Annotated in this window: 50 protein-coding genes, 1 tRNA gene and 2 pseudogenes (1 of these 53 running past the window's edge); 25 read left to right on the top strand and 28 right to left on the bottom strand. The window is 71.9% G+C overall.

The genetic code is table 11. From position 1 onward, the window contains the following. Positions 1-1,419, bottom strand: the 5' portion of a protein-coding gene (locus AC07AZ_RS09290) for a bifunctional glycosyltransferase 87/phosphatase PAP2 family protein (protein WP_478845452.1). 639 nt of this gene lie to the left of the window's left edge; only the first 1,419 of its 2,058 coding nucleotides appear in the window; it begins with the start codon at positions 1,417-1,419; its stop codon lies beyond the left edge, outside the window. Between the two features lie 439 nt (positions 1,420-1,858). Here AC07AZ_RS09290 and proP point away from each other — a divergent pair, with 439 nt between their 5' ends. Both proP and AC07AZ_RS09280 read left to right on the top strand, forming a co-directional pair. Beyond that, the gene (gene proP / locus AC07AZ_RS09285) at positions 1,859-3,217 is read left to right on the top strand and encodes a glycine betaine/L-proline transporter ProP (protein WP_478845450.1); all 1,359 of its coding nucleotides are present in this window, start codon (positions 1,859-1,861) and stop codon (positions 3,215-3,217) included. 319 nt (positions 3,218-3,536) lie between these two features. Then, the gene (locus AC07AZ_RS09280) at positions 3,537-4,208 is read left to right on the top strand and encodes an O-methyltransferase (protein ID WP_478845448.1); all 672 of its coding nucleotides are present in this window, start codon (positions 3,537-3,539) and stop codon (positions 4,206-4,208) included. Between the two features lie 97 nt (positions 4,209-4,305). Here AC07AZ_RS09280 and AC07AZ_RS09275 read toward each other — a convergent pair whose 3' ends face one another. Beyond that, positions 4,306-4,698 (bottom strand): hypothetical protein, encoded by a 393-nt coding sequence (locus AC07AZ_RS09275; RefSeq protein ID WP_478845446.1) that lies wholly within the window; start codon positions 4,696-4,698, stop codon positions 4,306-4,308. A gap of 122 nt (positions 4,699-4,820) precedes the next feature. Between AC07AZ_RS09275 and AC07AZ_RS09270 the strand changes: the two genes are divergently transcribed. Next, the gene (locus AC07AZ_RS09270) at positions 4,821-5,231 is read left to right on the top strand and encodes a DnaJ family domain-containing protein (protein WP_478845444.1); all 411 of its coding nucleotides are present in this window, start codon (positions 4,821-4,823) and stop codon (positions 5,229-5,231) included. Positions 5,232-5,248: 17 nt separating this feature from the next. Here AC07AZ_RS09270 and AC07AZ_RS09265 read toward each other — a convergent pair whose 3' ends face one another. Both AC07AZ_RS09265 and AC07AZ_RS09260 read right to left on the bottom strand, forming a co-directional pair. After that, on the bottom strand, positions 5,249-6,169 hold the full coding sequence (locus AC07AZ_RS09265) for a hypothetical protein (protein WP_478845442.1): 921 nt from the start codon (positions 6,167-6,169) through the stop codon (positions 5,249-5,251). A 5-nt stretch (positions 6,170-6,174) separates the two neighbouring features. Further along, positions 6,175-6,855, bottom strand: a complete 681-nt coding sequence (locus tag AC07AZ_RS09260; RefSeq protein ID WP_478845440.1) for a hypothetical protein — start codon at positions 6,853-6,855, stop codon at positions 6,175-6,177. A gap of 212 nt (positions 6,856-7,067) precedes the next feature. Here AC07AZ_RS09260 and AC07AZ_RS09255 point away from each other — a divergent pair, with 212 nt between their 5' ends. Next, on the top strand, positions 7,068-7,559 hold the full coding sequence (locus AC07AZ_RS09255; RefSeq protein ID WP_478845438.1) for a GNAT family N-acetyltransferase: 492 nt from the start codon (positions 7,068-7,070) through the stop codon (positions 7,557-7,559). A gap of 143 nt (positions 7,560-7,702) precedes the next feature. Here the strand turns inward: AC07AZ_RS09255 and AC07AZ_RS09250 are convergent, their stop codons facing one another. Beyond that, on the bottom strand, positions 7,703-9,748 hold the full coding sequence (locus tag AC07AZ_RS09250; protein WP_478845436.1) for an MDR family MFS transporter: 2,046 nt from the start codon (positions 9,746-9,748) through the stop codon (positions 7,703-7,705). A gap of 662 nt (positions 9,749-10,410) precedes the next feature. Here AC07AZ_RS09250 and AC07AZ_RS09245 point away from each other — a divergent pair. After that, positions 10,411-11,400 (top strand): peptidoglycan-binding domain-containing protein, encoded by a 990-nt coding sequence (locus tag AC07AZ_RS09245; RefSeq protein ID WP_478845434.1) that lies wholly within the window; start codon positions 10,411-10,413, stop codon positions 11,398-11,400. Positions 11,401-11,701: 301 nt separating this feature from the next. On the opposite strand, the gene AC07AZ_RS09240 is transcribed toward AC07AZ_RS09245, so the two are convergent. Next, positions 11,702-12,370 carry an HAD family hydrolase gene (locus AC07AZ_RS09240; RefSeq protein WP_478845432.1) on the bottom strand — a complete coding sequence of 223 codons (669 nt, stop codon included), beginning with the start codon at positions 12,368-12,370 and terminating at the stop codon, positions 11,702-11,704. Between the two features lie 195 nt (positions 12,371-12,565). Next, positions 12,566-13,147: a TMEM165/GDT1 family protein gene (locus AC07AZ_RS09235; RefSeq protein ID WP_478845430.1), complete on the bottom strand. Its 582-nt coding sequence runs from the start codon at positions 13,145-13,147 to the stop codon at positions 12,566-12,568. A gap of 447 nt (positions 13,148-13,594) precedes the next feature. On the opposite strand from AC07AZ_RS09235, the gene AC07AZ_RS09230 reads away from it, so the two are divergent. From AC07AZ_RS09230 to AC07AZ_RS09220, 3 genes are all read left to right on the top strand, one after another. Continuing rightward, the gene (locus AC07AZ_RS09230; protein WP_478845428.1) at positions 13,595-14,239 is read left to right on the top strand and encodes an HNH endonuclease family protein; all 645 of its coding nucleotides are present in this window, start codon (positions 13,595-13,597) and stop codon (positions 14,237-14,239) included. A gap of 86 nt (positions 14,240-14,325) precedes the next feature. Beyond that, positions 14,326-15,981, top strand: a complete 1,656-nt coding sequence (locus AC07AZ_RS09225; RefSeq protein ID WP_478845426.1) for an alkaline phosphatase D family protein — start codon at positions 14,326-14,328, stop codon at positions 15,979-15,981. Positions 15,982-16,154: 173 nt separating this feature from the next. Further along, positions 16,155-16,724 (top strand): DedA family protein, encoded by a 570-nt coding sequence (locus tag AC07AZ_RS09220; RefSeq protein ID WP_478845845.1) that lies wholly within the window; start codon positions 16,155-16,157, stop codon positions 16,722-16,724. 49 nt (positions 16,725-16,773) lie between these two features. Here AC07AZ_RS09220 and AC07AZ_RS09215 read toward each other — a convergent pair whose 3' ends face one another. Continuing rightward, positions 16,774-17,004, bottom strand: coding sequence for a DUF2277 domain-containing protein (locus AC07AZ_RS09215; protein ID WP_478845424.1), 231 nt, complete (start codon positions 17,002-17,004; stop codon positions 16,774-16,776). Between the two features lie 164 nt (positions 17,005-17,168). Between AC07AZ_RS09215 and AC07AZ_RS09210 the strand changes: the two genes are divergently transcribed. Continuing rightward, complete coding sequence (locus tag AC07AZ_RS09210; RefSeq protein ID WP_478845422.1) at positions 17,169-17,495, top strand: hypothetical protein; 327 nt, start codon at positions 17,169-17,171, stop codon at positions 17,493-17,495. A gap of 45 nt (positions 17,496-17,540) precedes the next feature. Here AC07AZ_RS09210 and AC07AZ_RS09205 read toward each other — a convergent pair. Then, a tRNA-Val gene (locus AC07AZ_RS09205) sits at positions 17,541-17,612 on the bottom strand. Between the two features lie 218 nt (positions 17,613-17,830). Between AC07AZ_RS09205 and AC07AZ_RS09200 the strand changes: the two genes are divergently transcribed. Beyond that, on the top strand, positions 17,831-18,601 hold the full coding sequence (locus AC07AZ_RS09200; RefSeq protein ID WP_478845420.1) for a DUF4097 family beta strand repeat-containing protein: 771 nt from the start codon (positions 17,831-17,833) through the stop codon (positions 18,599-18,601). A gap of 80 nt (positions 18,602-18,681) precedes the next feature. After that, positions 18,682-20,067 carry a hypothetical protein gene (locus AC07AZ_RS09195; protein ID WP_478845418.1) on the top strand — a complete coding sequence of 462 codons (1,386 nt, stop codon included), beginning with the start codon at positions 18,682-18,684 and terminating at the stop codon, positions 20,065-20,067. Between the two features lie 28 nt (positions 20,068-20,095). Here the strand turns inward: AC07AZ_RS09195 and AC07AZ_RS09190 are convergent, their stop codons facing one another. The 3 genes from AC07AZ_RS09190 to AC07AZ_RS09180 form a co-directional block, all read right to left on the bottom strand. After that, complete coding sequence (locus AC07AZ_RS09190) at positions 20,096-21,265, bottom strand: amidase domain-containing protein (RefSeq protein WP_478845416.1); 1,170 nt, start codon at positions 21,263-21,265, stop codon at positions 20,096-20,098. A gap of 97 nt (positions 21,266-21,362) precedes the next feature. Next, the gene (locus tag AC07AZ_RS09185) at positions 21,363-22,646 is read right to left on the bottom strand and encodes a polysaccharide deacetylase family protein (protein WP_478845414.1); all 1,284 of its coding nucleotides are present in this window, start codon (positions 22,644-22,646) and stop codon (positions 21,363-21,365) included. Between the two features lie 41 nt (positions 22,647-22,687). Then, on the bottom strand, positions 22,688-24,829 hold the full coding sequence (locus AC07AZ_RS09180; protein ID WP_478845843.1) for a transglycosylase domain-containing protein: 2,142 nt from the start codon (positions 24,827-24,829) through the stop codon (positions 22,688-22,690). 1,298 nt (positions 24,830-26,127) lie between these two features. On the opposite strand from AC07AZ_RS09180, the gene AC07AZ_RS09175 reads away from it, so the two are divergent. Next, on the top strand, positions 26,128-26,349 hold the full coding sequence (locus tag AC07AZ_RS09175) for an FmdB family zinc ribbon protein (protein WP_478845410.1): 222 nt from the start codon (positions 26,128-26,130) through the stop codon (positions 26,347-26,349). A 128-nt stretch (positions 26,350-26,477) separates the two neighbouring features. Here the strand turns inward: AC07AZ_RS09175 and AC07AZ_RS09170 are convergent, their stop codons facing one another. From AC07AZ_RS09170 to AC07AZ_RS09160, 3 genes are read right to left on the bottom strand one after another with little or no spacing between them, the layout of a single operon-like run. Next, a complete protein-coding gene (locus tag AC07AZ_RS09170) occupies positions 26,478-27,323 on the bottom strand; it encodes an HAD family hydrolase (protein ID WP_478845408.1) in 846 nt (281 codons plus the stop codon). After that, on the bottom strand, positions 27,323-29,770 hold the full coding sequence (locus AC07AZ_RS09165) for a phosphoribosyltransferase (protein WP_478845406.1): 2,448 nt from the start codon (positions 29,768-29,770) through the stop codon (positions 27,323-27,325). Before AC07AZ_RS09165 ends, AC07AZ_RS09170 begins: the two co-directional genes overlap by 1 nt. 25 nt (positions 29,771-29,795) lie before the next feature. Then, positions 29,796-30,962: an HpcH/HpaI aldolase/citrate lyase family protein gene (locus AC07AZ_RS09160; protein ID WP_478845404.1), complete on the bottom strand. Its 1,167-nt coding sequence runs from the start codon at positions 30,960-30,962 to the stop codon at positions 29,796-29,798. A 174-nt stretch (positions 30,963-31,136) separates the two neighbouring features. On the opposite strand from AC07AZ_RS09160, the gene AC07AZ_RS09155 reads away from it, so the two are divergent. Continuing rightward, a complete protein-coding gene (locus tag AC07AZ_RS09155; RefSeq protein WP_478845402.1) occupies positions 31,137-31,949 on the top strand; it encodes a TerD family protein in 813 nt (270 codons plus the stop codon). Between the two features lie 317 nt (positions 31,950-32,266). On the opposite strand, the gene AC07AZ_RS09150 is transcribed toward AC07AZ_RS09155, so the two are convergent. The 6 genes from AC07AZ_RS09150 to AC07AZ_RS09125 form a co-directional block, all read right to left on the bottom strand. After that, the gene (locus AC07AZ_RS09150) at positions 32,267-33,004 is read right to left on the bottom strand and encodes a TerD family protein (RefSeq protein ID WP_356043706.1); all 738 of its coding nucleotides are present in this window, start codon (positions 33,002-33,004) and stop codon (positions 32,267-32,269) included. 120 nt (positions 33,005-33,124) lie between these two features. Further along, on the bottom strand, positions 33,125-34,267 hold the full coding sequence (locus AC07AZ_RS09145) for a DUF475 domain-containing protein (RefSeq protein WP_478845400.1): 1,143 nt from the start codon (positions 34,265-34,267) through the stop codon (positions 33,125-33,127). Between the two features lie 48 nt (positions 34,268-34,315). Next, positions 34,316-34,891, bottom strand: a complete 576-nt coding sequence (locus tag AC07AZ_RS09140) for a TerD family protein (RefSeq protein ID WP_356043700.1) — start codon at positions 34,889-34,891, stop codon at positions 34,316-34,318. Between the two features lie 95 nt (positions 34,892-34,986). Continuing rightward, positions 34,987-35,562, bottom strand: coding sequence for a calcium homeostasis/redox stress adaptation protein (locus tag AC07AZ_RS09135; protein ID WP_478845398.1), 576 nt, complete (start codon positions 35,560-35,562; stop codon positions 34,987-34,989). 113 nt (positions 35,563-35,675) lie between these two features. Continuing rightward, complete coding sequence (locus AC07AZ_RS09130; RefSeq protein WP_478845841.1) at positions 35,676-36,134, bottom strand: peroxiredoxin; 459 nt, start codon at positions 36,132-36,134, stop codon at positions 35,676-35,678. A 114-nt stretch (positions 36,135-36,248) separates the two neighbouring features. Next, a complete protein-coding gene (locus AC07AZ_RS09125) occupies positions 36,249-36,686 on the bottom strand; it encodes a DUF3052 domain-containing protein (RefSeq protein ID WP_356043694.1) in 438 nt (145 codons plus the stop codon). Between the two features lie 352 nt (positions 36,687-37,038). Here AC07AZ_RS09125 and aceE point away from each other — a divergent pair, with 352 nt between their 5' ends. After that, on the top strand, positions 37,039-39,771 hold the full coding sequence (aceE, locus tag AC07AZ_RS09120) for a pyruvate dehydrogenase (acetyl-transferring), homodimeric type (protein WP_478845395.1): 2,733 nt from the start codon (positions 37,039-37,041) through the stop codon (positions 39,769-39,771). Positions 39,772-39,858: 87 nt separating this feature from the next. After that, positions 39,859-40,575: pseudogene (locus AC07AZ_RS09115) on the top strand (potassium channel family protein); the annotation flags it as partial. Between the two features lie 81 nt (positions 40,576-40,656). Here AC07AZ_RS09115 and AC07AZ_RS09110 read toward each other — a convergent pair. Both AC07AZ_RS09110 and AC07AZ_RS09105 read right to left on the bottom strand, forming a co-directional pair. Then, positions 40,657-41,004: a small hydrophobic protein gene (locus AC07AZ_RS09110; RefSeq protein ID WP_478845839.1), complete on the bottom strand. Its 348-nt coding sequence runs from the start codon at positions 41,002-41,004 to the stop codon at positions 40,657-40,659. 333 nt (positions 41,005-41,337) lie between these two features. After that, positions 41,338-42,957, bottom strand: coding sequence for an MFS transporter (locus AC07AZ_RS09105; RefSeq protein WP_478845393.1), 1,620 nt, complete (start codon positions 42,955-42,957; stop codon positions 41,338-41,340). A gap of 113 nt (positions 42,958-43,070) precedes the next feature. Between AC07AZ_RS09105 and AC07AZ_RS09100 the strand changes: the two genes are divergently transcribed. The 3 genes from AC07AZ_RS09100 (at position 43,071) to AC07AZ_RS09090 (ending at position 45,943) form a co-directional block, all read left to right on the top strand. Next, complete coding sequence (locus tag AC07AZ_RS09100) at positions 43,071-43,730, top strand: TetR family transcriptional regulator (protein ID WP_478845391.1); 660 nt, start codon at positions 43,071-43,073, stop codon at positions 43,728-43,730. 83 nt (positions 43,731-43,813) lie between these two features. Next, positions 43,814-45,031: an alpha/beta hydrolase gene (locus tag AC07AZ_RS09095; protein WP_478845389.1), complete on the top strand. Its 1,218-nt coding sequence runs from the start codon at positions 43,814-43,816 to the stop codon at positions 45,029-45,031. Between the two features lie 57 nt (positions 45,032-45,088). Continuing rightward, positions 45,089-45,943 (top strand): DUF4429 domain-containing protein, encoded by an 855-nt coding sequence (locus tag AC07AZ_RS09090; RefSeq protein ID WP_478845837.1) that lies wholly within the window; start codon positions 45,089-45,091, stop codon positions 45,941-45,943. 17 nt (positions 45,944-45,960) lie between these two features. Here AC07AZ_RS09090 and AC07AZ_RS09085 read toward each other — a convergent pair whose 3' ends face one another. Both AC07AZ_RS09085 and AC07AZ_RS09080 read right to left on the bottom strand, forming a co-directional pair. Continuing rightward, positions 45,961-46,977: an aldo/keto reductase gene (locus AC07AZ_RS09085; RefSeq protein ID WP_478845387.1), complete on the bottom strand. Its 1,017-nt coding sequence runs from the start codon at positions 46,975-46,977 to the stop codon at positions 45,961-45,963. Beyond that, positions 46,974-47,438, bottom strand: a complete 465-nt coding sequence (locus tag AC07AZ_RS09080) for a MerR family transcriptional regulator (protein WP_478845385.1) — start codon at positions 47,436-47,438, stop codon at positions 46,974-46,976. The genes AC07AZ_RS09085 and AC07AZ_RS09080 overlap by 4 nt, the downstream gene beginning before the upstream one ends. 96 nt (positions 47,439-47,534) lie before the next feature. Between AC07AZ_RS09080 and AC07AZ_RS09075 the strand changes: the two genes are divergently transcribed. Beyond that, a complete protein-coding gene (locus tag AC07AZ_RS09075) occupies positions 47,535-48,002 on the top strand; it encodes a GNAT family N-acetyltransferase (RefSeq protein WP_478845383.1) in 468 nt (155 codons plus the stop codon). 18 nt (positions 48,003-48,020) lie between these two features. After that, positions 48,021-48,848 (top strand): serine hydrolase domain-containing protein, encoded by an 828-nt coding sequence (locus AC07AZ_RS09070; RefSeq protein ID WP_478845381.1) that lies wholly within the window; start codon positions 48,021-48,023, stop codon positions 48,846-48,848. Here the strand turns inward: AC07AZ_RS09070 and AC07AZ_RS09065 are convergent. Then, complete coding sequence (locus AC07AZ_RS09065) at positions 48,845-49,495, bottom strand: pirin family protein (RefSeq protein WP_478845835.1); 651 nt, start codon at positions 49,493-49,495, stop codon at positions 48,845-48,847. The two genes, AC07AZ_RS09070 and AC07AZ_RS09065, sit on opposite strands and share 4 nt — an antisense overlap. A 342-nt stretch (positions 49,496-49,837) precedes the next feature. Between AC07AZ_RS09065 and fasR the strand changes: the two genes are divergently transcribed. The 5 genes from fasR (at position 49,838) to fabF (ending at position 54,816) form a co-directional block, all read left to right on the top strand. Next, positions 49,838-51,043: a fatty acid biosynthesis transcriptional regulator FasR gene (gene fasR, locus AC07AZ_RS09060; RefSeq protein ID WP_478845379.1), complete on the top strand. Its 1,206-nt coding sequence runs from the start codon at positions 49,838-49,840 to the stop codon at positions 51,041-51,043. Between the two features lie 89 nt (positions 51,044-51,132). Beyond that, positions 51,133-52,071 carry an ACP S-malonyltransferase gene (locus AC07AZ_RS09055; RefSeq protein WP_478845378.1) on the top strand — a complete coding sequence of 313 codons (939 nt, stop codon included), beginning with the start codon at positions 51,133-51,135 and terminating at the stop codon, positions 52,069-52,071. 23 nt (positions 52,072-52,094) lie between these two features. Continuing rightward, on the top strand, positions 52,095-53,090 hold the full coding sequence (locus tag AC07AZ_RS09050) for a beta-ketoacyl-ACP synthase 3 (RefSeq protein ID WP_478845377.1): 996 nt from the start codon (positions 52,095-52,097) through the stop codon (positions 53,088-53,090). A 105-nt stretch (positions 53,091-53,195) separates the two neighbouring features. Continuing rightward, complete coding sequence (locus AC07AZ_RS09045) at positions 53,196-53,444, top strand: acyl carrier protein (RefSeq protein WP_164314352.1); 249 nt, start codon at positions 53,196-53,198, stop codon at positions 53,442-53,444. 100 nt (positions 53,445-53,544) lie between these two features. Beyond that, positions 53,545-54,816 (top strand): beta-ketoacyl-ACP synthase II, encoded by a 1,272-nt coding sequence (gene fabF, locus AC07AZ_RS09040; RefSeq protein ID WP_478845375.1) that lies wholly within the window; start codon positions 53,545-53,547, stop codon positions 54,814-54,816. 130 nt (positions 54,817-54,946) lie between these two features. Here fabF and AC07AZ_RS09035 read toward each other — a convergent pair. Next, a pseudogene (locus tag AC07AZ_RS09035) lies at positions 54,947-55,105 on the bottom strand (cryptochrome/photolyase family protein); the annotation flags it as partial. 144 nt (positions 55,106-55,249) lie between these two features. Next, positions 55,250-56,099, bottom strand: an 850-nt coding sequence (locus AC07AZ_RS09030; RefSeq protein ID WP_478845373.1) for an LCP family protein, incomplete at its 5' end; no start/stop codon positions are given.

The following is a 56,099-nucleotide window of genomic DNA, read 5'->3' as shown; positions in this document are numbered from 1 at the left end:
GATCTGGTTGCCGTGCTCCTCCGCCCGGGCCCGGCCCCCCGCGTTCGTTCCGCCGGTCGCCGCGAGCCGCACCTTCTGGTAGGCGGCGTAGGTGACGCGGATCAGGAGCAGTTCGAGGAGCAGGTTCGGGCGGGTCAGGACGCGGCGCAGGAAGGGCAGCAGGGGCACGTGCCGCAGGCGGGCGGGCACGGGGACGGCGTACACGGTCGGGACCGGCGCTTGGTAGTACGGAGAGGTGCGGGACAGGAAGGGGATGACGGTGGCCGCGGCGAGGGCCGCGAGCAGCACGACGTTGTCACGGAGTGTGTACAGCGACGCCATGTCCGGCAGCAGCATCTTCGCCGGCAGGGTCATCATCAGGACCACGGCGACCGGCCACACGTACCGGTCGGAGGCCCGCTTGCCGACCCGGCCGACGACCGCGAGCAGCACCCACAGCAGCTGGTGCTGCCACGTGGTGGGGGACACGGCGATGGCGGCGCAGCCGGTGATCGCGACCGCGAGCAGCAGCTGTCCGTCGCGGGCGTAGCGCACGGCACGGCGCAGGCCGAGGGCGGCGACGGCCGCACCGAGCAGCAGGAAGAGAGTGATCTCCAGGGGCCCGGACAGGCCCAGCCGCAACAGGGCGCCGTGCAGGGACTGGTTGGCGAGGGCGTCGGCCTCGCCGCCGAGGCCGACGCCCGCCATGTGGTGGACCCAGTAGGTGTACGAGTCGTGCGGCATCGCGGCCCAGGCGAGCGCGGTGCAGACGGCGAAGGTGGCGCCGGTGACGGCGGCGGCGCGGCGGCGCCGGGTGAACCACAGCAGGGGCGCGAAGAGCAGGACGGCCGGCTGGAGCGCGGCCGCGAGGCCGATCAGCACGCCGCCGGCCCACCGGCCGCGGACGGCGAAGCAGCCGAGCAGCACCAGCAGGACGGGGATGATGCTGGTCTGGCCGAGCCAGAGCGTGTTGCGCACCGGCAGCGACAGCATGAGCAGGCTGATGGCGACCGGTGCGGCCAGCAGCGAGGTGCGGCGGCTGACCGGCTGCGGCAGGGCGCGGGCGGCGACCAGGCCGAGGGCGACGACCAGCAGCAGGGTGCCGAAGGTCCAGCCCCAGCCGAGGGCCTGCTCGGCGGCGCGGGTCAGCGGCTTCATGACCAGCCCGCCGAAGGGGGTGCCGGTGAACCGCGTCGAGTCGTACAGGGAGCCCTTCACGTGCAGGACCCCGTGCGGCCCGAGCCAGGTCTCCAGGTCCGTGAGCCGCTCCCCCCGGGGAGTGCTCAGGACGACCGCGACCTGTCGTACGGCGAGAACGGCGGCCACCAGCCACAGGCCCAGCCGCGCCGCGCGCAGGCGTGGCCTCACCGGGCCGGCGGCCGTCACTCCGGTCACTCCGAAGCCTTCCGCCGTTCGCCCACTGCGCTCCGCATTCGCCACGCCTCGCCGGCCTCCGCCCCGATTGTTCGCGTGCAGCACACGCTGAGTTCCCGCTGCGAACCCTATGAGGGCTCGCACCACCCCCGGACGAAGACGCACGCAACCCCGACTTCACCTGACGGCCGTCGCCCTTTTGTCCGGACGACGATAGTCCGCCGCGTGTCGGGGCGCCGCCGCAGGGAGCGAGATGGATCACAGTGTGCGGCTGAAAACTACGTTCGGGGGCGGGCATACGAGCCTGTACAGAGCGCATATACGTGCCCCATGCAGTCGATCGCACACGGCACGTAAGGGGGACAAGTACCCCTATGGTCGTTTTTCGGCCTGCCGCGGGCGCCGTCGTCGCCGCCTTCGCCGCACACGGGCCGGTCCCTGTCTCCGTCGAAAGGTGGCGAGCGAAGTTTTGCCGACTGCCACAGCAGCCACGCCCCAGCCCCCCATGCCTCCCTCCTCCTCGTCCGCCGGCGCGCCGTCGCAGCGGACGTCCGAGGTCACCACCGTCGATCCGGCCCTGGTGAAGCGCGCCGTCAAGGCCGCCGCCCTGGGCAACGCGATGGAGTGGTTCGACTTCGGTGTCTACAGCTACATCGCGGTCACCCTGGGCAAGGTCTTCTTCCCCTCGGGCAACCCCACCGCCCAGCTGCTGTCGACGTTCGGCGCCTTCGCCGCCGCCTTCCTGGTCCGCCCGCTCGGCGGCATGGTCTTCGGCCCGCTCGGCGACCGCGTCGGACGCCAGAAGGTCCTCGCCGTCACCATGATCATGATGGCCGCCGGCACCTTCGCGATCGGCCTGATCCCGTCGTACGCCACGATCGGCGTCGGCGCCCCGGTCCTGCTGCTCGCCGCCCGCCTGGTCCAGGGTTTCTCGACCGGCGGGGAGTACGCGGGCGCCTCCACCTTCATCGCCGAGTACGCCCCCGACAAGCGGCGCGGCTTCTTCGGCAGCTGGCTGGAGTTCGGCACGCTCGCCGGCTACATCGGCGGCGCGGGCCTGGTCACCGTGATGACCGCCCTGCTGTCCGCCGACGACCTGGTGTCCTGGGGCTGGCGCATCCCGTTCCTGGTCGCGGGCCCGATGGGGATCATCGGCCTGTATCTGCGGATGCGCCTGGAGGAGACCCCGGCGTTCGCCGCCGAGGTCGAGAAGGCCGAGTCCGACCGCCCGAAGGTGCCCCTGCGCGAGATGATCACGGGCCAGTGGCGGGCGCTGCTGCTGTGCGTGGGTCTGGTGCTGGTCTTCAACGTCACCGACTACATGCTGCTGTCGTACATGCCGAGCTACCTGACCGGCGAGCTGAAGTACGACGAGACGCACGGTCTGCTCGTGGTGCTCGGCGTGATGGCGCTGATGATGGTCGTGCAGCCGTTCGCGGGTGCGCTGACCGACCGCGTCGGCCGCCGTCCGGTGATCGCCGCCGGCTGCGCGGGCTTCCTGCTCCTGTCCGTGCCGGCCCTGCTGCTGATCCGGCAGGGCAGTCTGCTCGCCGTCGCCCTCGGCATGGGCGCGCTCGGCCTGCTCCTGGTGTGCTTCACCGCCGCGATGCCCTCGGCCCTGCCCGCCCTGTTCCCGACCCGGGTGCGGTACGGCTCGCTGTCGATCGGCTTCAACATCTCCGTCTCGCTGTTCGGCGGGACCACTCCGCTGGTGGTGACGGCGCTGATCGGCGCGACCGGCAACATGATGATGCCCGCCTACTACATGATGGCGGCGGCCGTGATCGGTGGCGCCGCGGTGTGGTTCATTGCGGAGTCCGCGGGACGCCCGCTGCCGGGTTCGGCCCCCGCCGTCGAACGATGACCGGTCCGGCCGCCCGCGCCTGAGCTCCTCGCCGCAGGCCGGTCGCCGTCGCCCGCGCCCGAGCCGCCCGGCACACCCCGCCACCGGCCGCCCGCCCCCAAAGGCGGGCGGCGGCGACCGGCCTGCGGCGCCCCCGGCCCCGGCCGGCCTCCGCCCTCGCGCCCCTCCCCCGCCCTGACGCCCGCGCTCCACCCTCGTGCCCACCCTCGCCCCCGGACATCCCGGAGGGCGAAATCCCGGACAGTGAACCGGTGCGCGACTATATTCGTTAGGGCAACTAGTTAGCCCCCCTAACTAGACATACGGAAGGCACAGGTGCATGAGCGAGTCGCAGCTCTGGGACGCCGTCGACGACTACTTCACCGCCCGCCTCGCGCCCGACGACGAAGCCCTGGAGGCCGCCGTCCGTGACAGCGAGGCCGCCCGGCTCCCCCAGGTCGCCGTGACGGCGCCACAGGGGAAGTTCCTCCACCTGCTCGCCGGGATCCAGGGCGCCCGCACCATCCTGGAGATCGGCACGCTCGGCGGCTACAGCACCATCTGGCTGGCCCGCGCGCTGCCCGCCGACGGCCGGCTGATCTCACTCGAGTACAGCGCCCGGCACGCCGAGGTCGCCACCCGCAACATCGCCCGCGCCGGGCTCGACAAGCTCGTCGAGGTCCGGGTGGGTCCGGCCCTGGAGTCCCTGCCGAGGCTGGCCGACGAGAACCCGGCCCCCTTCGACCTGGTCTTCATCGACGCCGACAAGGCCAACAACCCGCACTACGTGGAGTGGGCCCTGCGGCTCACCCGGGCCGGCAGCCTGATCGTCGTCGACAACGTCGTACGGGGCGGCCGGGTGGCCGACGCCGACGACAGCTCGCCGGACGTCGTGGGCACCCGCGCCGCCATCGAACTGATCGGCAGCCACCCGAGGCTGAGCGGCACCGCGCTCCAGACGGTGGGCGGCAAGGGCTACGACGGTTTCGCGCTGGCCCGGGTACTGGCCTGAGCGCTCCGCCCCGGCCACGGCCCCGGCCGGAGCCGTTGCGGACGCCGTCTTCGGACGCCGTCCGTGGACCCCGTCTCCGGCCAGGGCGAGCCGAGCGTCACACCTCGTGGTAGAAGCCGACGTTAACGCTGCGCGGGGCGGTGCGGTCGCGGACGATCACCTCGCCGCTGCCGCCCCTGGGCAGCGTCACCGTCCCGCCGTAGGCGAGGGGTTGGGCGTGCGCGCCGATCGCCACGATCACCTCGGAGGACGGGTCGGGCTGGGAACCGCGCAGCCAGGACAGCTGCCAGGTGCCCTCGGGGCCGCACAGGAACTCCAGGTGCACCCGGGAGATGAACAGCCAGTCGTCGGGCGTCGCCAGGCGGCACACGGACTTGTCCCGGCCCACCCGCAGCACCGCGCCCGGCTCGCTCGGCGCCTCGGCCATGAGCATCCCGGCCGTGGCACCCTCCTCCGCACCGCTGACGGTGGCCATGGTGAGTTCGAGCACGTGCGCTCCTCCTGAGACGTCCTGGTACGAGGGCTGGGAACGCCCCTGCGCGGCGGCCTGGTTGGCGCACCGACGCCGCATGATAAATCGCCCGGGCCCGTCGCGTCCGGCACAATGGACCCATGACCGAGCGAAAGCCACCCGGCATCCCGTTCGAGTCCTGGGTCGAGAGACAGATCCGGGAGGCGGAGGCGCGCGGCGACTTCGACCGGCTGCCCGGCGCGGGCAAGCCGCTTCCCGGCGGCGCCGACACGTCGTACGACGAACTCTGGTGGATTAGGCGCAAGATGGCGCGCGAGGGCCTGTCGGTCCTGCCGCCGACGCTCGCCCTGCGCAAGGAGGCCGAGGACGCGCTCGCGGCCGCGGTGGAGGCGCCCGCCGAGCGGATCGTGCGGAAGATCGTCGAGGACATCAACGTCAGGATCCGTGACGTCATGTTCAGGCCGCCGCCCGGCCCCCCGCTGGGTCTGAAGCCGTACGACGTCGAGGACGTCGTACGCCGGTGGCGGGAGGGCCGGGCGGCGGCCGGATAGTGCCGTGGGGCGGTCTCTCAGAGGTGCAGGAGCCGCTCCGCCAGTTCGCGGTAGTCCCGCAGGGCCAGCCGGAGCTGCTCGGTGTCGGCGCTCGTGACCGACTTGCCGTCCCCGCCGTCCGCTCCGTCCGCGGACTGCCAGGACTTGCGGAGCGTACGGCGGTGCTCGGTCACGGCGGCGGTGAAGCGCGAGGTGACCTCCTCCAGTACGTGGTCGGCCTCCTCGACGGAGGCGCGGGGACTGTCCACGAACCCGGTGACCGCGTGCTGGAGCCGCAGGGAGAGCTTGTCGCTCTCGTCGTCGTGCGGGAACAGCTGCTGGCCGTGACCCCCGATGCCGGACTTCGCGAGGCCGCCGGGAGCGGACGTACCGGACGCGCCGGTCCCGCTCCCCGTGCCCGCGGAGTCCCGCGTGTCCGTGGTGCCGGTGCCGGTGATGCCCGTGGTGCCGGTGGTGCCGGTGGTGCTTGTGCCGCGCCCGTCGCCCGACAGGCCGTCGCTGGTCCGGGTGCCGTCAGGAGTCAGGGTGCCGGCCCCGTCCGCCGAGCCGTGGGGCGACTCGGTGCCGCGGCTGCCCAGCGGAACCGGGGTGATGTCGCCGCCCGGGCCGCCGCGCCCCGCCGAGGTGTCGCGGCCGGCGGAGCCCTCCGTGCCGGCGGGTGTCTCGCGGCCGCCGGCGCCGGTACGGCCGACGCCGGTGTCGCGGGCCGTCGCCGTGCCGTCGCCGGACGTGGCCTCGTGGGCCGTACGTCCGTCCGGCCCGGTGTCGCCGGCGGGTGCGGTGAAGCCGCCCGGGACCGTGTCGCCGCGCCCCGCGGTCGTCCTGTCGTCCGTCACCGGGTCACGGCCCGGCGGCGTCGCGGGGATCGAGGAGCGGCCCCTCGTCTTGCCGTCACGCGGGGTGCCCTCGGCGCCCGCTCCGGTTGTCGCGTCCGTCATGTCGCTCAACTCCCCTTCACATGGCGCTTGTTGAACGCCCAAGTCTGGTTGTCGCGGCCGTCGGTACGGTCCGGTGTCGGCTCACCGGCGGCCGTGCGGGACTCGTCCCGGCGGTCGAGCCGGCGGGCCGGGCCCACCAACTGCTCGAACAGGGCCCTGGCCTCGACCATGGCCTCACGCATCTCCTCGGTGCCGGCCCGGCCACCGTCCTGCGTACCGCTCACGCGGGTGGCGGCGACGCGGTGCACGCGCCGGTAGCCGTGCACGTGGTGCGCGTGGTGCACCGACAGCGCGGCGAGCTGCTCCTCGTACTGCGAGCCCTGCGGGAAGCCGCGGGCCTCGGCGAGCTCGGCGAGCAGCCGGTCCGCCTCGGCCACCGCTTCCGACGGCGAGTCGACGAAGCGCTCCTGGGCCGCCGTCCAGCGGGCCTCGAACTGTTCGCGCTGCGCCGGCTCCAGCTCGCGCCGCTGCAGGGAGCCGTGCCGCTCCACGCGTTCGGCGAGCTCGCGCTCGGCGGCCTTGGAGTCCCCGTCGTGCCGGGCCACGGCACGGTCGTACTCGGGCCCGAAGCGTCGCTTCAGGCTTCCGCCCGCGTGCCCGCCTCGGGCTCGCAGGGTCAGGACGGCCGCCACGATGACTACGACCGCCACGATCACGATCAGAGCAATGATCACGCCTGTGGACATGGATGCCTTCCGGGTTCTCGACCCAACCGGCCGTCCGTACGGGCCGGTTCTCTGACCGTCTTGCCGCGAAGTCGGTCCCCAAACGGTGGCTGCCCGCCCGGCGACCGCCCCGTGACCGTCCCGGTCCGCGTCGTCACCCACCGCCCGCGGGACCGCCGGCGATCGACAATCCGGTTGCGCGCCCCGCACACCGCCTCCCGAGAATGACGGGTATGACGTGGACCCTCGCTCCGGAACCCTTCGACTCCCCGGTCGCCGCCGCACTGTGGCGGGCCTACTACACGGAGGTCAGCGACCGCTGGTATCTGCTGCACGAGGGGCACCGGACCGGGTCCGCCGAACTGGAACGGGAGATCGCGGCCGTCACGGGCGCGGAACTCGCGCCGCCCAAGGGGCAGTTGGTGGTCGCCCGGTACGACAACGAGCCGGCCGGCAGTGCGGGCGTACGGCTGCTGGACGCCACGACGGCGGAGCTCACCCGGGTTTTCCTGTACGAGGGGCGGCGCGGCAAGGGCGGCGCCGCGCTCCTGGTGGGGGCGGCCGAGGAAGCGGCCCGCGCGCTCGGCGCCACCCGGCTGATCCTCGACACCCGCAGCGACCTCGTGGAGGCCCGCGCCCTGTACAGCCGGCTCGGCTACACGGAGACCGGGCCGCACAACGACGACCCGTACGCCGGCCACTGGTTCACCAAGGACCTCGGCTGACCCACCGGCCCCACACGGCGCTCAGCCGACCCGACCCGCCGGCCCCGCGCGACCCTCAGCCGACCTGGGCCGCCGGCCCCGCGCGACCCTCAGCCGACCCGACCCGACCCGACTCGCCGCCCGCTCGCCGCCCCTCGCAGCCCTCAGCCGACCTGGGTCGCCGGCCCGCTGTGCGGCTGCTCCCGGTCCGAGCCGCACAGTTCCTCGTTCAGCTCACGCACCAGCTGGACCAGGTCGGTCGGCCGGTCCGGTCCCCACCAGTCACCGAGGAGTTCGGCCAGGGAGTCCTCACGGACCCGCGCCAGGCGTTCCGCGACCTCGACGCCCCGGCCGGTCAGCGTCATGTCGAGGCCCGCGCGCTCGGCCAGGCCCTCTTCCTCGACCTGCCGGGCGGCCTCGATGAGGACGCCCAACGGGACGGAGCCGCTTTCGGACAGGACGGCCGGTTCGACCCAGCCGTGCTTCTTGATCCGCAGCAGCAGCCAGCTGGCCGCCGGCCGCAGGTCGTAGCCGGCCCGTTCGGTGATCGTCTCGTAGATCTCCCGGCGGCCCTCGCGGGTGCCGAGGACCGACAGCGCGCGGCACACCTCGTCGTACGACGACCGCTCGACCGGGTTGCTGGCGAGGGTCTCGGTGACGTCGGGGGCGGTGACCGAGCCGCGCAGCTTGTCCTCCTTGAGGAACCAGGCCAGCACGAAGCCGAGGAAGGCGACGGGAGCGGCGTACAGGAAGACGTCGGTGATGGACGAGGCGTAGGCGTGCAGGGCCGCCGGGCGCAGCGCGGGCGACAGGGTGGCGATGCCGCGCGGGTCGGACTCCAGCGCGTCCGCGGTGACGCCGGGCGGGAGCGGGGCGCCGCGCAGCGCGTCCGTGAGTTTGTCGCCGAGGCGGCTCGCGAAGATCGTGCCGAAGATGGCGACGCCGAAGGAGGCCCCGATGGACCGGAAGAAGGTCGCGCCGGAGGTGGCGACACCGAGATCCTCGTAGGAGACCGCGTTCTGCACGATGAGGACGAGGACCTGCATGACCAGGCCGAGGCCCAGCCCGAAGACGAAGAAGCAGGCGCTCATCGCCGTGGTGGAGCTGTGCTCGTCGAGCCGGTGCAGCAGGAGCAGGCCGAGCGTGGTGACGCCGGTGCCGGCGACCGGGAACACCTTCCAGCGGCCGGTGCGGCTGACGATCTGGCCGGAGGCGGTGGACGCCAGCAGCAGGCCGAACACCATCGGCAGCATGTGGACGCCGGACCACGTCGGTGAGACGCCCCGCACGACCTGGAGGAAGGTCGGCAGGTAGGTCATCGCGCCGAACATGGCGAAGCCGATGATGAAGCTGATGACGGCGGACAGCGTGAAGGTGCGGATCCGGAACAGCTTGAGCGGCAGGACCGGTTCGGCCGCCCTTCGCTCCACGAGCACGAACACGACGCCCAGCCCGACGCCCAGCACGGCGAGGCCGACGATCTGCGGCGATCCCCAGCCCCAGGTGGTACCGCCGAGGGAGGCCACGAGGACCAGGCAGGTCGCCACGGACGCGATGAGGAGCGTGCCGAGGTAGTCGATGAGGTGCCGGGTGACCTTGCGCGGGATGTGCAGGGCGGTCGCGATGACGGCGAGCGCGACGGCGCCGACGGGCAGGTTGACGTAGAACACCCAGCGCCAGCTGAGATGCTCGGTGAACACTCCGCCGAGGAGCGGTCCGAGCACGCTGGTCGCGCCGAAGACCGCGCCGAACAGCCCCTGGTAACGGCCGCGTTCACGGGGCGGGACCAGGTCGCCGACGATCGCCATCGACAGCACGATCAGCCCGCCGCCGCCCAGGCCCTGGAGCGCGCGGAAGGCGATGAGCTGCGGCATGTTCTGCGCCATGCCGCACAGCGCGGACCCGATGAGGAAGATCACGATCGCGGTCTGGAACAGCTTCTTGCGCCCGTACTGGTCACCGAGTTTGCCCCACAGCGGGGTCGCGGCGGTCGAGGCCAGCAGGTACGCCGTGACGACCCACGAGAGGTGGTCGAGGCCGCCGAGGTCGCTGACGATCGTGGGCAGGGCGGTCGACACGATGGTCTGGTCGAGGGCGGCGAGCAGCATGCCGAGCAAAAGCGCGCCGATCGAGACCATGACGTTGCCGGGCACGTGCGGGTCCCGTGCGTCTCGTGCGTGCCCGGTCGCGACGGGCGCGTCCCCTGCCATGCCGGCCTCCGTGGTTCTCGGTTCCTGTTCCCGTGGGTTCCATCGTGGTGGGAGTGGCGCGTTATGGCCTGTCGAGTCCGGCTGGAAGCGGGCATTCCGGGGGCTCGCGGCAGGGGGTGTGGAGGGGATCCGGATAATCTCTGGAACTCGGGAGGGGACGCGAACACATGGACGAGGGGAGGGCCGGACGCGTGGACGAGCCGAAGGGGCACACGTGCCCGGAGTGCGGTGCGCCGCGGGGGGCCGACAACACCCCGTCCTGCGGCTGCGGTCAGCGGGCGTCCGACGCGCTGCTCCACGCCCGTACGGCGGAGGCGGCAGCGGCGGAGGACTTCGACCCGCTGCGGATACGGCCGTACGTGGAACTGGAGCACACGGAGGGGACGCCGGGGACGGACGGGACGGCGGACGCGGTCCCGCGGTCGGGATCGGCACCGGGACCCGGACGGGGGCCCGGGCAGGGGCCCGAGTCGGGGTCGGGGTCGGACCGGGGAGGTGACGCTGGTCGGCCGCCGGCGGGTCCGGCGGGGGCCGGTGGGCGCCATGGGGCCGCCGGAGCCGTGACCGGCCGGGGGTCCCAAGCCACGGCGGGCGCGGGAAACGGTCCCGGAGCCACGGCGGCAGCCGTGACCGGAGGGGTACCTGGAGGAGCGCCCGGTGGTGTGGCCGGAAACGGCGGGTCCGCCGCCGAGGAGACCATGGCGCTGCGGGCCGTGGTGCCCGGAGCGGCCGACCCTCCGGTGCCACCGTCGCCCCCGCACGGTGCCGGTACCGAGGGCGACGCCGTCACGATGCCGATCCCGGCCGTCGGCGCCGGCACCTCCGGCAGTGGACGCGGGGACGGAGACGGAGGCGGACGCCGGGACCGAACCGGTCGCGTGGACGGGAGCGGCGGCCGCGAGGGCGGGAGCGGGGGCGCGACCACCGCGCTGCCGACCCCCCTGGCGCCCCCGGCGACCGCGCCCGGCGCGACCGACCTGAGCCTGTTCGAGGCGGACGGCGGCCGTGGCGCGCCGGGGCCGTTCGACGACCGTGAGCGGCCGCGCCGCCGCAGCCGGAGCGTGCTGCTCGGAGCCGTCGGAGCGGTCGTCGCGATCGTGGCGGCGGCCGGGTTCGCGAGCGGGCTGTTCTCCTACGAGACCCCGTCACGGGACGGCGCGCTGCCCGGTGACGTACGCGCCGGTGTGCCGGACCCGTCACGGAGTTCGGCGTCGGCGTCCCCGTCCGTGTCGGCCGGTGCCGCCGCCCCCACGTCCGCGTCCGCGTCCGCGTCCCCGTCGGCGACCCCCAGTCCGTCGCCCTCCTCCGCGTCACCGTCGCCGTCGAGCGCCTCGCCCTCACCGTCCGCGTCGGCCTCGCCGTCGCGGAGCACGCAGGCCGCCGCCCCCACCGCCTCGGTCGCGCCCTCCGGCGACGACCGCCCCGGCGCCACGGTGCTGCGACGCGGCGACAAGGGACCCGAGGTCGTCGAACTCCAGCTGCGGCTGAGCCAGTTGTTCCTGTACGACCGGGACGCGAGCGGCAGCTACAACGAACACGTCGAGGACGCCGTACGCAACTACCAGTGGTCGCGCGGCATCCAGGCTCCGGAACTCGGTGTGTACGACCGGGCGACGCGGGCGCGGCTGGAGTCCGAGACGACTGAGCCGTAGGGCCCGGCGCCGGCGCACGGTGCCGGGTGTGGTGCCCGGTGTCGGTGGCCGGTGCTGGGCGAGGCGCCTGGTGTCGGTGGCCGGTGCTGGGCGAGGCGCCTGGTGTCGGTGGCCGGTGCCGGGCGAGGCGCCCGGTGTCGGTGGCCGGTGCCGGGTGTCGGTGGCCGGTACCCGGTGCCGGTGCCGCGATGCGGTGCGGGCGTTGCCGGGGGCAGCAGCCCCGGGCCCCCGCTTCGGCCTGAACGGCCTCGGCCTCGTCCTCGTCCTCGGACACCGGACGGGCTGGAGCGCGCCCCGCCGGCTATCCGATGTGCAGCCGGATCTCCCCGTCCCCGGTCGCCTCCACGCGCACCTGGGTGAGGTCGCGGACGAGGGCGTCGGGGGTGTGGAGGCCGGCCCTCGGACCGACGCCCACGACACGCATGCCCGCGGCGCGGCCGGCGGTGATGCCGGCGGCCGAGTCCTCGAAGACCACGCAGTCGGCGGGCGCGACGCCCAGTTCCGCGGCTCCCTTGAGGAAGCCCTCCGGGTCGGGCTTGCTGGCGCCGACGGATTCCGCGGTGACGCGGACGTCGGGAAGGGCGAGGCCGGCGGCGGCCATACGGGCCGTGGAGAGGGCGACGTCGGCGGAGGTCACCAGGGCGTGCGGCAGGCCGGCGAGCGCGGCGAGGAACTCCGGCGCGCCGGGGATCGCGACGACGCCGTCCATGTCGGCGGTCTCCTCGGCCAGCATGCGCGCGTTGTCGGCGTGGTTCTGCTCCGTGGGCCGGTTCGGCAGCAGCAGGGCCATCGACGCGTGCCCCTGGCGTCCGTGGACGACCTTCATGACCTCGCCGGCGTTCAGTCCGTGCCGCTCGGCCCAGCGTCGCCAGCAGCGCTCGACGACGGCGTCGGAGTTGACGAGCGTGCCGTCCATGTCGAGCAGCAGGGCGCGGGCGGTGAGCACGGTGGGCGCGGCGGTGGCCGTCATCGGCAACTCCAAGGCGTGGGGTCGGGGAGCGCTGGGGTGTGGCCCCCCGGAGTGACAAGGTGACCCCGCCCGCCGGTCAGGGTAAACGGGCGGGAGCCACTTTGTTTCTCTACGGTACAAAACCGGACCCGCTTTCCGCCAGCGCCCCGGCGACAGTTCATCCGGTGTTCAGCCCACCCGGGCGCGCGGCGGGCCTCAGGCGGTGGCGGCCTCCCACAGGCTCCACACCCCGAGGCCCATCATGAGCACGGCCGCGATCCGCGTGATGAGCCGCAGCGGCACCCGCTTCATCAGGGCCTTGCCGCCGACGATGCCGAGCCCGGCCACCGCCCAGAGCGCCAGCACCGCGCCGAGTCCGACGGACAGCGGATCGTCGTAGCGGGCCGCGAGGTTCGCCGTCATGATCTGGGTGAGGTCACCGAACTCGGCGACCAGGATGAGCATGAAACCGGCGCCGGCGACCTTCCAGAAGGACTGGTTCTCCGGCTTGCGGATCTCCTCCTCGCCGTCGTCCTTCTTCAGCAGCAGCACCGCGGCGCCCGCGAGGAAGAGCAGGCCCGTCAGTCCGTGCACGAGCCGCTGGGGCAGCAGCGTCAGCACGCTTCCGGCCGCCACGGCCAGCACCACGTGCAGGGTGAAGGCGGCGGCGACACCGGCGAAGACGTACGAGGCGCGGTAACGGGTGCCGAGGACGAGACCGGCGAGCGCGGTCTTGTCCGGCAGTTCGGCGAGGAGGACGACGCCGAACACGAGCGCCGTCACGGTGATGCTGATCAAGGTCCCTCAATCGGTCGGGGCTGCCCCGCCGAGAGCGCTGAGCCTTACCACAGGACACCTCGGCAGGGCAGCACACGGGTACCGCGCCTGACGGCACGGACGTGCACTGCTTGCCGAAGGTCTCGCTGGCCGACCCGTCGTGATCGAGGGTCTGCCTCCGGGCGCCGGCTCAGACGAGCTGAGCAGTATGTCGACGGTCCGGCGAAGAGCTACTCCCCTTCTGCGCCGTCCATGGTACGCGACCGCCCCGGAGCCCCTGACGACGAGCGGCCGGGAGCTCCTCACAGGCGAGTCCGGGAGCGCTTCGGGGCGGGAATCCGGTCACGACGCTTGTCATGTCATGAACGCGTCATTAACTTCTTACCCGCCGCACACCTCTCCGCAACACGGCGTCGCGAGCATTCCCTCGCTCGCACCGCAACGCCCCCACCCCCCAAGGGAGTTCGCATGCCGAAGTTCTACGCGCGTCGACGGCTGAGCATACTCGCGACGCTCACCGGTCTCATAGCCTCCGTGGCGCTCCTCAACTCGCCCTCCGCCTCCGCCGCTCTCCCCACCCCGGTCAGCGCCGCCACCGCCCGCGGCTACCTCGCCTCCCTCACCGTGGCCACCGAGGTCCGCACCGGCTACAGCCGGGACCTGTTCCCGACCTGGATCACCATCAGCGGCACCTGCAACACGCGGGAGTACGTCCTCAAGCGCGACGGCTCGAACGTCGTCGTCAACTCCGCCTGCACCGCCACCAGCGGCAGCTGGTACTCCCCCTACGACGGCGCCACCTGGACCGCCGCCTCCGACCTGGACATCGACCACCTCGTGCCGCTCGCCGAGGCCTGGGACTCCGGCGCGCGCAACTGGACCACCGCCCAGCGCCAGGCGTTCGCCAACGACGTGACCCGCCCGCAGCTCCTGGCCGTCACGGACAACGTGAACCAGTCCAAGAGCGACCAGGACCCGGCCGAGTGGATGCCCTCGCTCACCTCGTACCGCTGCACCTACGTCCGCGCCTGGGTGCAGGTGAAGTACTACTACGGCCTGTCCGTCGACTCCGCCGAGAAGTCCGCGCTCACGAGCTACCTCTCCGCCTGCTGACGCGACCCGCGAAACCCGGGTCGCCGGAACCTCGCCACCGGCCTCCGTCGTTCCGTACCGTACGGGGCGACGGAGGAGGCGATCACGTGGCGGAACTGCGCCTGGGACCACTGCTGAGGTATGCCGACGGCTCGTCCGCGACCATCTGGGTCGAGGCGAGCCGTCCGTGCACCGCCGAGGTGCGCTGCGCGGACGGAACCGGGGGATCGGCACGCACCTTCCAGGTCGCGGGCCATCACTACGCGCTCGTCCCGGTGAGCGGCCTGACACCGGGGACGACACGCTCCTACGAGGTGTACCTCGACGACACCCGGGTGTGGCCACTGACGGAGGCGCCCTTCTCGGCGTTCCCGCCCTCGGAGATCCACACCCCCGCCGAGGACGACGGCGTACGGGTCGCCTTCGGCTCCTGCCGCTGGGCCGCGCCCGCCGCCGACGAGCACGACCCGGTCGGCCCCGACGCGCTGGACACGCTGGCGGCGAGGATCGCCGCCGACCCGGAGGGCAGGCGGCCCGACGTCCTGGTGCTGCTCGGCGACCAGGTGTACGCCGACGAGACCTCCCAGGACACCCAGCGCTGGCTGGCCGCCCGCCGCGACCTGAGCGAGCCGCCGGGCACCGGGGTCGCCGACTACGAGGAGTACACCCGCCTCTACTACGAGTCCTGGCTCGACCCCGAGATCCGCTGGCTGCTGTCGACCGTGCCCAGTTGCATGGTCTTCGACGACCACGACGTCATCGACGACTGGAACACCTCGGCCGCCTGGCTCGCCGACATGCGCGCCACCCCGTGGTGGCAGGAACGGCTGCTCAGCGGCCTGATGTCGTACTGGGTCCATCAGCACCTCGGCAACCTCTCCCCCACCGAACTCGCCGCCGACCCCCTCTACGCGGCCGTCCGTGAGACCCCCGACGCCACCGGTCTGGTGCGGGAGTTCGCCGGCCGGGCCGACGCCGACGCCGCCTCGGTGCGCTGGAGCTACCGGCGCGACTTCGGCCGCGTACGCCTGCTGATGGTCGACAGCCGGGCGGCCCGGGTCCTCAAGGAGGACGAGCGCTCGATGCTCGACCGCGGCGAGGAGAGCTGGCTGCGCGAGCAGGTGCTGGAGGACCCCGGCGCCTACGACCACCTCCTCATCGGCACCTCGCTGCCCTGGCTGCTGCCGCACCTGGTGCACGACGCCGAGAACTGGGACGCGGCCCTGAGCCGGGGTGAACGCGGCGCGCGCTGGGCCCGGTTCGGGGAGTACCTGCGGCGCCGGGCCGACCTGGAGCACTGGGCCGCGTTCCCATCCTCCTTCGAGGCGCTCGCGGACCTGATCGCCGAGGCCGGTTCGGGGCCTCAGGCACCGGCGACCATCTGCGTGCTGTCGGGAGACGTCCACCACGCGTACGTGGCCGAGGCACGGTGGCCGTCGCGGGCCGCGGGCGCGCCCGCGGCGCGCGTGGTGCAGCTGACCTGCTCCCCCGTCCACAACTCCATCCCGACGACCATGCGTCTGGGTTTCCGGTTCGGCTGGAGCGCGGTGGCGCGGGTCCTGGGCAGGGGGCTCACCCGGCACGGCCGCTGTCCCCGGCCGTCGGTCAGCTGGCGCAGGACGGGCGGGCCCTGGTTCGGCAACCAGCTCATGACCCTGACGCTGCGCGGGCGTTCGGCCCGGCTGCGGCTCGAACAGGCCCGGACGGTCGAGAACGGGCGGGCCCGGCTCGACGTGGTGCGGGAGTCCGAACTCGCCCCCTGATCGACCGCCTCGCGCACCGACGCACCGCATCGAACGCGTGAGCACCCCGTGACTCTCCTGTCACTCCCCCCGCGTACGCTGTATGGCTGTCACGGGGGAAACACGGGGAGTATCAGGTGCTCGGGAGTCTGGACAGTGTGGGGTCGTTGACCGGCAGCCCATGGATCTACGCCATGGTCGCGCTGTCGGTCCTGCTCGACGTCTTCCTGCCGGTCCTGCCGAGCGGGGTGCTCGTCATCACCGCCGCCACGGCGGCGGCCGCGGGCTCCGGCGCGGCGACCGGCGAGGTCCCCCACCGGGTCCCCGACATCCTGGCGCTCGCCCTGTGCGCCGCCACCGCCTCCGTCCTGGGTGACCTGGTCGCCTTCCGGCTGGCCTGGCGCGGCGGCGAACGCCTCGACCGGGCGATCGCCCGCTCCCGCCGGCTGACCACCGCGCAGGAACGTCTCGGCGGGGCCCTCTCCGCCGGCGGCGGCGCGCTGGTCGTCCTGGCCCGTTTCGCCCCGGCCGGCCGCTCGGTCGTCTCCCTGGTCGCGGGCGCCGCCCACCGCCGCGTCCGCGACTTCCTGCCCTGGTCCGTCCTCGCGGGCATCGCCTGGACGGCGTACAGCGTCGCCCTCGGCTACCTCGGCGCCCACTGGCTCGGCGCGACCTGGCTCGCCACGGCCGTCTCCGTGCTGGCCCTCTTCGGCGCGGGCGCGGCAGCGGCCTACGTGATGCGCCGCCAACCGGCCTGCCCCTGACCCCCCACCCCCTCAGGGGCGCGGGGAACCGCGCGCCGGGCCCCCACCCCTACCCCACCCGCCGACCCCCCTGCCCCCGCACCTCCAGCCCCGCCAACAACTCCGCGGTGGCCTCCGCGATCACATCGACGGCACGGTCGAACACCTCCTGGTTATGGGCGGCGGGCGCCCGAAACCCGGAAACCTTCCGTACGTACTGCAGCGCGGCGGCCCGGATGTCGGCCTCCGTCGCCTCCTCGGGCAGAACGGGCGGGCGAAGAGTCTTGATGCTCCGGCACATGCCCCCAGTCTCACCCCGGACCACCGTTTTGCCGAGCCGCTCCTCCCACCCGCCCGACCGACGCGCCCGACCGACCCGGCCGGCCCGACCGCGAGGTACGCCTGTTCGCATGAACCCCGGGAAGGAACTCGCCACCCAAAATCGAACAGGCGTACCATTGCCGTGTGGCTACGACCTATGACTTTCCGAGTGACCTCCTCGCCGGTCAGGAGGAGCTGCACCAGGTCCGGGCCGAGCTGTCGGCCCTGCTCAAGCGGCTTCCCTGGTCGGTCGAGGCGCTGGACGGATTCAGTGACGACAACGGCTGGCGCAAGGTGGAACGCCCCGCCTCCCCCGGCTGGACGGCCGACGAGCAGGCCGAGGTGGAGAAGCTGCGGCAGCGCGAGCACGAACTCGCGGTCTTCGTGAGCGGTCACCGCTTCTGGGCTGAGGTCGTGGCGGCGGAGCGCGCCGACGCCCGGTCGAAGCTGAAGCACGCGCAGGGCTCGTGAACGCGACAGGACCCCGGCCGTCGACGGCCGGGGTCCTGTGTCGTGTGGGCGCGGACGGTTTCGAACCGCCGACATCCTGCTTGTAAGGCAGGCGCTCTACCCCTGAGCTACGCACCCGGGACGAGTCGACAGCCTACATTGCCAGGACCCTGGTCCCGCAAACCGTTTCGCGGCCCCACCTGCGCGGCTGGGCGGGGGCCGGTGCGGGGGTTTTCCCCACCCCGTATCCGGGAGGCCGCCGGATCCTTCTGAGCGGCCCGTCTCCGTACGGTCGTAGAGGCTTCGCGGTCCGGCTCAGGAGGAGACGGAGGCGGGCCGACCCCAGGGGGATTCTCATGGTCCGATCCGTGTCCGTCCGCGCCGCCGCCGTCGCCGGAGCCGTCGGGGTGCTCCTCGCCGGTGCCACCGCCTGCGGCGCGTCCGCGGGCGACGACAAGCACCCCGACCACCGTGCGTTCACCCTGCACGGCAGGACCCTCACCGTCGACTCCGACGACTCGGCGCTGGAGATCGTGGCGGCCGGTTCCCACAGGGCGGGCACGGTCGCGGTCACCCGGTGGTGGCAGGGCAGCGTCACCATCGGCAAGGAGCCCCGGGTGACCTGGTCCATGAAGGACGACCGGCTGGTGCTGCGCGTGAAGTGCTCCGGCGTGATCGCCGACTGCTCGGTCCGGCACCGGATCGAGGTGCCCGCCGGGGTCGCCGTGAAGGTCGAGGACGGGGACGGGAGCGTGCGGGCGCGCGGGTTCGCACAGGCGCTCAGCATCCGTACCGGCGACGGGTCCGTGCACGTCACCGACTCCACCGGGCCGCTGGAACTGCGCACCGGCGACGGTTCGGTGCGCGCCGACGTCTCCTCGCGGCGGGTGAGCACCTTCACCCGGGACGGCTCCGTGCACCTCGAACTCGGCGCCGTACCGGACCTGGTGGAGTCGCACAGCGGGGACGGCTCGGTCACCATCGCGCTGCCCCGGGCCGCCTACCGGGTCAGCACCGAGACCGGTGACGGAGGGGTGGACGTGTCCGTGCCCCGGGACGACTCCAGTCCGCACGTCGTGTCCGCCCGCACCGGCGACGGCAAAGTCACGGTCCGTACCGTGAACTGACCGGCCCGTGTGTTCGTCTGTAACCGGTGGGAGAATGACACCAGGCACCGGTCACGACGAACGAAGTACGGGAGAGGGATGTGACGGCGACTTCTGCGCAGCCGTACTCGCCGTCGGTGCCGCGCGCACAGCACGGTCCCGCGCGCGGGGCGCTGGGCGACACCCTCGCCCTGGTGGTCCTGCCCGTCGCTCTCGCCCTCGCGCTGCCCGCCGCGTTCGCCGCCGGAGGCACCCGGCGCTGGTTCGGCGGGCGGGCCGAGAGCCAGCGGGCCGAGGCGCAGGCCGCGAAGGACGCCGCCGCCGCCGCGTTCTACGAACTGGACACCGCCCAGCGCGATCTGCGGATCTCCATCGAGACGATCACCGCCGTCGACGACTCGCCGGCCGCGCGGCGCGCGGTCGCCGACTTCGAGGCGATCGGCAGGCGGGTCGACGAGGCCAGCAGCCAGTACATCGACGCCGTCGACGCGCACGACCTCGACCGTGACGACCTGGAGGCCCACACCGCGTCCCAGGCGCGCACCCGGCTGACCGCCGCGAAGGACGAGCTCGGCCGCGTCAAGCAGGAACTGGACCGCTTCACCGCCGGGCTCGGGCCGCTGCTCGGCAAGGCGGAGACCCAGCTCGCCCGGCTGGCGCCCGCCGTGGAGCGCGCCCGGCAGGGGCTGCTGGCCGCCTCGAACGCCCTGGACACCGTCCGCGCGTCGGGGCTGACCGCGGACGACCTCGCGGCCCGGCTGGCCGCCCTCGCGCCCGAGCTGACCAAGCTGAACCAGGGCGCAGGGCAGCACGGCGTCCCGGGGACGCTGGAGCGGGCCGAGCGGGTGGCCCGGGAGGCCGAGGCGGTGCGGGTGGAGGCCGGGCGGCTGCCGGAGCGGGCCGCGGAGACCGACCACCGGCTCGTCTCGCTGCGTACCCGCGCCGAGGCGCTGACCACGCGCGCGGGGCAGGTCGAACCGGTGCTGAGCGAACTGCGGCGGCGGTTCGCGGCGGAGTGCTGGCAGGACCTGCAGCACGTGCCGGAGCTGGCCGGGGAGAACGTACGGCAGGCGGAGCTGAAGCTGAAGGAGGCACAGGCCGCGCGGGACGCGCAGCGCTGGCCGGACGCCACCGCGCTGCTGTCCACGGTGCGGGCGCTGCTGAACACCACCGACGAGTCGGTGTCCGCGGCCGGGGACCGGCTGCGCCGGCTGAACGCCGTGCAGAAGGACCCGCAGCAGGAGATCGACCGGACCCGGTTCGCGATCCGGGACGCGCAGCGGCTGGCCATGGCCGGCCGCAGCACGCCCGACCCGCGGCAGGCGCGCCCGCTGGACGACGCGGTCGCCCGGCTGGACCGCGCGGTCGGCACCCTGGAGGGCCGCCACCCTGACTACTGGCACTTCCTGACGGAGACGGAGGCCGTACGGCAGTCCGTGGCGCGGGTGGTGTCGCAGATCCGGGAGGAGCGGGGAGCCGGCCACTGAGTCCGGCCCCCGCCCCGGAGGGCACCGGTCAGGTGCGGTAGGCGTAGTACGCCGCGTTCGGGTAGGAGGCGACGAGACTCGCCACCGACCTGCGGTAGGTGTTGTTCGAGTGGTACGTCACGTAGGGCACGCCGCCGCTCTTGTACGTGACGATCATCGTGTGGTCCTTGGACCCGTCCTTGTCGAAGTCCATCTGGAGGACGTCGCCGACCTCGAGCTGGTAGACGTTGGCGAGCGGGGTGGTCCGCTTGGAGTTCTGGGCGAACCAGGACCACTCGTTGACGCCGACGAACGAGTCCGACTGGATGTCGGCGTTGCCGAACCACTTGGTGTAGTCGTAGACGTAGCCGGGGACGTGCTTCCAGCCGCCCGCCTTCAGGGACTGGCTGACGAAGTTGGTGCAGTCGCCGCCGTCGGCATGGCCGTTGAAGTCCGGGTAGTCCTTGTTGTAGACGTTCCAGTACTTCTCGGCGTAGGCCGCCACCGCCTTGTAGTCGTAGGCGGTGCCGGTCTTCGGAACGGCGACCGGGTTGCGGGTGGTCGCCGCGCGCGGGGCGTCCGGCATGGTGTCGTCGGCGGTGGTCGCCTTGACGGACACCGGCTTGGAGAGCGTGTTCACCGCGAGACCACCCTGATCGGTGTCCTCGACGTCGGTGAGCTGCCAGGTGCCCTGCTCGTCGGCCTTGAAGGTCAGCTCGTGCTGGGCCTGGAAGCCGGTCGTCCTCGGCGCGCCACCGCGGGCCTGCGCGTAGGTCAGGGTCGTGGTCTCGGTGACCGCGGCCTTGGCCGTACGGCCCGTCACGCGCGTGGCGTTCAGGGTGACGGTGGTGCTGGCCCTGCTGTACTTCTCGCCGGCCTTCGCCAGCCGGTCCTTGCGCCGGCCCAGCGTGGACAGGGCCGCGTCCTCGGTCCGGGCGGTGCCGGCGGACAGCTTGACGTCACCGGAGAAGCCGCCGGTCAGCGGCTTGTCGCCGCGCCCGTGCGCGCCCTCGACCAGGGCGTCGGTACGGTCGGTGAAGACCGCGTCGGCCAGCCGCTGGAAGGTGGCCTTCGTCTGCGCGTCGACCGTGGGGTCGTCGACGACGGCCGCACCGGCGCTCCAGTTGGGCAGCAGCGCCACTCCGGCGACCACGGAGGCGGCGGCCGCCCCGAGTATGGTCGCGCGACGCCGCGTACGGCTCAATTTCCTTGACTTCACGGAAGATTCCCCTCTTCACCGGCACTGGGGACGCCGGGAAGCGCATCTTCGCATGCCCTGTGTGCGGGTTGTGAAGAGGGTTGAGGTTGAGGTTTGGTTACTCCACGACCGTGGACCAGTCGGGGGACTGCGCCGGGTCGAGGCTGCGCAGCCGTTCCAGGGTCTCCGGCTTCTGTACGTCCATCCAGTCGGACAGCTCCCTGAAGGACACGCACTTGACGCCCTTCTTGGTGCACACGCTCTTGATGACCTGGTCGATGGACTTCATGTAGATGCCGCCGTTCCAGTTCTCGAAGTGGTTGCCGATGAACAGCGGGGCCCGGCTGCCGTAGTAGACGCGGTTGAAGCCGGCCATGTAGGAGGCGACGGTCTGCTGCTCCCACTGCGGGAACTTGACCGGGTCGCCCTGGGTCTCCCCCTCGGACTGGTTGTAGAGGAAGTTGAAGTCCATGGACAGGCCCTGGTACTTGCCGCCGTCGTAGGGGAGCAGCTGGAGCGGGAAGTCCCACAGGCCGTTCTTCTTCTTGGGCCATATCTGGAAGTCACCGGTGGAGCTGGCGTCGTAGCGCCAGCCGTAACTCCTGGCCGCCTTCAGGAGGTTCGGCTGGCCCTCCAGACAGGGCGCGCGGCCGCCGGTGACCTCCTTCCTGAAGTCGAAGGGCAGCGGGTCGAGGTCGGTGTAGCCGGTGTTGGTCTTCCAGTGCTCCACGAAGGAGTAGAACTGGTCGATCTCGCTCTTCCACTGCTGGACGCTCCAGTCGCCGCCGCCCTTGGCGCCGCAGAAGTGACCGTTGAAGTGGGTGCCGATCTCGTTGCCCTCCTCCCACGCCTTGGCGAGCTGCTCCAGTGTGCCGCGGATGTGTTCGTCGGTGGGGAAGCTGATCGCCGAGGACCCCTTGGGGTGCATCGGCGGCGAGTACAGGTCCTTCTTGCTCTTCGGCAGCAGGTAGATGCCGGTGAGGAAGAAGGTCATGTGGGCGTTGTACTCCTTCGCCAGCTCCCGGTAGTGCGAGAAGAGTTCGTCGTCGCCCTGCAGCGCGCCGTCCCAGGAGAAGACGACGAACTGGGGCGGTTTCTCACCCGGCTTGAGCGGTACGGCCTTCAACTCGCCGCTCTGCGGTCCGGTGTACGACGTGGAGCCGTCCCCGAGCACCTTGGTCTTCCCGTCCCACGCGGGCTCCCGGGTCGTCTTGCCCGCCTTGCCGTCGCCCGAGGACGCGGTGGACGAGGTGCTGTCCGAGCGGTGCAGCGCCAGGTAGCCGGCGACCAGCGAGGCCACGACGAGGAGAGCGGCCAGGGCGAGGAACCCCGGCCGCGGGGTTCGGCGGGGCGCGCGTGCTCTGCGGCGCCGGCCGGATGGCGCCTTCGTACGAGGCTTCATGTGCGGCTCATTCTGGGAGGGTGCGGGTGCGCTGTCGCTGGTCAGCCGAGTGGGCTCATGGCGCCGGACCAGATTCCGTACGGGACGTCGTCGGACGACACTCCAGCCGTGGCCGGGGAGGACGGGGTTCCGGCGATGCCCTTCAGCGGCAGGGGTTGCAGGCTCTTGCTCAGGTCGATCCGGTAGACGACGACGGCCGTCGACACGGACCTGTTCGTGCCGACGTACCAGGCGGCGGTGTCGTCCTGGGTGGTGCCGGTCTTGCCCGCCACGTCCGCGGTGGCGGGCGCGTCGGCGGGGTGCGCGGCGCGGAAGGAGTCCCGGAGCGCCTGGGTGACCGCGCCCGCGGTCTCGGCGGTGATCGCCCGGACCGGTTTCGGCCGGTCCAGCGCGACGCCGGAGCCGTTGCGGGTGATCCGGCTGACCGAGTACGGCTCGGTGCGCCTGCCGCCCGCGGCGAAGGTGGCGTAACCGCTGGCCATGCGCAGCGCGCTGGGGGTGGCGCTGCCCATGGACAGTTCGGGCACCTGCCGCCCGAAGCTGGAGGGCAGGAGACCGGCCGCCTCCGCTGTCTTGCGCACGTTGGCCAGGCCGGTGTCCATGCCGAGCTGCATGAACGGGGTGTTCACCGACTGGGCGAGCGCCGTGCGCAGACTGATCCGGCCCCAGGACTTCTTGCCGTCGTTGCGGGCGGTGACCACCTTGCCGGCGCGGTCCCAGTAGGGGCCTTCGGGTGTGGTGACCGGGATGTTGTCGTCGCCGTCGTAGACCGACTCCGGGGTGACCGGTGTGGTGGTCCCGTCGCGGGTCTTGGTGACCCCGTGGTCGAGGGCGGCGGCGTAGACGAAGGGCAGGAAGGCGGAGCCGGCCGGGACAGTGGTCGCGTTGGACTCGTTGTAGCCCTGCGTACGGTGGTCGGGGCCGCCGTAGACGGCGAGTATCCGCCCGTCGGCGGAGACCGAGGAGGCCCCGTAGTGCGCGGTCTTCGCGGTGCCCGGGTCGCTCTTCCTGGCCGCCTTGCGGGCCTTGGCCACGGCGTCGGTGAGCTTGGTCTCCCGCTTGCGGTCGAAGGTGGTGTAGATCTGGTAGCCGCCCAGGTCGAAGTCCTTGTCGGAGATGTGGGCGGTCTTCTTCGCGTACTGGGTGGCGAGTTCGACCAGGTAGTCGCTCTGTTTGCCGGTGTCGTAGGTCCGCGACTGCTTGAGCGGCTCGGGGAACGTCCTGTACTTGGCCCGCTCGGCCGGGGACAGCTTGCCGAGGTCCACCATGCGGTCGAGGATCCACGACCAGCGTTCGACGGCCCGCGCGTGGTTGGCCTTGCTGAGGACGGGGTCGTACAGGCCGGCGCCCTTGAGCAGGGAGGCCAGGAAGGCGGCCTCGCTCACGTTGAGCTCGCTCACGTCCTTGCCGTAGTACGCCTGGGCGGCGCGCTGCATGCCGTAGGTGCCGCGGCCGAACCAGCTGGTGTTGAGGTAACCCTCGAGGATCTTGTCCTTGCTCATCTTGTCGTCGAGCTTGAGCGAGATCATCGCCTCCGTGAACTTGCGGCCCACCGACCGGTTCTGGTTCAGGTAGACGTTCTTCACGTACTGCTGGGTGATGGTGGAGCCGCCCTGGGTGTCGCCCTCGCCCACGGTGCGCCACAGGGCGCGGCCGATGCCGCTGACGGATATGCCGGGGTCGGAGTAGAAGCTCGCGTTCTCCGCGGCCAGTACCGCCCAGCGGACGTCCTCGGGTATGTCCTTGAGCGGCATCGCCTGCCGCTGCACCCAGCCGGTGCGGGCCATCGGGGTCCCGTCGGACCAGAAGTAGACGTTGTCCTGCTGGGTGGCGTACGAGTTGAGGTTGTCCGGTATGTCCGTGGCGGCGTACGCGACGACCAGCAGCAGACTGCTCAGCCCGACGGACGCCAGGACGGCACCGACCGACTGCCGCCAGGACGGCACCCAGCGCCGCCAGTCGGTGCGCCCTGGCCGCGGGTAGAGCGGCCGCAGCTTGCGGGCGTACGGCGCCAGGAAGTGCGCGAGCGGCGCCAGGCCGGTGATCAGCGGGTCCAGCCTCGGCCCGACGGCCGCGGCGACGCGGACCCGCAGGGAGGGCGAGGGCGTCTTGTGCCGGGTGGGCTGCCGGCCGCCGGGCTCCGGCGTGTGGAGCGCCCGCAGCGCGTCGACCTTGAGCTGCATGGTGGCGTCCGCCGGGGGCGGCGGGTCGGCGGGCTCGGCGAAGTCCGGCCGCAACGACGGATCCGCCCGCAGCGCGTCGACCTTCAGCTGCATGGTGGCGTCCGCCGGGGGCGGCGTTTCGGCCTGCGCCCGCGCCTCCGCCTCGGCCTGCCGGCGCCGGGCCTCCGGGTCGGGCTGCTCCTGCGAGCGGGACCCGGCCTGCGGGCCGGACGGCTCCTGCGAGCGGGACCTCACCGAGGGATCGGCGTCCGCCCGCGGGCGGGGCCGTGCCAGCGGATCGCCGGACCTCGGCTGCGGACGGGGCCCCACCGACGGGCGGGGCTTCGCCTGCGCGCCGGGCTGTTCCTGCGGTTCGGACCGCCCCTGCGGGCGGCGCTTGGCCTGCGCCTGCGGAGGGATGTTCGTCCGCGGGGGGACGTTCGTCCGCCGGCGATCGGTCGCCTGGGGATCGACCGGTTCGGCCGGGTTCATCCGCAGGGCAGGGTTCGCCCGCAGCGCGTCGACGTTGAGCTGCATGGTCGCGTCGGCGGGCGGCGGGTCGGCCGGCGCCTGCGGAGGCGCCTCGGCCTGTCGGCGCGACCCGGCCTGCGGGTTCGGCCGCTTCGGCGGGCGGGGGCCGGCCTGGGCGCCGGACCGCGACCGCGGGTCCGACTCGTCCCGGCGGCGGGGCCTGGTCTGCGGGTCGGAGTGCGTCTGCGGGTTGGACTGCGCCTGCGCGCCGGCCTGCGTCTGCGGGTCGGCCTTCGAGCGCGGGCGGGGCCTCACCAGCGGGTCGGAGTACTCCTGTCGGCGGGGCCGTGCCCGCGAGTCGTCCTCCGACGTCTGCGGGTCGTTCTTCGCCTGCGGATCGGCCGGCTCGATCGACGCGGCCGGGTTCATCCGCAGCGCGGGGTTCGCCCGCAGCGCGTCGACGTTGAGCTGCATGGTCGCGTCCGCGGGCGGCGACGCCTCCGGCGGGGCGGAGGCCTCGATGCGGGCGTCCTCCTGCGGATGGCGACGCCTCGGCCATCGCGACGCCGACCGGTCGCCGTGCGGCTCCCTGCCCCCCTCGGCGCCTTCCCCCTGCCCTGCCTCGGTCACGACTGCCTCTCCCTCCGCACTTGTCTTGCTCGCGCGGGTAGATGCGGCGGCCGACGTCTCGGCTGCGAACCCCCTGTTGTCCCCCGGCCCTGCGGCCTCCTCGCGGCATCCACAAATTACCAGCGATTTTTTCGAATAGTTCGATCGGAGTGGGGACAGAAGCGGATGCTGTGAGGCACGCAACTCTCCAGGGCTGCCGTTGCAGTTAACCTGAGCGCATGCCTCGCTACGAGTACAGGTGCCGGACCTGCGGTGACACCTTCGAACTGAGCCGCCCGATGGCGGCTTCCGCCGACCCCGCGACCTGCCCCTCCGGGCATGGTGACACGGTAAAGCTGCTGTCCACGGTGGCCGTGGGCGGCTCCGCCGCGTCCGCCGCACCGGCGCCCGGCGCGGGCGGCGGCGGGGGCGGGTGCTGCGGAGGAGGCTGCTGCGGCTGACGCGCCACAGGCCGGACGGGCCGGGATTTATTCAGCAGATTTTCAGCTTTCGTGCCCGACGCCCCCGCTTGGGCCGGTCTGGCCTGTTCGCCCCCGCCGGGCCGGCCGGGCGAACCCGGCCGGCCCGCTCAGCCCAGGTCGGACGGGCCCTCACGCCCCGCGCGGTCCGCGTCCCGTGTCGCCCGCAGGAACTCGCGCAGGATCCGCTCGCCGGCCAGCACGCCCCGCTCGGGCAGCGCGCCGACCGCCGGTGCCGTCCAGCCGCTGTCGGCCAGCTCACCGTGGCCGGGCCGCCAGCCCCGGTCCGCCGCGAGCAGCAGGTCGGCGTCGAGGAGGGAGTCACCGGCGGCGAGGGTGAGTTCGGCGCCGGTACGGCGGGCGACCTCCCGCACGGCCGCGCTCTTGGTGAGGGGCTTCGGCACGGCGTAGATCTTGCGGCCCTGCAGCGACACAGTCCAGCCGCGGCCCTCGGCCCACACGGCGAGCTCCTTGACCCATTCCTCCGGCAGCAGCTCCCGCTCGACGACGAGGTAGGCGAAGAGGTCCTCGGCGATCCGGTGCTTGCGCACCCAGAGCGGGTCGGCCGTCGCCGCCAGGTGTGCGCGCACCTCGTCGAGCGGGGCGCACTCCTCGGCCAGCCGGGCGGCGACCCGCGCGTGCCAGTCCGGGTCGGACACCCCGTCCACGAGCAGATGGCCGCCGTTGGCGCAGATCACGTAGGTCGGCACGGGGCCGGGCAGGTTGATGCGCTGGTACTGCTTGCGGGTGCGGGTCGTCGTCGGCACGAACACCGCCTCGTCGCCCAGCTCGGTGAGCAGGCCCGCCGAGGTTTCCGTCATGAACGACAGCGGCCGGCTCTCGTGGACCTCCACGCACAGCAGCCGGGGCGCTCTCGGGTCCGGCATGGTCAGCGCCAGGGCCGCCGCGGAGTAGATGAGCGTGCGGTCGAGGTCACTCGCCACCAGCACCGGCATCAGACCGTCACCGCCTTGCCGTCGGCGCCGGTCGCGCCGCGCGTGTAACGGGGGTGGATCAGCCCCACACAGGTGTACGGCAGGTCGTCGACCTCTTCCACCGGTACGCCCCTCTGGGCGGCCAGCAGACGGACGTGGTCCAGGTCGGCGCCCGCCCCGGCCCGCGCCAGGATCTTCCACGGCACCCGGCGCAGCAGCACCCGGGTGGTCTCGCCGACGCCCGGCTTGACGAGGTTCACGTCGTGGATGCCGTGCTCCTCGCTGATGCGCTCGACGGCCGCCCAACCCTCCCAGGTCGGGGCGCGGTCGGCCGCCAGCAGCTCCTTGGCCCGCGCGTCGACCGTGTCCGAGACCTCCGGGAAGCGGGCGGCCACGGCGTCCAGGAAGTGCACCGACACGTCGGCGCCGGCGAGTTCTCGGTAGAACTTCGCGCCGTGGAAGTCGTTCGGGCCGACCAGGTCCGCGCGCAGCACCGTCCGCGAGATCAGTCCGGAGACGGTCGAGTTGAGACACGCGGAGGGGATGAGGAAGTCCTCACGGGTGCCGTAGGTCCGCACGCAGGAGCCCGGGTCGGCGAGTACGGCGATCTCCGGGTCGAAGCCGGTGATGCCGTCGGACGCCTCGAACTCCTTGACGGCTTCCGCGAGTTCGCGGGTGATGGCGCCCTTGCCGGTCCAGCCGTCCACGAACACGACGTCCCCGGGGTCGTGGTGGGCGGCCAGCCAGCGCAGCGCGTTGGCGTCGATGCCACGGCCGCGGACGATCGACACGGCGTAGTGCGGCAGGTCCAGGCCGTGGCGGAAGCGGGCCCAGCGGCGCATCAGGACGCCGACGGGAGTGCCCGCGCGGGCCAGCGACACCAGCACCGGCCGGGGTGAGCGCTCGGTGAGCACGAGTTCGGTGACGGCGCCGACCGCCTGCGCGATGCGTGCCGCGGACGCCTCCAGCGCCGAGTGGAACAGTTCCTGGTACTGCTCGCTGGGCTGGTACTCCACCGGCAGCGACTCGGCGTAGTGCGCGCCGCCGCTCTGGATGGCCTCCTCGCGCTCCTCGGTCGGCGCCTCCAGCGTCACGTCCGACAGGTCCCGCAGCAGCCAGCCGACCTCTTCGGGTGGATACGAGGAGAAGGCGGGGCCGCGGAGGGGCTCGGGCAGCATGGTGGGCCTTTCGGGTACGTACAGGGGCTCGGGCGCGTACGAGGGCACGACCGCGAGCAGGACGTGCGGGGCGTGCGCGGCGAGCCGGGACAGCAGGCCGTCCGGCGCGTGCAGTGCGGGGGTGTCGGCGGCCGAGTCGACGACGGCGACCACGGCGTCGAAGCCGGCGCCGGCGACGTTGTAGGCGTAGCGCTCGCCGGGGCCGTCGGCGGGGTCGTCGTGGGCGGGGAAGACGATGCGGCTGCGTATCGCGTAGCCGGGGTCGTCGACCGCGAGAACGGGTGAGCGGGTGGTGGTGGAGTAGCGGACCTCGGCGTCGGTGACCTGCTCCAGCTCGCGGGCCAGCCTGAGCGGCGCGTACATCAGCTCCTCGAAGCCGAGCACGAGCACCCGGCGGGCGCCGGCGGGCAGCGCCTCGGCGAGCCGGGCGGCCATCGCGGGCAGGGCGCCCTCCAGGCGGGCGCGGTGCTCGGGGGTGAAGCCGTGCCGTCCGCCGTCGGGCAGGCCGCGGGGCCAGCACAGCTCGACGCGCGCGACCCGGCCGTGGGACCGCTCGGCGGGGCCGGCGGCCGGTTCGTACCGCGCGACCAGTTCCTGCCCCTTCTCCAGCACCCCCTCCGGCAGCCGTACGGTGCCCGAGGCGGCGGCGACCAGGTCGACCCGGGCACCGATCTCCCGCGCGAAGTCCCCGAGCCGGTCCGCGTCGGCCGCCGAGCGCATGTCGACCAGGGCCACCACGACGTACCGTCCGCGCGGGTAGCGCTCGTGCAGGTCACGGATGGTGTTGAGGACGGTGTTCCCGGTGGAGAACTCGTCGTCGACCAGCACCAGCGGGCCGTCGCCCACCAGCAGCGCCGGGTCCTCCGGCAGCAGCAGGTGCGAGGTGGCGTGGGAGTGGGACTCCTCGAAGCCGCCCGCCGCGGCCACGCCCGGCACCGGCCGGCGCGTGGAGTGCAGGTAGGGCGCCAGGCCCACTCCGTCGGCGACCGAGTGGCCGAGGCCGGTGGCGGTCTCCGCGTACCCGAGGACGACCGCCCCGCGGGCCTGCTCGGCGCCCAGCAGCGCGCGTACCCGGCGGCCGAGCGCGAACCCGTGGCCGTAGACGACGGACGGTGACTGCGGTACGTGTTTGCCGAGCACGTTCGACACGAGCAGATGCGCCCGCTTGGGGTTGCGGCGCAGCGCCATCCCCAGCAGGCCGGTCAGCTCCTCGTCGCCGGCGAGCTCGACTCCGAGCCGCTCGGCGACCCAGCTGCCCGACCAGACCCCGTTGTTCCCTGCGTTGTTCATGCGTCCCTTGGTGTTCTGCGGTTTCTCAGCCGGGGATTCCGGCCGCGAGGAGCTCCACGAAGCCGATGTCCTCGTTGGCCACGCCGAAGACCTCGGCACGGAGCACGGTCCGCTCGGCCCAGGCCCGGTGCGGTTTCACCTCGTTCATCTTGTTCGTGTACGCCGACCTCAGCACTCCCCCGCCGCAGCGTTCCGGCCGCAGGATGTCCTGGGCGTCGCTGAACTCCTCGTGGCTGACCACGGACAGCGCGTGCACCGGGAGCACGTGGGAGGGGTGGATACAGGTCTTGCCGAGCAGGCCGTTGGCCCGGTCGAGGGAGATCTCGCGCAGCAGTCCGTCCATGGCGTGCTCCAGGAGCGCCTCGCGCAGCTCCTCGGCCTGTCCGTCCAGGAAGGGGCTGCGGCGCAGCTGCGGCTTGAACATGCGCTCCTGGACACGGAAGTACTCCCATACCGGCCCGGTCACCGTGAACCCGGTGCCGTCGGCCCGCCCCAGCATGTTCACCACGTCGGCGATCACGGAGGCGACGATCTGGACGTCGTAGGCCGTCATGTCGGGGGCGCGGCGCAGTCCGTAGGAGGAGCAGAAGTCGGTCACGCCCAGGCGCAGCGCGAGCACCCGGTCGCGGTACTTGTCGACGGCGCGGGAGATGCCCTCCAGGGTCTCCACCCGCGACTCGCGGTACAGCAGCTGGGGCGATTCGAGGACGGGCATGCCGAACAGGCGCCGGCCGCTGTCCGCCTCGGCGTTCGCCATGGCCTCCAGGAAGGGGATGCCGCGTTCCTCGGTGAACTTCGGCAGCACGAATCCGGACAGCAGCCGGACGGCGGGGCCGAGGCGCCGGACGAGGTCGGGGATCTGCTCGGGCACCCGCACGCGGATGAACAGCAGCGGCAGGTCGGTCGCGGGCCCGGCGGCGAGTTCCGTGAACTGCCGTACGAGGTTCTCCTCGGCGTCCACGACGTCCTCGTCGCCGATCGAGTCCTCCAGGCACAGCACCATCGAGACCACGCCGCGGCCCGTCTGTTTCACGATGTCGTCGGCGAGCCTCGGCCGCGTGGCCGGGCTGTACAGCGTGGCGCCCAGGGCCACGGCGAGCAGCCGGGCCGGGGAGTCCGAGGTGAACTCGCAGGGTTCCCGGTGGAACAGGCGCTGCCGCACCTCCGGGGCGATGTGCCCGAAATGACGCATTGCACTCCCCGTGGTGATCGAGCGGTCCCTGTGGACTGTCCACAGGTGGCCGGTAATAGTACGTAGGGATCCATGTCAGGGGTTCCCGCCGGGCATGAATTTCAGGTAACCCGGCCATGACCATGCGAGTACCCCGCATTGTCGTGATCAGGACCGAGAGGGCAGGATGACCGCATGACGCACGCGATGCTGAAAGGGTCGAACGTCCCGCTCGAGGCCACCACGGTGCGCGCCGTGCTGCGCTGGACACCGGGGCAGGGGGTTCCGGATGTGGACGCCTCGGCGCTGCTCCTGGGCCCCGACGGCCGTGTGCGCTCCGACGAGGACTTCGTGTTCTACAACCAGCCCCGGCATCCCGCCGGGAAGGTGTGGCGGCTCGGCAAGAAGCGGGTCGCCGAGGGCCTGACCGACACGATCCAGACGGACCTGGCCGGTGTCGAGTCGGGAGTCGGCCAGATCCTGCTGGTGGCCTCCGCGGACGGCGTCACCTTCGACCGGGTGCGTGACCTGCGGATCCTGCTGTACGACGCCGCCGTCGCCGACGGTGAGCCGCTGGCCCGCTTCGACATCAAGCCGGAGACGGGTGAGGAGACCGCCCTGATCTGCGGCGAGCTGTACCGCCGTGGGGAGGGCTGGAAGTTCCGGGCCCTGGGTGAGGGCTATTCCAACGGCCTGAAGGGCCTGGCCACCGACTTCGGCATCTCGGTCGACGAGTCGGAGGCCCTGGAGGAACCCGGCGAGGCCCAGCCGCCCCGGTGGGCGGCCCCGGAGCCCGCGCGTCCGCTGCCCCCCGAGCAGCCGCCGGCGGTGCCGACGCAGCCGGCGTACGGCTATCCCCAGACCGCGGGGCAGCCGGCGTACGGCTATCCGCAGCCGACGGCCCCGGCGGCCGCGCAGTCGGGGTACGGCTATCCGCAGCCGGTGACGACGGTCGCCAACCCGGACTTCCGGCTGCCGCCGCAGGGCCCGCAGTTCATCGGCCGCTAGACCGCGTCGCCCTACCCGGGCGCCGGGCGGCCGGGAACCGGCTCGGGTGCCCAGCCCGGGGTCCGGCATCCCGGGATCCGGCTGCCCGGGGTCCGGCATCCCGAGGTCCAGCGGCACCGGCGCCCGGCAGCCCGGGACCCGACAACACACAACCCACGGCCCGACACCCCACGGCCCGGCAGCCCGGGACCCGGCAGCTCAGCACCCGGCAGCCCGCAGTCCGGCTGCCCGCGGTCCGACGGCTCAGCACCCGGCCGCCCGGGACCCGACAGCCCGCGGTCCTACAGCTCAGCACCCCGGCCGCCCGGGACCCGGTGTCAGCGGTCCGCCTTGGCCTTGTAGCCGCGGCCCCACTGCAGGCCCCAGCCGTACAGCCGGTCCAGTTCCGCCTGGAACCCGTACACGAACTTCACCTCGCGCCGCACGACCAGTTCCCCCTTGACGTTCTCGATCATGACGACCGCGCAGGAGCGGGCCTGGGGGTGGCGTTCGTCGAGGCCGATCTCGATCCGGGGGCCGTTGCTCGGGTAGAGCGTGACGACGGCGTGGGTGCGGTCGAAGGCGGGTGTCTGGTCGTAGATGTAGACGAAGACCAGCAGCCGCTTGATCTGGTCGCGGTGGTCGAGGTTGACGTACATCGTCTCGCCGGACGCCGAACCGAACCGGTCGTCGCCGCTGAGCTTGACGAACGGCGGCGCGTTGATCTCGCCCAGGTAGCCGCCGAGCGGCTGGACGACGCCCTTGGTTCCGTCCACCAGCTCGTACAGGCAGCCGAGGTCGAGGTCGACGTTGACCATGCTCTGGCTGTGCCCGATGACCTCGGGGGGCTTGAGCGCCTTGAAGGGATGCCGCAGCAGGCTCTCCCGCGGTGAGCCGCCGATGTCGGACGTGCGCATCCGCCAGTTCAGGTTGACGCGCAGGTGCCCGGTGGCCGCGCCCTGCTTCGTGAGGGACACCTGGTGGTGCCGCTTGGTCAGTTCTATCGCGTTGCTCGCCGCGCTGCCCGTGTCGAAGTCGGCCTCGCGGCCACGCCAGAGCCCGTCAAGAAAACCCATGCCCGCCCCCACCGTCCCGTTGAAAACCCCGGCGGGGCGGCCGGCGCGGGACTTCTCCTCGCCGGCCGCCCCGCTCAGAGCGTTCCGCACTGAAGCCCGGTTCACACCGGGAAGCGGCTCCTAGACCGAGACCTCAGTCTTCTCGGCCGAGCCCGTCGCTTTTCCCTCGGCCGCCGCCAGTGCGTTGTTGCGGCGCACCGACGACCAGAAGGACCAGGCGATCAGCACCACGCCGACGAGGCCGGTGATGACCTCGTTGATCTGGTACTGGATCGTGACCATGAGGATCACGGCCAGCGCGCCGATCGCGTAGTGCGCGCCGTGCTCCAGGTAGACGTAGTCGTCGAGGGTGCCCTGGCGGACCAGGTAGACGGTGAGCGACCGGACGTACATCGCGCCGATGCCGAGGCCCAGGGCCATCAGGACGATGTCGTTGGTGATGGCGAAGGCGCCGATCACGCCGTCGAAGGAGAACGACGCGTCCAGGACCTCCAGGTAGAGGAACATGAAGAACGCGGCCTTGCCGGCGAGGGTGACCGCCGAGCGCTCCTTGCCGCTGCGCGCGGCCTCTTCCTCCTCCTCGTGCTCGCGTTCCTCCTCCTCCTCGAGCCGGTCCTCGAAGTAGCCGGAGAGACCGCCGACGATCATGTACGTGATCAGGCCGGCGATGCCGGAGATCAGGACCGTCTGCGCCTTGTCCACGTGGACGCCGCCGTGCTGGTGGGCGTGGGTGGCGAAGGTGAAGGACGTGACCAGCAGGACGATCAGGGCGATGCAGACCGACAGCATGTCGACCTTGCCGAGCTTGGCCAGCGGCCGCTCCAGCCAGGCCAGCCACTTGATGTCCCGGTCCTCGAAGATGAAGTCGAGGAAGATCATCAGCAGGAACATGCCACCGAAGGCCGCGATCGACGGGTGGGCGTCGGTGACGAGCTGCTGGTACTTGTCCTTGTCGTTCAGCGCGAGGTCGACCGCGTCGATCGGACCGATCTTGGCGCTGATGGCCACGATGACGACGGGAAAGACCAGTCGCATGCCGAACACGGCGATGAGGACGCCGACCGTGAGGAAGATCTTCTGCCAGAAGGCACTCATCTTCTTCAGGATTCCGGCGTTGACCACCGCGTTGTCGAACGACAGCGAGATCTCCAGAACGGTGAGGATAGCCACGATGCCGAAGGCTTCCCACCCCCCGTAGAGGACCGCTGCGACCAGGCCGAGCGCGGTGATCGCGAACGACCAGCCGAAGGTTTTCAGAAGCACTGGCTACCCAATCCGTAGGTACGGGTCTCCCCCGCGCCGTACTCGGCTTTACGAAACGTTGACTCCGAAGTCTAGAGCGATGCCCCGCAGCCCCGACGCGTACCCCTGCCCTACGGCCCGGAACTTCCACTCGCCCTGGTAGCGGTAGAGCTCGCCGAAGATCATGGCGGTTTCGGTGGAGGCGTCCTCGCTCAGGTCGTAGCGTGCGAGTTCCTGGCCGTCGGCCTGGTTGACGACCCGGATGAAGGCGTTGCTGACCTGCCCGAACGTCTGGCCCCGCGCGTCCGCGTCGTGGATCGAGACGGGGAAGACGATCTTGTCGCAGTGGGCCGGCACCTTGACCAGGTCGACCAGGAGCGACTCGTCGTCGCCCTCGCCCTCGCCGGTGAGGTTGTCGCCGGTGTGCTCCACCGAGCCGTCCGGGCTCTTGAGCTGGTTGTAGAACACGAACCACTCGTCGCCCAGCACCCGCCCGCCGTTGCACAGCAGTGCGCTGGCGTCGAGGTCGAAGGCGGCTCCGGTGGTGGAGCGCGCGTCCCAGCCGAGCCCGACCATCACCTGCGTGAGGTTCGGAGCGGCCTTGGACAGGGAGACATTGCCTCCCTTGGCAAGCGTGACGCCCATGCTGCTGGTCCCTCCCCGAGACGTACCTACCTGGGTTGTCCTGCGCGTCCGGCGCCGCACGCGGGGTGCGGCGCCGGACGGTGCGGTGCTCGGGCTCAGACGTTGACGCCGAAGTCCTGCGCGATGCCGCGCAGGCCCGAGGCGTACCCCTGGCCGATGGCACGGAACTTCCACTCCGCGCCGTGCCGGTACAGCTCGCCGAAGACCATGGCGGTCTCCGTGGAGGCGTCCTCGGAGAGGTCGTAGCGGGCGATCTCCGCCTCGCCCGCCTGGTTCACGACGCGGATGAACGCGTTGCGGACCTGGCCGAAGGACTGCTGGCGGTTCTCGGCGTCGTAGATCGAGACCGGGAAGACGATCTTCTCCACGTCGGCCGGGACACCGGCCAGGTTGATCTTGATCTGCTCGTCGTCGCCCTCGCCCTCACCCGTGACGTTGTCGCCGGTGTGCTCCACCGAGCCGTCCGGGCTCTTGAGGTTGTTGAAGAAGACGAAGTTGGCGTCGCTGCTGACCTTGCCCTCGGCGTTCGTCAGGATGGCGCTGGCGTCGAGGTCGAAGTCGGTGCCGGTGGTGGTGCGGACGTCCCACCCCAGACCGACGATGACCGCGGTCAGGCCAGGGGCCTCCTTGGTCAGTGATACGTTGCCGCCCTTGCTGAGGCTGACTCCCACGAGTCCTCCAATGATGTCCAGGGGCGGGGAGCCCCGCCGTGCGTCGGATATCGGATCAACGATTCGATCCTAGTGACGGGTTCCCGCCCTACGCAGGGCTTGGAGCCGAAGAATCACAGGGTGTCGAGCGCCTTGACGTACTCGTTCAGGTCGCGGGCGTCCGGCAGGCCGTTGACGACCGTCCAGCGCACCACGCCCTCCTTGTCGATGACGAAGGTCCCGCGCACCGCGCAGCCCTTGTCCTCGTCGAAGACCCCGTAGGCGCGCGAGGTGGCGCCGTGCGGCCAGAAGTCGGACAGCAGCGGGTACTCCAGGCCCTCCTGCTCGGCGAAGACGCGCAGGGTGTGGATGGAGTCGTTGGACACCGCGAGCAGCTGGGTCTCGCGGTCGGAGAACTGCGGCAGGTTGTCGCGCAGCTCGCACAGTTCGCCGGTGCACACGCCGGTGAAGGCGAAGGGGTAGAAGAGCAGCACCACGTTCTGGTGGCCGCGGAAGTCGGACAGCCGAACGGTCCGGCCGTGGTTGTCCTTGAGCTCGAAGCCGGGGGCCTTGTCGCCGACCTGGATCGCCATCGCCTTCATGTCCCTTCGGTGGGGCTGTTCGGGTGAGTGAACACCCTACGCAGCGGGTCACCGGGGGTCACGGACGGGCCGACCGGAGTCGGCCCGTCCGGCGTCTGCGGAGGATCACCTCTTGGACTTGGCCGCCTTCGGAGTCACCAGCCGGCTGCCGCTCCAGTCCTTGCCCACACTGACGCTCTTCGACGCGGACAGCCCCGCCGTCGTCGCGGCTTCGGAGATGTCGCTCGGCTCCACGTAGCCGTCCCGGCCGGTCTTCGGGGTCAGCAGCAGGATCGAGCCGCCCTCCTCGATGTACGTGATGGCATCCACCAGTACGTCGGTCAGGTCGCCGTCGTCGTCGCGGAACCACAGGACAACGGCGTCGGCGACGTCGTCGTATTCCTCGTCCACGAGATCACTGCCGATGACTTCCTCAATGGCCTCGCGGAGTTCCTGGTCTACGTCGTCGTCGTAGCCGATCTCCTGGACCACCTGCTCGGGCTGGAATCCCAGCCTGACGGCAGGGCTAGTCCGCTCCTCCGCGTGGTCCGCGGTCGCGCTCACGGGTTGCCTCCTGATCTTGTTTCGGTGAATGTCTCAGCCACGCGCGTGCGCGAAGCATTGGCCGTAGTCCACACGGGCGGGGCGGATCGCGCAAGTACCCGGCCGTTCAGACCGCCGAAACGGTGACTTTCCGGGCCGTGTCGCCGCAACTCCAGGCACGCCGCCCGGATGTGAGGTGATGCACACCACACCTTTCTGCCCCGTTTGTGTGTTTGGGAACCAGACCTGATGCGGCAGATCCAGTTACCCCGGAGTAGAGATGACGTTTGACGCCCCGAGGTACACGATGGGGAACGGCGCAGGAACGCCGAAACCCCAGCGCAAAGCAGCCCTCTGACAGGTAAGGAACAGCGTGGCTTCCGGATCCGATCGCAACCCGATCATCATTGGCGGCCTTCCGAGTCAGGTTCCTGACTTCGACCCCGAGGAAACGCAGGAGTGGCTCGACTCCCTCGACGCCGCCGTGGACGAGCGCGGCCGGGAGCGGGCCCGCTATCTGATGCTGCGGCTGATCGAGCGGGCCCGCGAGAAGCGCGTGGCCGTGCCGGAGATGCGCAGCACGGACTACGTCAACACCATCCCCACCAAGAGCGAGCCGTTCTTCCCCGGCAACGAGGAGATCGAACGGAAGGTCCTGAACGCGACCCGGTGGAACGCCGCGGTCATGGTCTCCCGCGCCCAGCGGCCGGGCATCGGGGTCGGCGGCCACATCGCCACCTTCGCCTCCTCGGCCTCTCTCTACGACGTCGGCTTCAACCACTTCTTCCGCGGCAAGGACGAGGGCGACGGCGGTGACCAGGTCTTCTTCCAGGGCCACGCCTCCCCCGGCATCTACGCCCGGGCGTTCCTGCTGGACCGTCTGAGCGAGCAGAACCTGGACGCGTTCCGGCAGGAGAAGTCGAAGGCCCCCTACGGCCTCTCCAGCTACCCGCACCCGCGGCTGATGCCGGACTTCTGGGAGTTCCCGACCGTGTCGATGGGCCTGGGCCCGATCGGCGCGATCTACCAGGCGCGGATGAACCGCTACATGCAGGCGCGCGAGATCGCGGACACGTCCAAGTCGCACGTGTGGGCGTTCCTCGGCGACGGCGAGATGGACGAGCCGGAGTCGCTCGGCCAGCTGTCCATCGCCGCTCGCGAGGGCCTGGACAACCTGACCTTCGTGGTGAACTGCAACCTGCAGCGGCTGGACGGCCCGGTGCGCGGCAACGGCAAGGTCATCCAGGAGCTGGAGTCGATCTTCCGGGGCGCCGGCTGGAACGTGATCAAGCTGATCTGGGACCGCTCCTGGGACCCGCTGCTGGCGCAGGACCGCGACGGCGTGCTGGTCAACAGGATGAACACCACGCCCGACGGCCAGTTCCAGACGTACGCCACCGAGACCGGCTCCTACATCCGCGAGCACTTCTTCGGTGACGACCAGCGGCTGCGCGCGATGGTCGCGAACATGACCGACGACCAGATCCTGCACCTGGGCCGCGGCGGCCACGACCACCGGAAGATCTTCGCGGCGTTCGCGGCGGCCAAGGCGCACAAGGGCCAGCCGACGGTGATCCTCGCCAAGACGGTCAAGGGCTGGACGCTGGGCCCGAACTTCGAGGGCCGCAACGCCACCCACCAGATGAAGAAGCTGACGGTCGACGACCTCAAGGGCTTCCGCGACCGGCTGCACCTGCCGATCACCGACCGGGAGCTGGAGTCCGGCGCGCCGCCGTACTACCACCCGGGCCGGAACTCGGAGGAGATCCAGTACATGCACGACCGCCGGCAGGGGCTCGGCGGGTACGTCCCCACGCGCGTGGTGCGGGCCCAGCCGCTCGCCCTGCCCGGGGACAAGACGTACGCGAGTGTGAAGAAGGGCTCGGGTCAGCAGTCGATCGCCACGACCATGGCGTTCGTGCGGCTGCTCAAGGACCTCATGCGGGACAAGGAGATCGGCAGGCGGTTCGTGCTGATCGCACCGGACGAGTACCGCACGTTCGGCATGGACTCCTTCTTCCCGAGCGCGAAGATCTACAACCCGCTCGGCCAGCAGTACGAGGCGGTGGACCGGGACCTGCTGCTCGCGTACAAGGAGTCGCCGACCGGGCAGATGCTGCACGACGGCATCTCGGAGGCCGGCTGCACGGCCTCGCTGATCGCGGCGGGCTCCGCCTACGCGACACACGGCGAGCCGCTCATCCCGGTCTACGTCTTCTACTCGATGTTCGGTTTCCAGCGCACCGGCGACCAGTTCTGGCAGATGGCCGACCAGTTGGCGCGCGGTTTCGTGCTCGGGGCGACGGCCGGCCGGACGACGCTGACCGGTGAGGGGCTCCAGCACGCGGACGGCCACTCGCAGCTGCTGGCCTCGACGAACCCGGGCTGTGTGGCGTACGACCCGGCCTACGGCTTCGAGATCGCGCACATCGTGCAGGACGGCCTGCGCCGGATGTACGGGCCCGACAGCGAGGACGTCTTCTACTACCTCACCGTCTACAACGAGCCCATCCAGCACCCGGCCGAGCCGGAGAACGTGGACGCCGAGGGCATCGTCAAGGGCATCCACCGCTTCAGCGAGGGCACCTCGGGATCGATCCCGGCGCAGGTCATCGCGTCGGGTGTGGCGGTGCCGTGGGCGATCGAGGCGCAGCGGATCCTCGCCGAGGAGTGGAACGTGCGCGCCGACGTCTGGTCGGCGACCTCCTGGAACGAGCTGCGCCGCGAGGCCGTCGAGGTGGAGCGGCACAACCTGCTGCACCCCGAGGAGGAGCAGCGTGTGCCGTACGTGACGCGGAAACTCGCCGGGGCCCAGGGGCCGTTCGTGGCGGTGTCCGACTGGATGCGGTCGGTGCCGGACCAGATCGCGCGCTGGGTGCCGGGGACGTACCAGTCGCTCGGTGCGGACGGCTTCGGGTTCGCTGACACGCGCGGTGCGGCGCGGCGCTTCTTCCACATCGACGCGCAGTCGATCGTGCTGGGCGTGCTGACCGAGCTGGCGAAGGAGGGGAAGGTGGACCGGTCCGTGCTGAAGCAGGCGATCGACCGCTACCAGCTCCTCGACGCCTCGGCGGCGGACCCCGGCGCCGCGGGCGGCGACGCGTAGGACGTGCGGTGCACGGAGGGCGGCGGGGCCTGAGGGCTCCGCCGCCTCTCGTACGGGGCCCCTTGCCCGTTTCTTTACCATGCGGGCATGGAGCAACAGTCGGCACAGGTCCGGTGGGAGCAGTTCAGCCAACGTCCGCTGCTGGCACTGGCCGTGCTGTTCGCCGTCGCCTACGCGGTGCCGATCGTGGACAGTTCGGCGGGGCTTTCGCTGACCTTCGGGTGCACGGTGGCCGAGTGGGTGGTGTGGGGGGCGTTCGCCGCGGACTACCTGGTGCGGCTGGGGCTGGCCCGGCGGCGCCGGGAGTTCGTGCGCACGCACTGGCTGGACCTGTGCGCGGTGGTGCTGCCCCTGCTCCAGCCGCTGCGGCTGCTCCGGCTGGTCTCGACCCTGATGCTGGTGGGGCGGCGGGCCCGGATGGCCTCGCAGATCCGGCTCACCACGTATGTCGCCGGCGCGGTGGTGGGGCTGCTGATGTTCGGCTCGCTGGCGGTGCTCTCGGTGGAGCGGGAGGCCCCGCACGGGAACATCCTGACGCTGGGTGACGCGGTGTGGTGGTCGTTCACCACCATGACCACCGTGGGGTACGGCGACCACGCCCCGACCACCGGCCTGGGCCGCATGATCGCGGTGGGACTGATGCTCTCCGGGATCGCCCTGCTGGGTGTGGTGACCGCGAACATCGCCGCGTGGTTCATCTCGCGCTTCGAGAAGGACGACGACACCGAGCGCCGTCAGACGGAGGCCATCGAGGCGCTGACGGCGGAGGTGCGGGCCCTGCGGGGGGAGGTCGCCGCGCTGCGGACGCCGGCCGGAACGGCCCTCGCCGGCACATGGGTGAGCTCCCGGCCCGTGCGCCGGGAGCCCTTCCCTCACCTGCCCGGGTCAGAACAGACCGCTGCCCGGGGCCGCCGCTCCGGCGAGCCAGACGATCGCCAGGAGGATGTCGATCGCACCCAGGACGACGGCGACCAGGGCCGGGATCGAGCGACTGCCGCCCGACCAGCTGCGACCCATGGCCAGCCAGCCGCAGACGACCGCCACCGGGCCGAGGATGATCCCCAGCACGAAGAAACCGGCGACCGCGCAGACGACTCCGATGATTCCGAGCGTCGCGCGATCCGGCCCTGCCCCGACCGCGACTCCGCTCGACCGGGGGGACCCCCATCGTGACCTCGTGCGGCTACCTGAGCGAGGGTGACCGCGCGTTCCCTGTCCGAAGCCCGCCATCATCAACTCCCTGAACCACATGGTTGGTTGGGTTCGTTCTGGGTTCGGTGGTGCGGGTACCCCGGCTGCTGCCGTTCATCCCCGGGCACGAGACGGCGCCCTTCCGGTCTGCGGGCGCGCCACCCCCCTCCGGCAGCGCGCCGCAGCACCGGCCGCCCTCCGGGGCACCGCGAGCGGCCCGGACGTGCGCCGGGGACATGCCTGCGGAGGGCTTGACCCACTGTGACCCGCGGCGCGCACCGGCTGTGAGGAATCTTTAGCTTTGTCACCCTGATAGGCGAACTCCGCGTACCCTCGGCGCCGTTCGCCGGAACCACGCGGAGTCCGCCCCCCAGGTCAGATGTGCGCGGCGCCCGCGCCCGCCTCCGCGTTCTCGCCGCGCCTGGTGAGCAGCGCGACCAGCACCGCGACGGCGGCGACTCCGGCGGCGACCAGCGACGCCAGGCTCATGCCGGAGATGAAGGTGTCGTGCGCGACGTCCGCGATCTTCGCGGCGATCGCCTCGGGCGTGCCCTTGGCCACCGGTGCCACGCCGACCTGGACCGCCTCCGACGCCTGGTCCAGCTGGGCCGGGGTGAGCTTCGGCAGGCCGGCGTCCGCCCAGTTGCCCGCGAGGTCGCCGTCCACCTTGGAGGCCATGACGGCGCCGAGGACGGCCGTACCGAGGCTGCCGCCGATCTGCATCGCGGCCTGCTGGAGACCGCCGGCGACCCCGGAGAGCTCCATGGGCGCGTTGCCGACGATGACCTCGGTCGCGCCGACCATGACCGGGGCGAGGCCGAGGCCCAGCAGGGCGAACCACAGGGACATGGTGGCGCTGCCGGTGTCCACCTTCAGGGTGGACATGCCGTACATGGCGATCGCGGTGGCCGCCATGCCGCCGGCCAGCGGGACGCGCGGGCCGAGCTTGGTGATCATCGCGCCCGCCAGCGGGGAGCCGACGATCATCATCCCGGTGAGTGGGAGCAGGTGCAGACCGGCGTCGATCGGGCTCATGCCGTGCACGTTCTGGAGGTAGAACGTCACGAAGAAGAGGCCGCCCATGAAGGCGATGGCCATCAGCACCATGAGGACCACACCCGCGGACAGCGGGACGGAGCGGAACAGTCCGAGCGGGATCAGCGGTTCCTTCACCTTCGTCTCCCAGAAGGAGAAGACGGCGAAGCCCACCGCGGACACGGCGACGAACGTCCAGGTACGGCCGTCGCCCCAGCCCCAGGCCGGCGCCTTGATGAGCGCCCACACCAGGCAGAACATCGCGCCGGACAGCAGCACGATGCCGAGGACGTCGAAGGACCGGGGGGCGTTCTCCGCGCGGTGGTCGAGCAGGATCAGCGTGCCGAGGACCAGCGCGAGGACGCCGACGGGCACGTTGATGAAGAACACCGACTGCCAGTTGACGTGCTCGACCAGCACACCGCCGAGGATCGGGCCGCCCGCGGTGGAGGCGCCGATGACCATGCCCCAGATGCCGATGGCCATGTTGAGCTTCTCGGCGGGGAAGGTGGCGCGCAGCAGGCCGAGCGCGGCCGGCATCAGCAGCGCGCCGAACAGCCCCTGCAGGACGCGGAAGGTGACGACCAGCGCGATGCTGCCGGACAGGCCGATGGCGCCGGAGGCGGCCGCGAAGCCGACCACGCCGATCAGGAAGGTCTGGCGGTGACCGAAGCGGTCACCGAGCTTGCCCGCGGTGATGAGGCAGACCGCGAGGGCGAGGAAGTAGCCGTTGGTGATCCACTGGACGTCGGCGAAGCTGGCGTTGAGGTCCTTCTGGATGGCCGGGTTGGCGATGGCCACGATGGTGCCGTCGAGGGCCACCATCATGACTCCGACGGCGACCGTGATGAGGGTGAACCAGGGATGGCCGCGCAGCCCGGAGGACGGCGACCGGTCGGACGGGTCCGCCGGTGCCGTGTCCCCCGGGCCCGCCGTACCGATGGTGGTCTGACTAGTCATACGTTCGAGGCTAGTGACAGCCACTGACAGTTGACAAACCAATTCACAAGTCGGTAACTGTCACGACACTCACTCCTTGCCCCGAGCAGGGAGAACCGTCAGAAGGAGAGGCCGTGGAGACAGCGGGTGCCGCTCAGCCGGTACCGCGACCGGGGCTGCGCGAACGCAAGAAGCAACGCACCCGGGACGCCCTGCTGCGGGCCGCCCTCGACCTGTTCACGGACCGGGGGTACGAGCGCACGACCGTCGACGACATCGCCGAGGCCGTCGACGTCTCGCAGCGCACCTTCTTCCGCTACTTCGCGAGCAAGGAGGACGCGGTCTTCTTCGCGCCGCAGCTCGCGGAGTCCCACTTCACCGAGGCCGTCCTGGCGCGACCGCCGCACGAACCCCCGCTGGAGGCACTGCGCCGGGCCGTCCTGGAGAGCTGGCACACCATCGGTGAGGCCATCGAGCGGGTCGTGCCGCTCGAACTCCATCTGCGCACCTACCGGGTGATCGAGTCGACGCCCGCGCTGCTCGCCGCGCACCTGCGGCGTTCGGCGGAGCTGGAGGAGCGGATCGCCCGCATTATCGCCGAGCGCGAGGGACTGGACGTGGAGGCGGACCCCCGGCCGCGCCTGCTGGTGGCCGTCTTCAGCGCCGTGATCCGGGTGACCGAGCGGAAGTGGTCGGTGGGCACCGAGGTCAGCACCGAGGCCATGCGGGAGCTGACCGCCGCCTACCTCGATCAGGTGGGCCCGGACCTGCTGGGGAACTGGCGTACGGGCTGAGGACCACGTCACGGGTCCTGAAACCGTGATCCGCGTCACTTGGTTGACGCGAGACCCTCTCGTTCTCCTAGTGTGTCCTTTCAGTGACTTCCTTCGACACCTCCCCGCAACTGAACGTCTGGCGCGCACTGCTCGCGCTGGCCGTCGTGTTCGTCATGCTGGCGACCACCGGATGGACCGCGCTGCGCCACCACCGGGTGACCACCGCGCTCCAGACCTCGCTCTCCGCATGGGAGCACGGGCACATCCAGGGACACCCGCTGCCGGACCCGGACGCGGCACCCGACGTGCTCGGCCGGTTCTTCGCCTCGCTCACCGCGCAGCAACGCGACCGGCTCGCGCACCGCTACCCCCTCGCCGTCGGCAACATGAACGGCGCCCCGGTCGCCCTGCGCTACCGCGCCAACCGTCTCGCGCTCGACAAGGCCCGCCGGGTCGAACTCAGGCGCATGCACGACAGCCGGCTCTCGCAGGACGGGCAGCAGACGGCCGGCCGCCGCAAGAACCGCTTCGAGGCGCTGCTGAGCGGACACCGCAAGATCCTCGCCTTCGACCCGGCCGGTTCGGGGCGGGTCGCCGAGGTCTTCGGCAGCCTGTCCAGGGCCGAGCGGGTCTCCGTCGTCGTCCCCGGCGTGGACACCGACCTCCTCACCTTCCAGCGCACCGACCGCAGGTACTCCGCGCCCGTCGGCATGGCGAAGTCGCTGTACGCGGCCGAGCGCGACGCCGGCCCCGACACACGTACGGCCGTGATCGCCTGGGCCGACTACACGACCCCCGACGGGCTCGGCATCGACTCGGCCACCGCGATGCGCGCCGAGGACGGCGCGCTCCGGCTGAACGCGCTGCTGCGCGGCCTGCCCGGCCACGCGCCCGTCTCGCTGTTCTGCCACAGCTACGGCTCCGTGGTGTGCGGTCTGGCCGCGCACGACCTGCCGCACCGCGTGGCCGACATAGCGGTGGCCGCGAGCCCGGGCATGCGCGCCGGAAGCGCCGAGCGCCTGCGCACCTCGGCCCGGGTGTGGGCGATGCGGGACGCCACCGACTGGGTGCGGGAGGTGCCGTACCTGGAGGTCGGCGGGCTGGGTCACGGCGCCGATCCGGTGTCCTCGGGCTTCGGCGCGCGGGTGCTGTCGGCGCAGGGTGCCAGGGGACACAGCGGCTACTTCGAGCCGGGCACGGCGAGCCTGCTGAACTTCGCCGAGATCGGCGTCGGCGCGTACCGCTCGGTGGTGTGCGCGGACGAGGACAACCGGTGCTGGAAGGGTCTGTCCGGCACGACGACGGTCGGACGCGCGTAGAGGCGCGGAAACCGCGGTCTGCGCGGAGAGGGGACGGAGGAGCTCGTGCCGCATACGATGAGCCGCATGGGTGACGTACTGGCCGGATTTCATGCCGCCTGGGAGTTCGATTCCGACTCCGTGCTCATCCGTTACGAACGGGGCATACGCACCCCCAAGCTCTTCCAGGCCCTCGGGGAACGCCGGATCCCGCTGGACGCGATCGCCGGGGTGACGCTGACCCCCGGCCGGCGCGGCACCGTCGTCCTGCGGGCCGAGCCGAGGCCCGGCGCCGACCCGCTGATGGAGGCGGCGGCGGGGCAGCTCAGGGAGGGCTGCGACCCCTACCGGCTGGTGCTGTCCGGGGAGCGGGAGACGCTCGCCGAGTACTACGCCGACGAACTGCGGTCACAGCTGCGCGAGTCGGGGCCCGCCGACCGGTTCCTGGTGCCGGCCCCCGAGGTGCCGCTGAAGTTCAAGGCGTACGACGGCAAGGCGTCCTTCGACGGGAAGACCGTCCGCTTCCGGTGGTTCTGGACGGGCGCGTCCTCCGCCAAGTGGAAGGCCGGCGACCAGAGTTTCCCGGTCGCCGACCTGAGCGGCGTCGAGTGGCGCTCCCCCGAGGTGTTCGAGGGACATCTGCGCCTGGTGCCGCGCGAGGCGGGCACCGGGCAGGCGGCGCAGGCCGACCACGATCCCGCCTCGGTCGTCTTCGGCCTGGGGTACGGGCCCGTCCACGAGTCGCTGCCGTTCGCCGCGGCCGTGCTGGCCGCCGTACGCTCCCGCGGGACGGTCGCCGTGCCGGCCCCGCCCCGCCGCGACCCCGCCGAGATCGCCGAGCGGATCCGCCACCTCGGGGAGCTGCACCAGGCCGGCCTGGTGACCGACGAGGAGTTCTCCGTGAAGAAGGCGGAGCTGCTCGCCGAGCTCTGAAACGCGCCGGCGTACGGCTATTCGCGTCCGGCCGAGGTGAACGACATGTCCGCGTAGCGGTCGCCCGCCACCTTGGCCGCTATCGGCTCCAGCAGGGACAGTTCGTCCTCGCTCAGCACGATGCGGGTCGCCGCCGTGTTCTCCTCCACCCTGCCCGGCTTGCGGGTGCCCGGGATCGGGACCACCGTCAGGCCGTGCACCGACGCCTGCTGCTGGACCCACGCCAGGGCTATCTGGCCGGGCGAGGCGCCGTGGGCCTCGGCGACCGCGCGGACCGGGTCGAGCAGGGCCGCGTTGGCGGCCGCGTTGTCCCCGGTGAAGCGGGGCTGCCGGCGGCGGAAGTCGTCCGCGCCGAGGTCCTGTTCGGCGTCGGTGAAGGAGCCGGTGAGGAACCCGCGGCCGAGCGGCGAGTACGGCACGAGGGTCACGCCCAGCTCGCGGGCCGCCGGGACGACGTAGGTCTCGATGTCACGACTGAACAGTGACCACTCCGACTGCACGGCGGCGATCGGGTGCACCGCCTGCGCGGCCCGCAGCTCGCCGGCGGTGACCTCGCTGAGCCCGAGGTGCCTGACCTTGCCCTCGCGCACCAGCTCGGCCATCGTGCCGACGGACTCCTCGACCGGCACGTTCACGTCGCGGCGGTGCATGTAGTAGAGGTCGATGACGTCGACGTCCAGGCGCCGCAGGCTCGCCTCGACGGCCGCGCGGATGTACGGCGGGTCGTTGCGGACGACCCGCCGGGTCGGCTCGCCGGGCGGGATGGACAGGGCGAACTTCGTGGCGATGACGACCTCGTCGCGGTGCGCCTTGAGGAACGGGGACAGGAACCGCTCGTTCTCCCCGGCGGCGTAGGCGTCCGCCGTGTCGTACAGGGTCACGCCGAGTTCCAGCGCCCGTTCCAGGGTGGCACGGGACTGATCCGCGTCCGAGGGGCCGTAGGCGAAGCTCATGCCCATGCAGCCGAGGCCCTGCACGCCCACCTCGGGTCCGTCGCCGGCCAGCCGTGCGGTGGGGATCGTGCCGTGCGTCATCCGACTTTCTCCTTCTCGTAGGCGCGTCCCGCGTCGGCGTAGAAGCTGATCTTCCGGTCGAGCACCGCGAGGGTGTCCCGCAGTTCCTCGATCCGGGAGAGCACGTCGCGGCGGGTCGCCTCCAGCAGTTCGAAGCGCTCGGTGTAGGTCTGGTCGCCCTCGCGCACCAGCTCCGCGTACCGCACCATGTCGGCGACCGGCATGCCGGTCAGCCGCAGCTTGCCGACGAGGTCGAGCCAGTCCAGGTCGCGGTTGCTGTAGCGGCGCTGGCCGGTGTGCGAGCGGTCGATGTGCGGCATCAGGCCGATGCGCTCGTACCAGCGCAGGGTGTGGGCCGTCAGGCCGGTGAAGGCGACGACCTCGCTGATCGTGTAACCGTCCTGGCCTTCCGGGCGCCGGTGGGGGTGCGGCGGGGCCGCGCAGTTGTCGGTCCTGGTACCCGGGGTCTCCGTCGCCGTCATGGCCCCACGCTAAGGGCCTGGAGCGCACTCGAAGCAAGCAGGAGGGGTAAGAATTCCACACGACGTGGCACCGGCCCGGTGACTACCGTGCGGTGCATGAGTCTCGTACGCCGCGCCACCCCCGAGGACGCCGTGGAAGTCCTGCGTCTGCGCCAGGTGATGATCGATTCACTGCCGGGCTCGGAGCCCGGCACGGCGTGGCACGCGCAGGCGCTGCCCGTGCTGCGCCGACGGATCGCGGGGGACGAGGACTTCGCGGCCTTCGTCGTGGACCACCCGGACCGGCCGGAGGCACTCGCGGCCCTGGCGGCAGGCACGGTCGACTACCGCATCGGGAAGGCGGCCGATCCGCTGGGGCGGGGCGGGTACGTCTTCAGCGTCGCCACCGACCCGGACGCCCGGCGCCGGGGGTACGCGCGCGCGTGCGTGGAGGAGCTCCTGAGCTGGTTCCGCGAGCGGGGAGCGGGACAGGTCCTCCTCACCGCGTCCGCCGAGGCGGAGCCGCTGTACGCCTCCCTCGGCTTCGTCCGCAAACCGGACCCCGCGATGGGGCTGACCCTCTGAGCACTTAGGCTCCTCAGCATGTCCTTGCAGAGCCTCGCGTTGATCGAGAACTGGCCGGTTCCCACCGCTGCGGCGGGGGTCGTCCGCGCGGACGGCACGGTCCTGGCCACCCACGGACCCGCCGGGCAGCCCTTCCGGCTGGCCTCGGTCACCAAGCCGCTCGCGGCCTACGCGGTGCTGGTGGCCCACGAGGAGGGCGCGATCGACCTCGACGAGCCCGCCGGGCCGCCCGGGGCGACGGTGCGCCATCTCCTCGCGCACACCTCGGGCCTGGCCTTCGACGAGCACCGGGTGACGGCCCCGCCCGGTGAGCGGCGGCTGTACTCGAACGCCGGGTTCGAGCAGCTCGGGGACCACATCGCGAAGGCGGCCGAGATGCCGTTCGCCGAGTACCTGCGGCAGGCGGTGCTGGAGCCGCTGGGGATGACGTCGACCTCGCTGGAGGGCTCGCCGGCGAAGGACGGGCGGTCCACGGTCGGGGACCTGCTGCGGTTCGCGGCGGAGGTGCAGGCGCCCCGGCTGCTCGACGCCCGGACCGTCGCGGCGGCGATGACCGTCCAGTACGCGGGGACGAAGGGCGTGCTGCCGGGCTACGGCCACCAGAACCCCAACGACTGGGGCCTCGGCTTCGAGATCCGGGACTCCAAGTCGCCCCACTGGACCGGAAGTTCGTCCTCCCCGCGTACGTTCGGCCACTTCGGCCAGTCCGGTACGTTCCTGTGGATCGACCCGGACGCGCGTGCGGCCTGTGTGGCCCTCACGGACCGCGCCTTCGGCCCCTGGGCGACCGAGGCGTGGCCGGCGTTCACGGACGCGGTGCTCGCCGAGCTCCGGGACGCGCGCTAGGACATCTCCCACACGAGCAGTTCGGCCGGGGTCACCGCGATCGCGGCCACGCCCTCGGCGTCGGTGATCCGGGCCGCGTCGCCCGCCCCCAACTCCTCGTCGTCGAGCCGCACTTCACCGCGGACGACGTGGACGTAGACGTGCCGCCCGTCCGGCACCGCGGTCCGCTCCCCCGCCGCCAGCCGCCGCACGTGCAGCAGCGCGCCCGCTTCCGGGACGGCGTACGGCGTGGAGTCGGCGATGCCGTGGACCGTCTCGTACGACGGGTCGCCGCCCGGGGTGAGCGGCGCCAGCCACATCTGGACGAAGACCAGCGGGGCCGGGCCGTCGTTGCGCTCGACGTGCCGCACGCCCGACGCGGAGCTCAGACGCTGCACGTCCCCGGGGCGCACCCGGCTCTCCCGGCCGATCGAGTCGCGGTGCGTCAGCTCGCCCTCGACCACCCAGGTCACGATCTCGGTGTGGCTGTGCGGATGCTCGCCGAAACCGGCGCCGGGGGCGAGCCGCTCCTCGTTGCAGGCGAGCACGGCGCCGAAGCGGAGGTTGCCGGGGTCGTAGTGCGGGCCGAAGGAGAAGGCGTGCCACGACTCGATCCCGGCCTCGGCGTCACCCCCCGGATAGCGCTCCGCGGCGCGCCGTACGTCCATCACGAGCCCCACGGTAGCCCCGCCGGGCAACTGAACCCCCCAACCCCGCGCGACCGGCAAGAGCCCACCAAGTCCCACTGCCCCCACGCGTCGGCCGCGAGGGAGCCGCAGGGGGCGCGCCGGTGCCGGGACGGCGAAGGAGCGCGGGCGGACCGACACGGAGCCGCTCTGCCCGCCACCAGCCTCCACGACCGGCAAGAGCCCACCAAGTCCCACTGCCCCCACGCGTCGGCCGCGAGGGAGCCGCAGGGGGCGCGCCCCCGAAGGCGACCGAGCCATCCAGCACAGCCCCGCACCCACCCGGCAGCGCACCCGCGCGTCCGGATAAGGCAGTCTTGTCCCGTGCCCGAACCCGAAACCCATCCTCCCGAAGCCGCAGTGGCCGCCGCCCACCCGCACCCCGCGACGCTGAAGCGGCTGGAGAGGTCGTCCGGAAGTCTCGCCGCGCAGGCCATCGCGCGGATGGACGAGACGCTGTCGTGGTACCGGGCGATGCCCCCGGAGAACCGTTCCTGGATCGGGCTGGTCGCCCAGGCGGGCATCGCCGCCTTCACCGAGTGGTTCCGCTACCCGGACGCCCCGCAGGCCATCTCCACGGACGTGTTCGGCACGGCCCCGCGCGAGCTGACCCGGGCCATCACACTGCGGCAGACCGTGGAGATGGTGCGCACCACCATCGAGGTCATGGAGTCCGCGATCGACGAGGTCGCGGCGCCCGGGGACGAGTCCGTGCTGCGTGAGGCGCTGCTCGTGTACGCCCGGGAGATCGCCTTCGCCACCGCCCAGGTCTACGCGCAGGCCGCCGAGGCCCGCGGGGCCTGGGACGCCCGCCTGGAGTCGCTGGTGGTGAACGCCGTACTCAGCGGGGAGGCCGACGAGGGGGCCGTCAGCCGGGCTGCGGCTCTCGGCTGGAACTCCCCGGAGCATGTGTGCGTGGTGCTGGGCACCGCCCCGGAGGGCGATTCGGAACTGACCGTCGAGGCCATCCGGCGGGCCGCCCGGCACGCCAAGCTCCAGGTCCTCACCGGGGTGCTCGGGGACCGGCTCGTGGTCATCGCGGGCGGCAGCGACAACCCGCTCGCCGTCGCCAAGTCGCTGATCGGCCCGTTCGCGGCGGGCTCGGTGGTGGCGGGCCCGGTGGTGCCCGATCTGCTCGCCGCGACCCGGTCCGCGCAGGCCGCGGCCGCCGGGCTCAAGGCGGGTACGGCCTGGCAGGACGCCCCACGGCCGGTCCTCGCGGACGATCTGCTGCCGGAGCGCGCGATGGCCGGCGACCCCTCGGCCCGCGAGCAGCTGGTGGAGGAGATCTACAGACCGCTCGAGGAGGCCGGGTCCGCGCTGCTGGAGACGCTCTCCGTCTATCTCGAGCAGGCGAGCAGTCTGGAGGGGGCCGCCAGGATGCTCTTCGTCCATCCGAACACCGTGCGCTACCGGCTTCGACGTGTGACTGACGTCACCGGCTGGTCACCCTCGGACGTGCGTTCGGCGTTCACGCTGCGCATCGCGCTGATCCTCGGGCGTCTGGCCGACGGGGATCTCCAGCTCTAGGCTTTTGTCGGGGGCCCACAAAACCCCCTCCTGTTCTTCGTCCCTGTCCCCACGGGCGGCCATGGCCGTCCACAAGAGAGAGTGTGAGAGTGCTCGTACTCGTCGCTCCCGGCCAGGGCGCCCAGACGCCCGGCTTCCTGACTCCCTGGCTCGAACTCCCCGGCGCAGCCGACCGCGTCGCCGCGTGGTCGGACGCCATCGGACTCGACCTCGCCCACTACGGCACACAGGCCGACGCGGACGCGATCCGCGACACCTCGGTGGCCCAGCCGCTGCTCGTGGCGGCCGGACTCCTGTCCGCCGCGGCCCTCGGCGACCTGACCCCCGGCGCGGTGGCGGGCCACAGCGTAGGCGAGATCACCGCGGCCGCCTTCGCGGGCGTGCTCGACGACACCGCCGCGCTGACCCTCGTCCGCAAGCGGGGCCTGGCCATGGCCGAGGCCGCCGCGGTCACCGCGACCGGCATGTCGGCGCTGCTCGGCGGCGACCCCGAGGTCAGCGTCGCGCACCTGGAGAGGCTGGGCCTGACCCCGGCGAACGTGAACGGCGCCGGCCAGATCGTGGCCGCCGGCACCCTGGAGCAGCTCGCCGCGCTGGAGGCGGACCCGCCGGAGGGCGTCCGCCGGGTGGTCGCGCTGAAGGTCGCCGGAGCCTTCCACACGCATCACATGGCTCCCGCGGTCGAGGCGCTGGCCAAGGCCGCCGAGGCACTGGCGCCCGCCGACCCGGAGGTCGCCTACGTCTCGAACAAGGACGGCCGTACCGTCGCCACCGGCACCGAGGTGCTGGAGCGGCTGGTCGGCCAGGTCGCCAACCCGGTCCGCTGGGACCTGTGCATGGAGACCTTCCAGGGGCTCGGCGCCACCGCGCTCCTGGAGGTGTGCCCCGGCGGCACGCTCACCGGGCTGGCCAAGCGTGCGCTGCCCGGCGTCAAGACGCTCGCGCTGAAGACCCCCGACGACCTCGACGCGGCCCGCGAACTGATCGCCGCGGCCGCCGACTCTGCCGCTGACGCGGCGGGCGCCTGACCCCCCTAAGGAGCCGACCGATCATGTCGAAGATCAAGCCCAGCAGGGGCGCCCCGTACGCGCGCATCCTCGGCGTGGGCGGCTACCGTCCGACGCGGGTCGTGCCCAACGAGGTGATCCTCGAGACGATCGACTCGTCCGACGAGTGGATCCGCTCGCGCTCCGGGATCCAGACCCGGCACTGGGCCTCCGACGAGGAGACCGTCGCCGCGATGTCGATCGAGGCGTCGGGCAAGGCGATCGCCGACGCCGGGATCGCCGCCGAGCAGATCGGCGGCGTGATCGTCTCGACCGTCTCGCACTTCAAGCAGACCCCGGCCGTGGCGACGGAGATCGCCGACAAGCTGGGCACGAACAAGGCCGCCGCCTTCGACATCTCCGCGGGCTGCGCGGGCTTCGGCTACGGCCTCACCCTCGCCAAGGGCATGGTCGTCGAGGGTTCCGCGGAGTACGTCCTGGTCATCGGTGTCGAGCGGCTCTCCGACCTGACCGACCTGGAGGACCGGGCCACGGCCTTCCTGTTCGGTGACGGGGCGGGCGCGGTCGTCGTGGGTCCCGCCCAGGAACCGGGGATCGGCCCGACGGTCTGGGGCTCGGAGGGCGACAAGTCCGAGACCATCAAGCAGACCGTGCCGTGGACGGAGTACGACAGCTCCGGCAAGTTCCCGGCGATCACGCAGGAGGGCCAGGCGGTGTTCCGCTGGGCCGTGTTCGAGATGGCGAAGGTCGCACAGCAGGCGCTGGACGCGGCCGGGATCACCTCGGACGACCTGGACGTCTTCATCCCGCACCAGGCCAACGAGCGGATCATCGACTCGATGGTGAAGACTCTCAAGCTGCCGGAACACGTCACGGTCGCCCGTGACGTGCGCACCACCGGCAACACCTCGGCCGCCTCGATCCCGCTCGCGATGGAGCGGCTTCTGGCGACCGGCGAGGCGAAGAGCGGCGACACCGCGCTCGTCATCGGATTCGGGGCGGGTCTCGTGTACGCCGCCACGGTGGTTACCCTCCCCTAGGCACTCCGTGCCGGATCTTGCGGTCCGGTACGGCGGAAGCACCACCCGCCGCCGACCGCGGCGGGCGCCACACCCTCTGGAAACACCAACGAAGGAGCGCCTGACATGGCCGCCACTCAGGAAGAGATCGTCGCCGGTCTCGCCGACATCGTGAACGAGATCGCCGGCATCCCGGTTGAGGACGTCCAGCTGGACAAGTCCTTCACCGACGACCTGGACGTCGACTCGCTGTCCATGGTCGAGGTCGTCGTCGCCGCCGAGGAGCGCTTCGACGTCAAGATCCCCGACGAGGACGTCAAGAACCTCAAGACCGTCGGTGACGCGACGAGCTACATCCTCAAGAACCAGGCCTGATCCCCGGATCGGTCCGTCTGCCCCGCCACCCGGCGGTGGCGCCGTAGTCCCCGCTTACGCGGGGGTTGTCCCCCTCGTATCCGATGGAGAATGAATTCCCGTGAGCCCGACCAATCGCACCGTGGTCGTCACCGGTATCGGCGCAACCACACCGCTGGGTGGCGACGCAGCCTCTACCTGGGAGGGCCTGATCGCCGGCAAGTCCGGCGTGAAGCCCCTGGAGCAGGAGTGGGCGGCCGAGCAGGCCGTCCGTATCGCGGCCCCCGTGGCCGTGGAGCCGACCGAGGTCATTCCGCGGCCGCAGGCCCGCCGTCTGGACCGCTCGGCCCAGTTCGCGCTGATCGCCGCCAAGGAGGCGTGGGCCGACGCCGGCTTCACCGCCAGGGCCGGCGAGGACAGTTCCGTCGACCCCGACCGGCTCGGTGCCGTCATCGCCTCCGGCATCGGCGGCGTGACCACCCTGCTCGACCAGTACGACGTGCTCAAGGAGAAGGGCGTCCGCCGCGTCTCCCCGCACACCGTCCCCATGCTCATGCCGAACGGCCCCTCCGCCAACGTGGGTCTGGCCGTGGGCGCCCGCGCGGGCGTGCACACGCCGGTCTCCGCCTGCGCGTCGGGCGCCGAGGCCATCGGCTACGCCATCGAGATGATCCGTACCGGCCGCGCCGACGTCGTCGTCGCCGGTGGCACGGAGGCGGCGATCCACCCGCTGCCCATCGCCGCCTTCGGCAACATGATGGCGATGTCCAAGAACAACGACGACCCGCAGGGCGCCTCGCGTCCCTACGACACCGCCCGTGACGGCTTCGTCCTGGGCGAGGGCGCCGGAGTCGTCGTCCTGGAGTCCGCCGAGCACGCCGCCAAGCGCGGGGCCCGGGTGTACGCCGAGGCGGTCGGCCAGGGCATCTCCGCCGACGGCCACGACATCGTGCAGCCCGAGCCCGAGGGCCGCGGCATCTCGCACGCCCTGCAGAACCTGCTCGACAACACCGACCTCGACCCGAAGGAGATCGTGCACGTCAACGCGCACGCCACTTCGACGCCGGCCGGTGACGTGGCCGAGCTGAAGGCGCTGCGCAAGGTGTTCGGCGACGACGCGGACCACTTCGCGGTGTCCGCGACGAAGTCGATGACCGGTCACCTGCTGGGTGGCGCGGGCGGCGTCGAGTCGGTCGCGACCGTCCTCGCCCTGTACAACCGGCTGGCCCCGCCGACCATCAACGTCGACAACATCGACCCCGAGGCCGAGGCGAACGCCGACATCGTCCGCGGCGAGGCGCGCAAGCTGCCCGTCGAGGGCCGCATCGCCGCGCTGAACGACTCGTTCGGCTTCGGCGGGCACAACGTGGTGCTGGCGTTCCGCACGGTCTGAGCCGTGCCGTGAACGGCGTGGGGGGCGGCCCCGGCGGGGGGGGGGGCACGCCAGGTTTTTTTTTTTTTCTTCCGGCAGGGGGGGGGCGGTGGGGCGGGGGGGGGGGGACGGGGGGGTTTGGGGTGTGGGGGAAGCGGCGGCACCGCACCCCCCCCCGGGACTCGATCATCACCAGCGGGGTGTCCCGGTGCGGCCCGTCCTCGCCGGGGGTGAGGAAGTGCGGGCCGAGCTGGTCGCCGAAGAGCCAGTGGACGGCTTCCGTCCCGTCGCCGCCGGATCGCCGGCCCATCGCACACCCCTGTCCCGGCCCCGCCGGGGGCCGCCCTGTCGTCCGGCGGTGTCCGGACGACACCGCGCCCCCAGCTTCAGGCGCTGGGGGCGCGCTGGACGCGCGGGGGGAGCCGTACGGGTGAAGGGGCACGGCCCGGGGGGCTCACTCCGTGACGGTGACCTTCTCGTCGTTGCGGAGCTGCTGCATGAGCTGGTCCTTCTTGGCCTTGTCCCAGACGAGGTTGCCGCCGTTGGAGCCGGAGATCGGCATGTTCATCGAGGTGCCCTCGCCGCCGGTCAGGCCCTTCATCGCCCAGAACATGCTGGCCAGGTCGAACAGGCCCATGTCCTTGTCGACGATGAGAGTGTCCAGGCCCGCGCCGAGCGTCGGGTAGAGGCGGAACGGGTTCAGCACCGTGGACGGGGTGGCCGCCTGGTCGGCCAGGGTCGCCAGGAACTTCTGCTGGTTCTTGGTGCGGTCCAGGTCGCTGCCGGCGAAGGCGTACCGGGTACGGACGAAGGCGAGCGCCTGCTGGCCGTCGAGGGTCTGCTTGCCCGCCTGGAAGTCGGCGCCGGACTTCTTGTCCTTGAACGCCTTCGGGATGTCCATCTCGACGCCGCCGAGCGCGTCCACGATGTTGGCGAAGCCGCCGAAGCCGATCTCCGCGTAGTGGTCGATGCGCAGGCCGGTGTTGTACTCCACGGTGCGCACCAGCAGCTCGGGGCCGTCCTCGGCGTAGGCGGCGTTGAGCTTGACGCGGCGGCCCTGCGCCGGGAAGAGCTTGCCGGAGTCGGAACCCTTGAACGAGGGGATCTCGACCTCGGAGTCGCGCGGCAGCGAGACCATCGTGTTCCCGTTGGAGCCGACGTGCAGGATCATCATCGAGTCGGTGCGCTTGCCCTCGGCGGAGCCGGTGTGCAGGCGCTTCTTGTCGTCGTCGGTCATGCCGTCGCGGCTGTCGGAGCCGACGATGAGGTAGTTGGTCCCCTCGCCCTCCTCGGGCCGCTCGATG

Source organism: Streptomyces sp. NPDC043878 (genome assembly GCF_056435735.1).
The sequence above is the reverse complement of the archived record's forward strand: the minus strand, read 5'-3'. Positions and strand labels throughout refer to the sequence as shown.

What these genes read in the sequence shown, in the direction of transcription:
- proP (WP_478845450.1), top strand. Translation starts at nt 1,859, where the DNA reads ATGCCTCCCTCCTCCTCGTCCGCCGGCGCGCCGTCGCAGCGGACGTCC.
- AC07AZ_RS09280 (WP_478845448.1), top strand. Translation starts at nt 3,537, where the DNA reads ATGAGCGAGTCGCAGCTCTGGGACGCCGTCGACGACTACTTCACCGCC.
- AC07AZ_RS09270 (WP_478845444.1), top strand. Translation starts at nt 4,821, where the DNA reads ATGACCGAGCGAAAGCCACCCGGCATCCCGTTCGAGTCCTGGGTCGAG.
- AC07AZ_RS09265 (WP_478845442.1), bottom strand. Translation starts at nt 6,169, where the DNA reads ATGACGGACGCGACAACCGGAGCGGGCGCCGAGGGCACCCCGCGTGAC.
- AC07AZ_RS09260 (WP_478845440.1), bottom strand. Translation starts at nt 6,855, where the DNA reads ATGTCCACAGGCGTGATCATTGCTCTGATCGTGATCGTGGCGGTCGTA.
- AC07AZ_RS09255 (WP_478845438.1), top strand. Translation starts at nt 7,068, where the DNA reads ATGACGTGGACCCTCGCTCCGGAACCCTTCGACTCCCCGGTCGCCGCC.
- AC07AZ_RS09250 (WP_478845436.1), bottom strand. Translation starts at nt 9,748, where the DNA reads ATGGCAGGGGACGCGCCCGTCGCGACCGGGCACGCACGAGACGCACGG.
- AC07AZ_RS09240 (WP_478845432.1), bottom strand. Translation starts at nt 12,370, where the DNA reads ATGACGGCCACCGCCGCGCCCACCGTGCTCACCGCCCGCGCCCTGCTG.
- AC07AZ_RS09230 (WP_478845428.1), top strand. Translation starts at nt 13,595, where the DNA reads ATGCCGAAGTTCTACGCGCGTCGACGGCTGAGCATACTCGCGACGCTC.
- AC07AZ_RS09220 (WP_478845845.1), top strand. Translation starts at nt 16,155, where the DNA reads ATGGTCGCGCTGTCGGTCCTGCTCGACGTCTTCCTGCCGGTCCTGCCG.
- AC07AZ_RS09215 (WP_478845424.1), bottom strand. Translation starts at nt 17,004, where the DNA reads ATGTGCCGGAGCATCAAGACTCTTCGCCCGCCCGTTCTGCCCGAGGAG.
- AC07AZ_RS09200 (WP_478845420.1), top strand. Translation starts at nt 17,831, where the DNA reads ATGGTCCGATCCGTGTCCGTCCGCGCCGCCGCCGTCGCCGGAGCCGTC.
- AC07AZ_RS09185 (WP_478845414.1), bottom strand. Translation starts at nt 22,646, where the DNA reads ATGAAGCCTCGTACGAAGGCGCCATCCGGCCGGCGCCGCAGAGCACGC.
- AC07AZ_RS09180 (WP_478845843.1), bottom strand. Translation starts at nt 24,829, where the DNA reads ATGCAGCTCAAGGTCGACGCGCTGCGGGCGCTCCACACGCCGGAGCCC.
- AC07AZ_RS09175 (WP_478845410.1), top strand. Translation starts at nt 26,128, where the DNA reads ATGCCTCGCTACGAGTACAGGTGCCGGACCTGCGGTGACACCTTCGAA.
- AC07AZ_RS09170 (WP_478845408.1), bottom strand. Translation starts at nt 27,323, where the DNA reads ATGCCGGTGCTGGTGGCGAGTGACCTCGACCGCACGCTCATCTACTCC.
- AC07AZ_RS09165 (WP_478845406.1), bottom strand. Translation starts at nt 29,770, where the DNA reads ATGAACAACGCAGGGAACAACGGGGTCTGGTCGGGCAGCTGGGTCGCC.
- AC07AZ_RS09160 (WP_478845404.1), bottom strand. Translation starts at nt 30,962, where the DNA reads ATGCGTCATTTCGGGCACATCGCCCCGGAGGTGCGGCAGCGCCTGTTC.
- AC07AZ_RS09155 (WP_478845402.1), top strand. Translation starts at nt 31,137, where the DNA reads ATGACGCACGCGATGCTGAAAGGGTCGAACGTCCCGCTCGAGGCCACC.
- AC07AZ_RS09150 (WP_356043706.1), bottom strand. Translation starts at nt 33,004, where the DNA reads ATGGGTTTTCTTGACGGGCTCTGGCGTGGCCGCGAGGCCGACTTCGAC.
- AC07AZ_RS09140 (WP_356043700.1), bottom strand. Translation starts at nt 34,891, where the DNA reads ATGGGCGTCACGCTTGCCAAGGGAGGCAATGTCTCCCTGTCCAAGGCC.
- AC07AZ_RS09130 (WP_478845841.1), bottom strand. Translation starts at nt 36,134, where the DNA reads ATGGCGATCCAGGTCGGCGACAAGGCCCCCGGCTTCGAGCTCAAGGAC.
- AC07AZ_RS09110 (WP_478845839.1), bottom strand. Translation starts at nt 41,004, where the DNA reads ATGATGGCGGGCTTCGGACAGGGAACGCGCGGTCACCCTCGCTCAGGT.
- AC07AZ_RS09105 (WP_478845393.1), bottom strand. Translation starts at nt 42,957, where the DNA reads ATGACTAGTCAGACCACCATCGGTACGGCGGGCCCGGGGGACACGGCA.
- AC07AZ_RS09090 (WP_478845837.1), top strand. Translation starts at nt 45,089, where the DNA reads ATGAGCCGCATGGGTGACGTACTGGCCGGATTTCATGCCGCCTGGGAG.
- AC07AZ_RS09085 (WP_478845387.1), bottom strand. Translation starts at nt 46,977, where the DNA reads ATGACGCACGGCACGATCCCCACCGCACGGCTGGCCGGCGACGGACCC.
- AC07AZ_RS09080 (WP_478845385.1), bottom strand. Translation starts at nt 47,438, where the DNA reads ATGACGGCGACGGAGACCCCGGGTACCAGGACCGACAACTGCGCGGCC.
- AC07AZ_RS09075 (WP_478845383.1), top strand. Translation starts at nt 47,535, where the DNA reads ATGAGTCTCGTACGCCGCGCCACCCCCGAGGACGCCGTGGAAGTCCTG.
- AC07AZ_RS09070 (WP_478845381.1), top strand. Translation starts at nt 48,021, where the DNA reads ATGTCCTTGCAGAGCCTCGCGTTGATCGAGAACTGGCCGGTTCCCACC.
- AC07AZ_RS09065 (WP_478845835.1), bottom strand. Translation starts at nt 49,495, where the DNA reads ATGGACGTACGGCGCGCCGCGGAGCGCTATCCGGGGGGTGACGCCGAG.
- AC07AZ_RS09050 (WP_478845377.1), top strand. Translation starts at nt 52,095, where the DNA reads ATGTCGAAGATCAAGCCCAGCAGGGGCGCCCCGTACGCGCGCATCCTC.
- AC07AZ_RS09045 (WP_164314352.1), top strand. Translation starts at nt 53,196, where the DNA reads ATGGCCGCCACTCAGGAAGAGATCGTCGCCGGTCTCGCCGACATCGTG.